The sequence below is a fragment of the Chimaeribacter californicus genome, from assembly GCF_002858675.1.
In the GTDB taxonomy this organism is placed as follows: Bacteria; Pseudomonadota; Gammaproteobacteria; order Enterobacterales; family Enterobacteriaceae; genus Chimaeribacter; species Chimaeribacter californicus.
On the sequence record NZ_PJZF01000004.1, the window covers coordinates 1 to 56,873 of the forward strand.

Sequence of the window (56,873 nt, forward strand, 5' to 3'; positions counted from 1 at the left end):
ATGGGTATGCATTTTTACGGCAAGGTAAATGATGTGGAAAATGCGCCCGCCAGTCTGGCCTTTTCCCTGACCGCTGACGCATGGTTTGCAGCGCTTTCAGGCACAGACATACCCTGATAACCGTTTTCTGCCAATAAAAAAGCCGCGTCATGCGACTTTTTTATAAGGTAAAATCGCCCGCTACCACCACTCCGGCGGCGTGATGCTCTCCACGTTCTCCGCATAAAACAGCGACGGCAGGAATTTCGACAGACTGGTAAATTCGCAATGGCAATGTTGCATCAGGCCAAGGCCAATGGCGTCCGGGAGCGGTTGTTCGGCATCCGATGAGGATTCACCCAGGATAAAGCGGCTGCGCAGCACGCAACCCCAGGCAGTGTCACGCACTACATGGATCATCCGGCCATCCAGCGGGTTGGCGTCATCATCCAGCGCGACTTCATCCCCAAAGCCGATGCAGCCGCACACCGCCGCAGAAACCCAGCCCTGTGCCTGCGCCTGCTGGTATGGCTCTGCGCCGAAGAAGTCAGCGGGATGATGAAATTTAATGCGCGCCGCCGTGGCCGGGATATCGCCCAGCGCCTCCACCGCATTGATGGTTGCGCCGATATAGTTTTTCCTGCGTTGCCATTGGCTGTCCCAGCCGTCATGCTTTTTATGATCGGCCGGATGCCACCACTTCAGGTGTTCGGTGGTTTCAAAAAAACGGAACCACCAGTCGATCATCTCCCCTTTGCAACCCGGCAGATCGGCCCTGGCCGCCGCCACCAGCCGCCCGTCGCCGGTACGGGTGACGCCCATCTCCAGCATCAGCGGTGCCGGGTTCAGCATATCGGCCACCTGGGGCAGATCCCAGGCTGCTTGCAGATTACGGTTCATCATCATCCCCTCAATTAGGAAACGTTTATCGTTTCTTTATTGAGTGTAATAGAGCTGTGCGTAGTGTCAATGCAAAAGCTTCAGGCATAAAAAAAGCCCCGCAATGCGGGGCTTTTGGCCGACAGAAAGCATCGGTTATTTGTTGTCAGGCAGCGCGTAAGCCACGACATAGTCGCCCAGCTTGGTGCCGAACGAACCATGGCCACCGGCTGCAATCACCACGTATTGCTTGCCGTTGACTTCATACGTCATCGGCGTGGCCTGGCCACCGGCCGGCAGACGTGCCTGCCACAGTTTCTCACCGGTGCTCATGTTGAATGCACGCAGGAAGTTATCCGCGGTGGCTGCCATGAAGAAGACGTTACCGGCAGTCGAGACCGGGCCGCCCAGCATCGGCATACCCATTTTGAACGGCAGCGGCAGCGGGGTGTTGTCATAGACGGTACCCACACGTTTCTTCCAGACGATCTGATGGGTTTTCAGATCCACGGCGGAGATGTAACCCCAGGCCGGTTGTTTGCATGGCAGGCCAAACGGAGAAAGGAACGGGTTCAGGGTCACGCCGTACGGCACGCCGAACTGCGGCTGAACGCCAACTTCAGAACCGGTGCCGCCGGCACCTGATTCCGGCTCAGCCGGGTTGTTCGGGCCACGCGGGATCAGTTTCGAAACGAACGGCAGCGCCATCGGGTTGGCAATCGCCACCTGACGGTCAGTATCCACGGAGATACCGCCCCACTCGAACATGCCCAGGTTGCCTGGGAATACCAGGGTGCCTTGCTCAGACGGCGGGGTGAAGATGCCTTCATAACGCATACGGTGGAAGATCACGCGGCAGACCAGCTGGTCATACATCGTGGCGCCCCACATGTCTTTACCGCTCAGGTTCTCAGACGGACGGAAGGTCAGGTCAGAGAACGGCTGGGTCGGGGAGGTGTGGTCGCCCTTCGCTGCGCCTTGCGGAACCGCTTTTTCCGGGGCCGGAACAACCGGCTTGCCGTCACGGCGGTCCAGCACAAAGATATTACCGGTTTTGGTCGGTACGTAGATGACCGGCACGGTCTGGCCATCTTTGGTGATGTCAGCCAGGGTCGGCTGCGCCGGAACGTCCATATCCCACAGGTCATGGTGTACGGTCTGGTAGAACCAGGCCAGCTTACCGGTAGAAGCATTCAGCGCCAGCATGCCGCTTGCGAAACGCTCCATCTCCGGGGTGCGGTTGCCGCCCCAGATGTCCGGGGTTGCCACACCAATCGGCAGGTAGACCAGATCCAGTTTGTCGTCATAGGCCGCCGGTGCCCAGGAGTTCGGGGAGTTCGGCGTGTAGTGCTGCTCACCTTCCGGGATGACATTCGGATCGGCTGCGCCGGTATCGAAGGCCCACAGCAGTTTACCGCTGTTCACGTCAAAGCCACGGATAACACCGGACGGCTCTTTGGTGGAGTAGTTATCGGTTACTGCCCCGGCAATCACGATCACATGATCGGTCACCACCGGCGGAGAAGTCGGCTCGTAAGCACCTGGGGTGGCATACGGCATGTTGGCTTGCAGGTTCAGCTCGCCATTGTTACCGAATTCCGGGCAACGTTCGCCGGTCTGCGCATCCAGTGCGAACAGGCGGCCGTCGTTCACCGGCAGCAGTACGCGGCGGGAACAGATGGCCGGTGCAGCGCCTGCGGTTGCCGTCTGGGCGGCAGCCGGGGTCTCGTGGTAAGAAACACCACGGCAGGTCACGTGCTGGAAGGTCGGGTTGGTTTTCAGCTGCGGATCAAACTGCCATTTCAGCTTACCGGACGCGGCATCCAGGGCAATCAGCTTCTGGTGCGGCGTACACAGGTAAAGCATGTCACGGATTTTAATCGGTGTGACTTCGTCAGTGATCTCACCCGGGTCGTTGGCGTTTTTCATGTCGCCGGTACGGAACGTCCAGGCTTCTTTCAGTTCACCGACGTTTTTGTCGTTGATCTGGTTCAGCGGGGAGTAACGGGTACCGCCCTGGGTACGGCCATAGGCCGGCCAGTCACCTGCCGGGATGCCGGAGCTGTTTTGCTCAGCAGCCGGGGCCGGTTGGTTGGCGGTGTCCAGCGTACCGTTGATCTCCTGCGGGTCGTTAAACACCGACCAGGCCAGCGCCAGCACGGTGACAACCAGCACTGCGCTCAGCGCACCGCGTGCCGTGCCGTTTTTGGCGGTCAGGTAACGGTAGATGAACGGCAGCACCAGCCACACGCCGAAGAAGAACACCACATCCAGGCGCGGGGTCAGTGCCCAGAAGTCGGTACCGACTTCCCAGATCGACCAGATGAGTGTGCCGAGCAGGAACACGGCATAAAGCATCAGGGCCGAGGCCTTACGGCGATAGAGCAGCCAGGCCATCGCCAGCATCACGACACCGGCAACAATGTAATAAAGGGAGCCACCAATCGTGGCCAGCCATATCCCACCTATCAAGAAGTACAATCCGCTCAACGCGGCGAACAAAGCCGTAAGTATCACGAGGGTACGTGATAGCGAAGCTTTACTTTGCATAATATTAACCTTAAAAGTGTCTTTATATCATCGAGTTACCTGAAAGGTAACTCTTGCAAACGGCCGGAACCCTCCAGCCGTTCCTCCCCGCGCCTGTCCTTTCCGCCCCGGAGGGGTCAAGGCAGGCACCCGGTTCGTTGCCGGCGACAAGCTGCATCAGCGCAAAACCGCAACAGAAACCACTAAACCGGTTGACCTGAAATCGTCCGGCGGCGGGCGTCGATGACGGCAATCTGGGTGCCGTAATTCTGTTGCCCTGCTTAAAACATTAGCCGGTATTCAGCAAAATGGCGGCTTAAGTGGGTGTCTGTGCAGAATTTATGCTGCCAATTACGGCTGTCGCCGGGCGGCAACCAGAAAAATGTGGGGAACGTTGCGACGATATTTCGCTGTGTATCGGGGAAACGTGCCTGCATCCCAGCGACCGGCAAGCGGGTTGCTGAAGGTCTCCCGTGCGGCCTGCGGCCCGGTTAAGGGCACAACAAGGCGAGCAATAGAGGGTGCCGGTAACGTAACGCGCGCAGGCCGCACCGCCGTTTATCCGGCCTTAACGGCAGGATAACGAGAGATTATTCTGGTTGCCGGAATATAGGTGGCTATCCGGCCTGATCCACCGCCCTGTTCTGGGGAACTCCTCCGCAGAAGGAGGCGGCGCGCATATTCTCTGCTCTCTGTTTTAAGTTCTCAAGTTTTTTGTTACGAATTGGTTATGTAATAGTCAGATAGTTGAAAATAAAAAGCCCGCCGCGGGTAAAAAGCCCGGCGGCGGGCGGATGCCAATAACAACATTAAGGCTATTGGCGGGGGGGCATCCGGCTCAGGCGGCGCAGTGGCTGAGTTCTGCCTGCGGCTGTACGGTGGTCATCAGGCGGGCCAGATCGTCAGCGGGGGGGGTGATGGTCAGCGGCAGGCCATGCTGGTCAAACAGCGCCCGGATGCCGGACAACGGCATCTCTTTCATCACCAGCCCGGTGCGGCTGCCCTGGGCATTGGCCAGCTGGCAGTAACTGCCCAGTTGCGCGGCGGCCAGCGGCAACAGCACCGGCAGCGACACCGCGCTGAGGCGGCCGCGTACCTGTTCGGCCAGCGCCGGCTGTTGGGTACGCAACTCTGCCAGGGTCATCGGCACCGGGTCATTTTCACCGTCGGTGAGCATAAACAGCGCCACGCTGCGTTCATCACGCGGGTCGAACAGGCAGATCTCATCTTTGCCCTGGGCGTGGGTCGCCTGGCCGTGCTGGGTCTGGTTCACTTCAAACAGCGGTGCCTGCACCGGCAGGGCGGCCTGCAACGCAGGGTTATAGGCCGCATCCAGCAGTGAGCAGGTCAGGTCAATTTCCGGCTGCCAGGCGATCATCTCGGCCACGGTCTGGATGTCCACCTGCTCCGGGTTGCCGACCGAGAGCAGGTAGCAGGTGGTGCCGCCATTCTCAAAGTAGTGGCGCACTGCGTAGTAGCTGGTCAGGTACTGGTTGCTCACCTGCTCCAGCATCTCGGCCATAAAGCCTGCGTTGGCCGGCAGCGCGGCATCCGCTTCGGCTGCCATGCCCAACAGCTCATCTTCGCTGTAGTTCAGGCTCAGGGAGCTGTCCTGCCAGTTCATGATCGCCTGCTGGACAAACAGCGTGTACGGGTTCAGGACGAAGTTAATGCTCTGCTCATAGCCTTTAACAGAGACCATCACCGGCAGGTCACGGATGTCCGCCTGTAACAGGTCATTGCTGTTGCCACCCAAAAACTGGCGGGAGAAGTCCTGCAGATCGGTCACGCGGGTCAGGGTCATGCCGCTTGTCGCCTCTTTAGGGGCAAAGCAGCCGATAAACACCGGCGTAACCGCCTGTGTGGAGACCGTATACTCACCGTCTACCTGAAAAGAGTCGGAAACAGACATTCCGGCTGACGCAGCTGTGTGCAGATTCATAAGAGTTCCTCGCCAAGAAATAGATGTTTAATTCACACTGTTTTAAAGGGTAATCAGTTAAAAGGGTAATCACAGGCACCGCGCACTCCTGCCTGCGCTTCTGCCGCTTCTGAACATAAAGCCATTCCTGACATCATGCCGGTGGTTAATTGCCGGCATCGGGAGGTCTTATATAAAAGACACTGTTCACTATTTCTTTTGGTCGGGAAAGTGCGCCGGTAAATACGCGCTTCTTTCGTCTTCCCTGGTTAAGAAATCGAGAGGAAGGCCGTTGATGACGGGGGTAAATTAACGAAATTAAACTTAACCTGGCAAGTAATTTGTCTACAAGAACACTCCTATTTTACCTTTTTATATTCTCCGGCCATGGGGATTTACTTTCACAATATTAATAAAACCGGGTCAGGGTTATACCCACACCCCGCCCCCACTCTTCAGCCGCTTTAACCGGTTATGAAGTGAAATTTCACTCATACTGCTCATTTAACAGGCAAAATAAGGCAAGGGTTAGCTCATTTCACCTCACTTGCGCAGATGCCGCGCAGAAAATCACCTTGCCAACGTTGCTATTTTCACCTGTAACAGACAGGCAGCATGCGTCTAAACGCATAATTTCCCACCCGGCAAATGAAATAGCAGGACTGTTGAGGCTGGGTTCAGTGAAATAAAACTTTCCCGGCTAATTTATTACCTGATGTATAAGCCCATGCAGCCAGGCACGCATCAATACTGTGATACCAATAATCAATGGTGCTGAAAGATTGCTGAATTTTTAACAGGGGAAAACCGGGATGCCGGCTATTTTTTCGGATAAAAGCCAGAAGCCATTTGCCTGGGTTGAGGGTAAATGGCGGCTTATTTCCAAGCATTACCGCTAATGGTTGCGGCAAAAGCCTCTGCCACCATCAGGCACGGATAATCAGGCAGGCATAGAAAAAGCCACCCTTACGGGTGGCTTTCTGATAAAGCGCGTTCTTAGACACAGAAAGGCTTATCGTGGGTCATCAATACCCTTATTTTTTCGGGTTATTGGTGACGCTGTTTGGCGTTGTAGTACTTGAGGTCGCATTTTTCGTGATGTCACTGACCGGGTCACGACTGGCCAGCGGATCATTATTTTCCAGTGGCTTTTTATTACCCAGCGGGTCTTTATTCAGCAGCGGATCGGTACTGCCCAGCGGGCTGGTGGTGCCGGTCGGTTTGGCGGCACCGGTGGTGCCGGTGACACCAGCCGCCCCGGTGACACCGGTGGTGCCGGTCACGCCAGTGGTACCGGTCACGCCGCCTGCGGCCAGGTCGCGGTCAGCATCGACATGCTCAACCTCTACGTTCTGGCGTCGTACGGTGTCGTTGATGGTTTCGACACGGCTGCTTTCGTCTTTACGAACCACCACTTCCTCAACGATTTTGGCCGTTTTATTGACAACCGGTTGCTCATGGGTTTCGGTGACCTCTACGACTTTTTCAGACCAGTCGATGTCATTCAGGTAGGCCGGCTCATCAACGGCACGGCGGAAGATGTCAGCATGTTGTTCATGAAGTGCGACTTCGGCTTTCACGTCTTCGGTGGTGACATAACGGCGGACACGGGTAGACCCCTCTTTCACCAGACGCTTACCGACTTCCAGGTTCTCTTCGGCCAGGCGCAGGATCTCTTCTTCAGACTCATCACCGGTCAGCGAGGTATGGATAGCGTCACGGTTTTCTGTGGCACCCAGCGCCGGGGTTTCAACCCCATTGCGGCGGGACGGCACATCAACGGCCTGGTGGCGGTCAAGGATAGCCATGGCACGGGCAGTGTCATCTTCATCTGCGCGCAGGGTCAGGATGACGCCGCCGGTATCCATCGCACGGGTATACACTTCTGCGTAATCATCCTCAACGGTATCACCGAACAGGCGCTGCCAGATGCTCGGGTGACGGATCGCTTTCCCTTCATGTTTCAGGTTCTCACCGGTGATCAGGCTGATTTCATGCTCAGCAAACCCGGCTTTAATAAGATTTTTACGCGCTGCCTCGGCTTGTTGAGTCGTATCAAATAAGGTAACGATTTTTTCGTGTGCCATGATATTTTCCTCTCTTGCGTTAGCGATTATTGGTCTTGTGCGTTAGCGATAAAATAAATAATGGGAAGACGGTATTACTTCTCATCATCTTCCTGCCGATCAATAGAGACTTCCTGACGGCGAAGCGTCACGCTATCCTGAAACGGCTGTTGTGTAGTGACCTTTTTAATATGAAGCTCCTCCCTGAGCACCAGGCGACGTATGACCTCAATCTCCTCTTCGACCACCGGAATAATCGTGACGCCGTTCTCCTCACGGATGGCGGGAATAACGTCTACCCTTTCTCCTTTGGGAATACGCTTCACCTCAACCTGTTCTTTATTAAGCAGCTCCTCAATCGGCTGCTCATGAAGCACAGTTTTCCGGGTCACGGTTACTCGGCCTTTGACAACCTTTTCCTTGGAGACATCAAGCTGCTCTTGCGCGAGGGGAATTAACGCTTCCTGAACCTCGTGGTCCTTACGTGAAGCACCCTCTTTTGCATGCGTTGGTTTCCTGGTCATCATTAACTCCCTTTCTTTTACTACCGGCCATATTGCCTGGTTTTATTTCCCGGCGGTGGCCGGGGATATATAATCAATTTAGCTTTACATATCTCTTAAATAAGCATTTAACGTTTGCCTATCCGATAAAACCAGATAAATATCTTGCCTACACAGGAATTAACTGTAGTACAGGATGCTGCGGACGACAGGCGGAAAGGCTATTTTTCTGGGGTTTTAAGGTTATTCCTAGTGATGAATTTGTCGGCTATTCGCGTCCTGTTTTTAGAAAAATGCTTTCAAATAAATACGTTGCAGAAATAGCGCCAGGATTTTCTCAGAATAGAGCGCTGCATCACTGAAAAATTTATTTACATTCATAGTAGGCTTCCCGGCGATACACTTCCGGGTTACGCAACGCAATTGCTGTAAATGTGCACAAGCTGAAGCGGGCGGGCCGGAAGAAAAGTGCGTAAGTGAACAAAAACGCACCAAAACAAGGCGATTTTTTAACCGGCTTCACGCTTTTGTTTTCTCGCAGTGCAAAATTCCCATCGGCTCGGCTAGGTTTGGAGAGCTTTATGCCCAGGCAGGATCGCGACGGACGCGATCACGATTCCTCTACTGCCCCGAGGACGATCGTCCCTGCCCGGCCCCCGCCGGGATACCCTGCCCCGTGTTCTACCGGCCGCTATTTTCAGGCGAACCGGCGAGATGGCGGGGTTCTTGCTTACTCACCGTTGCGCTATCAACACGGATCGCGCGTCATGCTGTGATGACTGACAATGTGAACTTTCCCGCGCCGCAGTCAGGCGTTTCACTTTTTTGTGCTAAGGAATTCAACCATGTCCAGGACACTGATTAAACTCCCTCTGATGGCGTTGCTCTCGGGTTGTTGCATGGCGGCATTCTCCGCTCAGGCAGATATTGTGATTGGCGTGGCCGGGCCGTTCTCCGGGCCGAATGCCACCTACGGCGCGCAATACTGGAAAGGCGCGTCGCAGGCCGCAGAGGACATCAACGCCGCCGGGGGCATCAACGGCGAGAAGATTACCCTGGTGCAGGGCGATGACGCCTGCGAGCCGAAACAGGCGGTGGCGGTTGCCAACCGGCTGGTGGACCAATCCCATGTGGCGGCGGTGGTCGGCCACTTCTGCTCCTCCTCGACCATGCCCGCGTCCGAAGTGTATGACGAAGCGGGGATCATCAGCATCACCCCAGGCTCCACCAACCCGCAGATCACCGAGCGCGGCATGACCGGCATGTTCCGCATGTGCGGCCGGGACGACCAGCAGGGTGCTGTCGCCGCCAACTACATGTTCGACAAACTGAAAGCGTCAAAAGTCGTGGTTATCCATGACAAAGACACCTACGGCCAGGGGCTGGCGGACGCCACCCGCGCGGCGTTGAAACAACACGGCACCAACGCCGTGCTGTATGAAGGGCTGTCACGCGGCGAAAAGGATTTCAACGCGCTGGTGACCAAAATCGGCGCCCTGAAACCGGATGTGGTCTACTTCGGCGGCTGCCACCCGGAAGCGGGGCCGCTGGTGCGCCAGATGCGTGAACAGGGCGTGGAGGCGAAATTCTTCTCCGGTGACTGCGTGGTCACGGAAGAGATGGTCACGGCGGCCGGTGGCCCGCAATACACCAACGGCGTGCTGATGACCTTCGGCAAAGACCCGCGCACCATTCCGGAAGGCAAAGCCGTGATTGAGAAATTCCGCGCCGGGGGCTTCGAGCCGGAAGGCTACACCCTCTACTCCTACGCCTCAGTACAGGCGATTGCCGCCGCCTTTAAGGCCGTGGGCGGCCCTGACAGCGCCAAAGCCAGCGAGTGGCTGAAATCGCACAGCGTCGATACGGTGATGGGCAAAAAAGCCTGGGACAGCAAAGGCGACCTGAAACAATCGGACTATGTGGTGTACCAGTGGGATGACAAAGGCCACTACCACCAGCTCTGATCCTGCGTTCTGACCTACCCCGGCCCGTGCGGTTAGCGGGCCTCTGCACACGCCTTTCAGGCCCCGGCGGCCTGCTGAACCGCAGGAATCTCTTATGAATGACGCTTTCTTTGTGCAACAGCTGTTGAATGGCCTGACGCTGGGCGCAGTCTATGGGCTTATCGCCATCGGCTACACCATGGTGTACGGCATTATCGGCATGATTAACTTCGCCCACGGCGAGGTGTATATGATCTCCGCCTATCTGTGCGCCATCGCGCTGGCGCTGCTCTCCTCGTTCGGGCTGCACTCTTTCCCGCTGCTGATGCTCGGCACGCTGGTGTTTACGCTGGTGGTCACCGGCGTGTATGGCTGGGTGATTGAGCGTATCGCCTACCGGCCGCTGCGTAACTCCACCCGCCTGGCACCGCTGATCTCCGCCATCGGCATGTCATTAATCCTGCAAAACTACGCGCAGCTCAGCCAGGGGCCGAACCAGCAAGGCATCCCGACCCTGTTGAGCGGCGCGATCCGCCTGCACCTGGGCGACGGCATGGTGCAATTGACCTACACCAAAGTCTTTATCCTGGTGGCGTCCCTGGCCGGGATGGCGATCCTGACCTGGGTTATCCAGTACACCCGGCTCGGGCGCATCTGCCGCGCCACCCAGCAGGACCGCAAAATGGCGTCGATTCTCGGCATCAACACCGACCGCGTGATCTCGCTGGTGTTTGTGATTGGCGCGGCGATGGCCGGGCTGGCCGGGGTGCTGATCACGCTGAACTACGGCACCTTTGATTTCTACGCGGGCTTTATCATCGGCATCAAGGCATTTACCGCCGCCGTGCTGGGCGGCATCGGTTCGCTGCCGGGTGCCATGCTGGGCGGGTTGCTGCTGGGCGTCTCGGAGGCGCAATTCGCCGGGCTGGTGAATTCTGACTACAAGGACGTGTTCTCCTTCGCGTTGCTGGTGGTGATCCTGATTTTCCGCCCGCAGGGGCTGCTGGGGCGGCCGCTGGTCGCCAAGGTCTGAGGAGCGGATATGACGCAGACACAACACGCCGCGGGCGTGACGTTGAAACAGAGCCTGCTCGATGTGGTGATCGCCGGGCTGATTGCGCTGGTGGTGTTCGGCCCGGTGGTGGGGGTGGTGCTGGACGGCTACCAGTACCACACCGAGCCACGGCGGGTGGCGGTGATTGTCGCGGTGGTGATGGTGGGCCGCCTGCTGCTGAGCCTGCTGTGGCAAAGCCAGCGCGGGCGGCGCATCGCGGCAAACTTTGAGGGCGCGGATCAGGGCGTCTATGTGCAGCAGGCGGGCCACCGTTCGCGGCTGCGCTGGATAATCCCGCTGCTGCTGGTGCTGGCGGCGCTGTTCCCGTTTGTCGCCACCAAATACCTGCTGACGGTAGCAATTCTCGGCCTGATCTATGTGCTGCTCGGGCTGGGGCTGAACATTGTGGTCGGGCTGGCCGGGCTGCTTGACCTCGGCTACGTCGCCTTTTACGCGATTGGGGCCTATGGGCTGGCGCTGGGTTACCAGCACCTCGGGCTGGGGTTCTGGTCAATGCTGCCGCTGTCGGCCTTGCTGGCGGCCAGCGCCGGGGCGCTGCTCGGGTTCCCGGTGTTGCGGATGCACGGCGACTACCTGGCGATTGTCACCCTGGGTTTTGGGGAGATTATCCGGCTGGTGCTGAACAACTGGCTGGCGGTGACCGGCGGCCCGAACGGCATCTCCGTGCCTGCCCCGACCTTTTTTGGCCTGGAGTTCGGCCGCCGTGCGCGGGAGGGCGGCACGCCGATCCATGAGTTCCTCGGCATCACCTACAACCCTAACCTCAAATTTATCTTTATCTATGCGGTGCTCTGCCTGGTGGTATTGCTGGTGCTCTACATCAAACACCGGCTGACCCGGATGCCGATCGGCCGCGCCTGGGAAGCGCTGCGTGAGGATGAGATCGCCTGCCGGTCACTGGGGCTTAACCATGTGCTGGTGAAACTCTCCGCCTTTATGCTCGGTGCCTCCACCGCCGGGCTGGCCGGGGTGTTTTTCGCCAGCTATCAGGGCTTCGTGAACCCGACCTCGTTTACCTTCTTCGAGTCGGCGTTGATCCTGGCGATTGTGGTGCTGGGCGGCATGGGTTCCACGCTCGGCGTGGTGCTGGCGGCCTTTGTGCTGACCGTCGCGCCGGAGCTGCTGCGCAGTTTTGCCGAATACCGGGTGCTGCTGTTTGGGGTGCTGATGGTGCTGATGATGATCTGGCGGCCGCGCGGGCTGGTGCGCACCAGCCGCAGTGGGTTTGCCGTGCGCAAAGGAGTCGCCCCTTGAGTGATAAAATCCTGCATGTTGAGCGTTTAATGATGCACTTTGGCGGCATTAAAGCCCTGAATGATGTGAGCCTGGATGTCGACCGCGGCTCGATTACGGCGCTTATCGGCCCCAACGGCGCGGGCAAAACCACGGTATTCAACTGCCTGACCGGTTTTTACCGCGCCACCGGCGGCCACATCCGGCTGCATACCGGCAAACGTGCCACGGACGTGATTGAGATCCTGGGCGAAGCGTTGCGCCCCGGCGATCTGATTCACCCCGCCCGGCTCGGCCGCCGCCTCTGGTACAAAATGTTTGGCGGTACCCATCTGGTTAACCGGGCCGGGCTGGCGCGCACCTTCCAGAATATCCGGCTGTTCCGCGAGCTGTCAGTGGTGGAGAACCTGCTGGTGGCGCAACATATGCGCGCCAACCGCAACCTGCTGGCGGGCATCCTCAATACGCCGGGCTACCGCCACGCCGAAAACCGCGCGATCGATCAGGCGTTCTACTGGCTGGAGGTGGTGGATCTGGTGGACTGCGCCAACCGGCTGGCCGGGACGCTCTCTTATGGCCAGCAGCGGCGGCTGGAGATCGCCCGTGCCATGTGTACCCAGCCGGAGATGCTCTGCCTGGATGAACCGGCCGCCGGGCTGAACCCGGTGGAGACCGTCGCGCTGAGCCGCATCATCCGTTTTTTGCGTCAGCAGCACGGCCTCACCATTTTGCTGATCGAGCATGATATGGGCATGGTGATGGAGATTTCCGATCACGTTATCGTGCTTGACCACGGCGATGTGATTGCGCGCGGTACGCCGCAGCAGATCCAGCACGATGACCGGGTGATTGCTGCCTATCTGGGTACCGACGAGGAGGACGCCGCGTGAAGGATGTGATGCTGGAGTTCCGCAATGTGGATGTGTTTTACGGGCCGGTGCAGGCGCTGAAAAATGTCTCGCTGACGGTGCAGGAAGGCGAGACGGTGTCACTGATTGGGGCCAACGGCGCGGGCAAATCAACGCTGCTGATGTCGATTTTTGGCCAGCCCCGGATTGCCGCCGGGGAGATTTTCTATCGCGGTGAGCCCATCAGCCGCCGCTCCACCCACTTTATCGCCAGCAACGGCATTGCCCAGTCGCCGGAGGGGCGGCGGATTTTCCCGGATATGAGCGTGGAGGAGAATCTGCTGATGGGCACCATCCCGGTCGGCAACCGCTATGTGAAAGAGGATCTGGCGCGGATGTTTGCGCTGTTTCCCCGGCTGGAGGAGCGGCGCGCCCAGCGGGCGATGACCCTCTCCGGCGGCGAGCAACAGATGCTGGCGATTGCCCGCGCCCTGATGAGCCGCCCGAAGCTGTTACTGCTGGATGAACCAAGCCTGGGGCTGGCACCGATTGTGGTAAAGCAGATTTTCTCGATCCTGCGGGAATTGACCCAAAGCGGCATGACGCTGTTTCTGGTGGAGCAGAACGCCAACCATGCGCTGAAGCTGTCTGACCGGGGCTACGTGATGGCGACCGGCCAGATCCGCCTGACCGGCAGCGGCAGCGAGTTGCTGCAAAACCAGGAGGTGCGCAAAGCTTACCTTGGCGGCGGCTAAGCGCTGCCCTTACCCCGCCCGGCAGGCGTAGAGGTTGACCGGGCGGCCGTGGTACTGGTCTTCGCCATCCGGGATGAAACCGGCTTTCAGCGCCAGCCGGATCGACGGCTGGTTATCCGGGTTGATCATGCAGAAAATGGGTTTTTTCAGATTCTCCGCCGCCCACGCCTGTGCGGCCTGCACCGCTTCGGCGGCATACCCTCGGCCATGGAACGCGGGCAGAAACGTCCAGCCCATCTCCGCCATGCCGCTGACATCACGGGTTAATGCCCGCTGATAATCCGCAAACCCGGTGCAGCCGATATAGCACCCGCTGACCCGCTCCTCCACCGCCCAGTAACCAAATCCCAGCATGTGCCAGTGCCCGGCATAACGCAGCAGACGGCTCCAGCTCTCCTCGGTAGTGGAGGGGCCGCCGTCACCGATAAACCGCGTCACATTTTCATTTGCCCATAATTCCGCCTGGCCGGCGGCATCCGCCAGCGTATGCCCGCGTAACACCAGACGATCGGTGGCGATCACCGGAACCAATGCATCCATGATAATTCCTTCATCAACAATAAATTACGCGGCCGACGCGTCAAACACCTCGATCACCTCAAACCGCAGGCAGACCAGTTTCATCTCTTCGCTGAATTCCCCGGTACGGGTGAAAAAGTTCCGGTGCTCCTCTTTCCACTCCTCAAAAGTGCCTTCCCCTTCCGCCAGTGCGAACGCTTCCGGCACGTCGCAGTAACGCAGGATAGAGACTTCTTTGATCTCGATCGCGCAGGCCGGGCGGCCGCGGCCGTCTTCAATCACATTGATTTCACCGGCCTGCGGCAGCGGGTCGTTGTCGTCGTAATAGGATTGCAGTGCGCCGCAGGTGGCGCGTTTTTTCCCTGCCAGCACCAGTGCCAGAAGCTGATCGGCCATCGCCGGGGAGTCGCCGAAACTGAAATGGTTGGCCTGCGGGTAGTGTTCGTTGCTCATTCTTGCGGTTCCTCTGCCTGTCAAAACGCCAAAACATGAATAATTCTCAATTGATAATGTTATTGATAATTATTTGTATTTGAAATAGTGTGTTGCAGCCTGTGAAAACCCCTGTCCTGTTGTTGCAGGGTTAACAGGTTTTCAAGAGGTTACCCGTTCCCAGGGGAAAGGGAAAATAACAAATTGGTTAAATATTGATAGCGCTCAGAACCGTCCCGGCTGATGGCCGAAGGAACCGGTTCAGCCGGGAAAGCAAAAATGAAAACAATGACGCGTCACCCTTTAGCACTGCTGATTAATGCAGGCATCAGCACCTTAATTCTGGCAGGGAACACCCAGGCGGCGGAGCACAGCACGCCGGTGGATCAACACAACATCACCACCCAGGCCGTTGCGGCGGATGCCGCTGCTGCCGACCCCGCCGCCGGTGACAGCGGAGACACCATGCTGGTGACCGCCGCCGAGCAGACGCTGCAAGCGCCGGGTGTCTCCACCATTACCGCCGACGAGATTAAAAAACGCCCCCCGGCGCGGGATGTCTCTGAAATCATCCGCACCATGCCGGGCGTCAACCTGACCGGCAACTCCACCAGCGGCCAGCGCGGCAACAACCGCCAGATCGACATCCGCGGCATGGGGCCGGAAAACACCCTGATCCTGATTGATGATGTGCCGGTCACCAGCCGCAATTCTGTGCGCCTGGGCTGGCGCGGCGAACGGGACACGCGCGGTGACAGCAACTGGGTGCCGCCGGAGATGATCGACCATATCGAGGTGATCCGCGGCCCGGCTGCCGCCCGCTACGGCAACGGCGCGGCGGGTGGCGTCGTCAACATCATCACCAAAAAAGATACGCCGGAATGGCACGGCAGCTGGAACACCTACTTTAATGTGCCGCAGCATGACGAAGAGGGCGCGACCAAACGCACCAACTTCAGCCTCTCCGGCCCGCTGGGGGATGACGTCACCTTCCGCCTGTATGGCGGGCTGGCGAAAACCCAGGCGGACGCGCTCTACATCAATCAGGGGCATGAGGCACCGCGCACCGGCAGCTATGCCGGTTCTGTCCCGGCCGGGCGTGAGGGCTCGGTGAACAAAGACATCAACGCCATGATCCACTGGGCCTTTGCGCCGATGCAGTCACTGGAGTTTGAAGCGGGCTACAGCCGCCAGGGCAACCTCTACGCCGGGGATACCCAGAACACCAACACCAACGCGCTGGTGGAAGAAAACTACGGCAAAGAGACCAACCGGCTCTATCGCCAGAATTTCGCCGTGAAATGGAACGGTGCCTGGGACAACGGCATCAGCACCAAGAACTACGCCCAGTATGAGAACACCCGCAACTCCCGCATGAACGAAGGGCTGGCAGGCGGCACCGAGGGGATCTTCTCGGATGACGGCTTCTCCTCAATCCAGCTGGATGATGTGCTGCTGCACAGTGAGATCAGCATTCCGTTTGAACTCTGGGTCAACCAGACTGCCACCTTCGGCACCGAGTGGAACCAGCAGCGGATGAAAGACGGTATCTCCAACACCCAGGCGCTCTCCGGCGGTGCGGTGGACGGCATTGCCAGTACCGGCCGCAGCCCTTACTCGTCTGCCGAGATCTTCTCGCTGTTTGCGGAAGACAACATCGAGCTGACCGACAGCACCATGCTGACCCCGGCGCTGCGTTTTGACCATCACAGCATCGTCGGCGACAACTGGAGCCCGTCCCTGAACCTGTCGCAGGGGCTGAGTGACGACGTCACCCTGAAACTCGGCATCGCCCGCGCGTATAAAGCGCCGAGCCTCTACCAGACCAACCCCAACTACCTGCTCTACAGCCGCGGCCAGGGCTGCCCGGCCAGCACAGCCGGTTGCTACCTGGTCGGTAACAGCGATCTGAGTGCTGAAACCAGCATCAATAAAGAAGTCGGGCTGGAGTGGAAGCATGAGGGCTATCAGGCGGGCATTACCTGGTTCCGCAATGATTACCGCAACAAGATTGAGGCCGGCTATTTGCCGACCAGCACCTCCACCAACGGCGCGACGGATGTCTACAAATGGGAGAATGTGCCGAAAGCGGTGGTGGAAGGGCTGGAAGGTACGGTGAATATCCCGTTCAGTGACGCGGTGCAGTGGAATAACAACCTGACCTATATGTTGCAGAGCAAAAACAAAACCACCGGCGATCGTCTGTCGGTTATCCCGGAGTACACGCTGAACTCAACGCTGAGCTGGCAGGCGACGCAGCAGCTTTCGCTGCAAACCACCCTGACCTGGTACGGCAGCCAGACGCCGAAAAAGTACAACTACAAGGGTGAGGCCGTGACCGGCAGCGAGACCTGGAAAGTCAGCCCCTACTCCCTGCTGGGCGCGAGCGGCACTTACGAGGTGACCAAATATGTCAGCGTCACGCTGGGCATCGACAACCTGTTCGACAAGCGCCACTTCCGCGAAGGCAACGCCCAGACCACCGGCAGTACCACCACCAACGCTTACCTGTATGGGGCTGGGGCCAACACCTATAACGAGTCGGGCCGCACCTATTACATGGGGCTGAACACGCACTTCTGATCAACGACGTTTCCCCACCCATAAAAAAAGCCGGCTGAATAGCCGGCTTTTTCATCACACCCAACTCAGCTGTTCACGGACTTGGTGCGGTCAGCAAAGCGCTTGCGCAGTTTTTGCAGCTTCGGTGGGATCACCGCCATGCAGTAGCGGTTTTCCTGGCCTTCACCGTCCCAGTAGTTCTGGTGGTAGTCCTCTGCCGGATACCAGGTGCCCAGTGCCTCGATGGTAGTGACCACCGGCTGGCTGTTATCAGCCTGCGCACGGCGGATAGCGGCCTGCGCCTCTTCATGCTGTACCGGCGTAGCCGGGAAGATGGCCGAACGGTACTGCGTGCCGATGTCATTGCCCTGGCGGTTAAGCTGGGTGGGATCATGGGTCGCAAAGCTGATGTCGAGGATATCGCCATAGCTGATCTTGTCCGGGTCAAAACCGACGCGGATCGCCTCAGCATGGCCGGTGTCACCGGCGCACACCTGACGATAGGTCGGGTTTTCAGTCTGGCCGCCGGTGTAGCCGCTCTCTACCGAGACCACCCCGACCACATCGTTAAATACCGCCTCGGTACACCAGAAACAGCCACCAGCCAGCGTTGCATATTCAATTGCCATAAGGTCTCCTCAGCAGGGTCTTCACATCCGTCATTGACGGAACAACGGTTTTCTTAACCATTCATATTGGCGGTTTATGGCAACAATCGCCAGCCCAGTGGGGGGAAAAGGCACAAACCTCTAAATGCAAAAGCCCTGCCCTATCACCCCTCCGTACTGATCACCCGGTTGCGGCCGGAGTGTTTGGCCTGGTAGAGCGCCTGATCGGCATGTTCTTTGAACGCCCTGGCGTCCGGCACGTTGCCTTTAACGATGCAGCTGTAACTGCCGGCACTGATGGTGACGATTTTCTCCGGCACGTCGGTTTCGTTATGCGGCAGGCCAATCGCCCGGACGGCCTCCACGGCGCGCTGGGCGAATTTGGCGGCGTCTTTGATGCCGGTATAAGGCAGCACAATCGCAAACTCTTCGCCGCCATAGCGGGCGATCAGGTCAGACTGCCGGTGCGGCAGGTGCAGCAGCGCCTCCCCCACTTTTTTCAGGCACTCATCCCCGGCGACGTGGCCGTAGGCGTCGTTGTAACGTTTGAAGAAGTCGATATCCATCATGATCAGCGACACCGGCTCCTGGTTGCGCGCGGAGCGCTGGAGGCTCTGCTCCAGGAAAATATCGAACTGACGCCGGTTGGCCAGCCCCGTCAGGCCGTCCACCAGCGCCAGCGCCTGAAGCGTATGGTTGATGGTGGTGAGGTCGTCCCGCAGTTGCGTCATCTCCAGATGGTTCTTCATGCTGACGCGTACCTGCCGCAGCACAAAGAAACCGAGCAGGAACAGCGCTGCCAGCAGCGACAGGCTGAGCAGCACATTCAGCAGGTTATCCGCCCGCCATTGCGCCTGAATGTCACGCTTGTCATACCCGGCCGCCACAATCAGCGGGTAACGGTTCAGGCGCGCATAGCCAAAAATGCGCACTTCGTTGTCCATCGCCGAACGCCAGACACCACTGCCGCTGGCCGAGGATTTCAGGGCATGGGTAAACAGCGGGCTTTTCGAAAGGCTGGTGTTGATCACCGAATCGGGGAACGGGCGCACATACAGCACGGTGCTGTCCGCCATAAATAGCCCCAGCAGGCTGCGTTCGCTGAGGACGTAATAACCGTAATGCTGGCGGAAATAGTCAATATTGACCGTCGCCAGGGCAACGCCGTTGAAGCGCCCCTCCGCGCTGGTCAGCCGTATTGACACCGGGATCACCAGATCGCCGGTAGACCGGCTGCGAATTACCTTGCCGATGTGGATCTCCCGGTCGGCATGGGTACGGTGCCAGATAAAATACTCCCGGTCGGCATTGTTGGCCTTCTCCGGGATATAGGAACCGGAGGTCGCCACCCAATTCCCCTCTGCATCATAAATAAACAGCCCGCGCAGTTGCGGCAATACTGCCTGGCGCCCGCGCAACACGCTGCTTAATGTCTCGAGCTGGCCCTTGACCGGCATTTTCCCATCTATTTCACGCACGATGTCCGTGAGCGTAATCTCCACCTGCAAGAAGGTATCCTCTGCCTGCCGCGCCAGCGAAATGGACAGGTTCTGCGCCTGATCGTGCGTGGCACGCAGGGTGCGGTCGTAGGAGTCCCATAACGTCCAGCCATTAATCCCCACCACCGCAATGCTCATGATGATCAGAAAAATCACCATCGAACGGCCAAGGGAGGAGCGGAAAATGGAAGGTGTAGTATCAGTGGCACGCATCATGGGCAGGGGTCAGCTCCGCAGGAAATAGTGTAAGTAAAGCATAACTTACCCATTCCGGCCGGGAAGACGTGCTTCAGGCAGCACTTTTTCGCCGTGTGACGCGCCTTCTGCCGGCTCACCGGGCAGCCGGACCAATAAGGCAAACTGAACCGGCAACGCCCCATCGGCCCCGGCAGGCATAATCTCCCGTCTTTCACTAGACTTAGGCTTTCTTTATCACGCCTGAACCGGAGGAACCTTGCTATGGGACACACCTCGCCCGCACTGGACGACCAGACTTTATCGTTGATTGATCGCTACTGGCGCGCCGCCAATTACCTCTCCGTCGGACAGATCTACCTGCTGGATAACCCGCTGTTGCGTGAGCCGCTGGCGGCTGAGCACATTAAGCCCCGGTTGCTCGGCCACTGGGGCACCACGCCCGGCCTGAATTTCCTGTATGCCCACCTGAACCGCATCATCAAACAGCAGGATGTGAACATGCTGTACATCTGCGGGCCGGGCCACGGCGGGCCGGGCATGGTGGCGAATACCTACCTGGAAGGCACCTACAGCGAAATCTACCCGGACATCAGTGAGGATGCAGACGGGATACGCAAATTGTTCCGGCAGTTTTCGTTTCCCGGCGGCATTCCCAGCCATGCGGCACCGGAAACCCCGGGGTCAATTCATGAAGGGGGTGAACTGGGCTACTCGCTGGTGCACGCCTACGGCGCGGTATTTGATAACCCAGACCTGATCGCCGCCTGTGTGATCGGGGACGGCGAAGCCGAAACCGGCCCGCTGGCAGCGAGCTGGCACTCAAACAAATTCATCAACCCGGCGCGTGACGGCGCGGTGCTGCCGATCCTGCACCTCAACGGCTACAAGATTGCCAACCCGACGCTGCTGGCGCGCTGCAGTGATGAGGATTTGGCGCAGCTGTTCAAAGGCTATGGCTACGCGCCGATTTTTGTCGAAGGGCATGAACCCGTTGCTATGCACCAGCAGACCGCCGCCGCGCTGGATCAGGCCATGGAGCAGATCCGCCAGATCCAGCATGAGGCACGCCATGGGTCGCCGGAACAGACGGTGCCGCACTGGCCGCTGATTATTTTCCGCAGCCCTAAAGGCTGGACCGGCCCGAAAGAAGTGGACGGCAAAAAAACCGAAGGGTTCTGGCGCGCCCATCAGGTGCCGGTGGCCAACTGCCGGGACAATGCGTCACACCGGCAGCTGCTGGAGCAGTGGATGCGCAGCTACCAGCCGGATGACCTGTTTGATGAGCAAGGGCGGCTGAAAGAGGAGCTGCGGCAACTCGCCCCGCAGGGCGAAAAACGGATGGGCGCGACGCCGTTCGCCAACGGCGGCCTGCTGCGCCGGGCGCTGAAGGTGCCGGCCATCCAGGATTATGCGGTAGAAATAGACGAGCGCGGCCGTACCCAGGCGCAATCGACGGCGATCTTCGGCGAATACCTGCGCGATATTTTCCGGCTCAATGAGCAGGAACAGAACTTCCGCATTTTCGGCCCGGATGAAACCGCCTCTAACCGGCTGGGCAGCGTGTTTGAAGCCACGGATCGCGTCTGGATGGAGGAGATCAAATCTTACGATGAGCAGCTGGCGAAAGATGGCCGGGTGATGGAAGTGCTGAGTGAGCACCTCTGCCAGGGCTGGCTGGAAGGTTACCTGCTGACCGGCCGCCACGGCCTCTTCTCCTGCTATGAGGCGTTCATCCATATCGTGGACTCGATGTTCAACCAGCATGCGAAATGGCTGAAAGTCACCCGTACCCTGCCGTGGCGCAAACCGGTTTCCTCGCTGAACTACCTGCTCTCGTCCCACGTCTGGCGGCAGGACCATAACGGTTACAGCCATCAGGACCCCGGCTTTGTGGATGTGGTGGTCAATAAGAAAGCGGATGTGGTGCGCGTTTACCTGCCGCCGGATGCCAACACCCTGCTGTGGGTGGGCGATCACTGCCTGAAAACCTATGACCGCATCAACGTGATCATCGCCGGTAAGCAGCCGGAACCGCAATGGCTGAGCATGGACGAAGCGATCGCCCACTGTGAGGCGGGGATGAGCGTCTGGCCATGGGCCGGCAACGAAGAGTCGGCCAGCGAGCCGGATATCGTGATGGCCTGTGCCGGGGATGTGCCGACCATGGAAACGCTGGCCGCCGTGGAGTTATTACGGCAGAACCTGCCCTCCCTGCGCATCCGTGTGGTGAATGTGGTGGATCTGATGGCGTTGCAATCACCGGACCAGCATCCGCACGGCCGCAGTGACGCTGATTTTGACCGGCTGTTTACCCGCGACAAGCCGGTGATTTTTGCCTACCACGGCTACCCGCACCTGATCCACCGGCTGATCTACAAACGCACCAACCACAGCCAGTTCCACGTCCACGGTTTCCTGGAGGAAGGCACCACCACTACGCCGTTTGATATGACGGTGTTGAACGAGATGGATCGCTACCATCTGGCGATCGCTGCCATTGAGCAGGTGCCGGAACTGGCGGCAAGCGCCGGGGGGGTGGTACAGCTATTCCGGGACAAGCTGGAGGAGCATTACCACTATGTGCGTGAGCACGGCGAGGATCTGCCGGATGTGCAAAACTGGACATGGCAGGCCGTGACCCGCTGACTCATGCCTGTATGGCGCTGGCTGGCGTCAGGGAAATCGGCTAGGCTGTTGATCCCTCAACAGATGCCAAGGAGTTGCGATGACCCGCCAGCGCCGTTTCAAACAGATTGATGTATTTGGTTCCACGCCCCTGCGGGGCAACCCGCTCGCTGTGATCATGGAAGCGGATGGCCTGAGCGCAGCGGACATGCAGTCGATGGCGCGCTGGACCAACCTCTCCGAAACCACCTTTGTGCTGCCGCCCACGGACGCCGCGGCAGATTATCAGGTGCGTATTTTTACCCCGGATTATGAATTGCCGTTTGCCGGGCACCCGACGCTCGGTACTGCCTATGCCCTGCTCGAGGCCGGGCTCATCACGCCCACCAGCGGCCGCCTGGTACAGCAGTGCGGCGTGGGCCTGGTGGAACTGGCCGTGCGCAGCCCACAGGCACTGGCGTTTAAATCCCCGGCGGCGCAGGTTACCCCGCTGCCGGAACCAGTGCGGGCACAGGTGGCGGCTGCGTTACCGGGCGGGCAAATCGCCCACCGCGCCGTGCCGCAGGCGGTGGCCATGGGCATCCGCTGGCTGGTGGTGAAAATGGACAGCGCAGACGATGTGTTGGCAGTGAAGGCGGAAGTAGCGGCGCTGAGCAACCTGCTGGCGCTGAGCGGCTGTAACGGGGTGGCGCTGTATGGCGTACACCCGGCAGGTGGCCCGGCGCATCTTGAAGTGCGGGCGTTGCTGGTGGAACAGGGGGCGCTGGTGGAAGATCCGGTGACCGGCAGTGCCAATGCCTGCCTGGCGCAGCTGTTGCTGCAACAGGATTTTGCCGGTCTGGAGGCGTTACGGCACGGCTACCAGGTGCGCCAGGGCACCTGCAAACAGCGCAACGGCCGCGTGGATGTGCATTTTACCGAAGGCGCCCCGTGGATTGGCGGCCTCTGCCATACCGTGATTGACGGCAACGTCGTGTTTTAACCCTCGCCTTTACTCAGGCATCAGATATTGCGCATCACCTCAACGTGGCGCGCAAAATCTTTTTTCACCTCGTCACTGTGCGGGTTAACAAATGCGGTGCCGTCTTCATCGATAAAAATACGCTCTTTATCGTCCAGATCTTGTTCCAGATTACGGGCTGAAATCATATTCAGGAAATTATCCGGGCTGGAAAATAGCCCAATTATTTGCTTAAACATTCCCTCTCCTTTGGGCATAACGCTTTTGTGTTCTGTTAGTTATAGCGTAAAACCCCGCCGGCGCAACCGGTTCGCCATTTGCCGGGCCGTTAACCCGGCTGAGAGAAATAAGAATTAAGACGATTCTTACACCGTAAAGGCGATTATTTATTAACCACCACACTGTACAAAAAAACCCGTCGGTACAGGTTTTATCCGCCTAAGATATTGAGCCATCATTACTCCGCGTTTATTTCCCGCCTGATATAAGCGTTTATTTCCTGGCGACGGAAACCGGCCCGCTTTTTAATGCCGCTTCGCTTGTCAATATTAAGTGATTGGCTAAGCTCAAAGTGTGGGCAATATCCGGTGTAATTCGTCTGGCTCCATGACAGCTCGCCGGCCGCCCACCCCCTCATTCTCACTCACTGATAGGAGGTGTCATGGCCGAGCATCGTGGAGGTTCGGGAAACTTTGCGGAAAACAGAGAAAAGGCATCTGAAGCAGGTAAAAAGGGTGGACAGCGCAGCGGCGGAAATTTCAAACACGACCCAGCCCGCGCGTCCGAAGCTGGACGAAAAGGTGGCCTGCACCGTAATCAGGCTGAATGATGCCTATGTTCCCTGACGGCAGTGTCACCTTACTGGCAAGCTGACTGGGGTTTCTGAACCCCAGTCAGCTTTTTATTATTGGTACGCGGCAGCCCCGCGTCATGATGTTATGCGAAGGAAGGCGTTATTCATGCATTACTCTCCCCTGTCAGTCCCTCTGAAAAAATCCTTACCCACCCCAACCCGTTCCCTGCTGGGCGCCGCGCTGTGCGCGTGGCTGCTGGTCTCGCCCCTGGCGCAGGCCACCGCGCCGAGTAACGTTAAAGCGCCGGGCGCGGAAAAGACCACCAAAGACACCTTGCTGGAAACCGGTGCCTCCGCCTTACAGGATCGTGCGCCGATTGATGCCATCAGCGCCTATCTGGACGGTTTCCATTTTTACAACGGCGACAAAAACGGCCAGATGGAAGCGCACCACTACGTCACGATTTTGAATGACGACGTGATGCAGGCGGTGATTTATGACGGCAACGGCAAAGATGCCAAGCTGATGGGGGTGGAATACATCATCAGCGAGCGGCTGTATAAGACCCTGCCGCCGGAAGAAAAAGTGCTGTGGCACAGCCACCGTTACGAGGTGAAATCGGGCAGTTTGCTGGCACCCGGCCTGCCGGAAGCGGCCGAAAAAGCGCTGATGGGCAAGATTGTGAATACCTACGGCAAAACCTGGCACACCTGGCATACCGATCGTGACAAAGACCTGCCTTACGGCATTCCGGCGCTGATGATGGGCTTTACCGGTGAAGGCCAGCTGGATCAAAAATTGTTGAAAGACCGTGACGAACGGGTCGGGATTGACTCGAAAGAGCGGCAGAAAAATCGTGCTGACCTGCCGGCCAATGAGCCGGATGCCCTGGCCGATGCATGGCAGAAAGGTAAAGTCATCCAGCTTCAGCGGGTGGAAGGGGGCGGCGAGCACCAACAAGGGGAGACTGGGTTTACCGGCCATGCGGAGCAGGAAGTACGCAAAGAGGCACAAGGCACGAAACCGGTGGAAGGCGCTGCGCCTGCGGAAAAATAACCGCGTTTCTCTGCCCTCTATGCGGGAAACCCACCGGCTTCCCGCTGTCAGCAGTGTGGGCGTTACTGCTCTGCCAGCGCGTACCCGATCTGTAACTGCCCTTTTTTGATCTTGATCTGTAAGGCGGCCAGCGGCGGCAGCTCGCCGGTATGGGTGACATGGGTGCCGCCGCAGGCATACGCGACCTTATCACCAAAGCTGACCTCCCTCAGGCCATCCTCACGCATGACAATCCGGCGCGGCAGGCGTTCGGCCCGCAGTTGCGCATACCCCTGTTGCACGCTTTCCGCCTCCGGCGGGCGGCTGTCCGGCCCCGGGGCAAAGGTGACTTTCGCCTCACCCGGCCGGTGGTTGGCTTTTACCGGCTGCCAGCCCAGCTGTTCACCCAGATACCCCAGTACATGACCGGCAGAGTGCAGTTGGGTATGTAACATACGGCGTGCGGCATCCACCTCTGCGGTGACCGGCCCCAGGGGCACCGGCTGGCTGACATGGTGGATCACCCGTTCCCCGTCATTGCTGACATTCACAACCTGCACCCCGCCCAGCGTGCCGCTGTCGGCCGGTTGGCCGCCGCCCTGCGGATGGAACGGCGTGCCGGCCAGCTCCACGCCGTAGCCCCCTTCCAGCGGCTCACAACGCAGCACCTGCGTCTGTACGGTTAACGCATCACTGTTCAGGTAGAGGCGAATGGTCATGGTTTTCTCCTTTGGTCATCGGATTTTTATTATAGGAGGGGCATGGTAGAGTGATAATCCGTTCACCTGACAAATCATTCTTGCCCGATGCGCACAGATCAACTGCTTCCCTTGCTGCCGGAAATGGCCGTGCTGGTCAGGGTTGTCGACAGCGGCAGCTTTTCCGAAGCGGCGCGCCAATTGGGCATGACGCCCTCCGCCATCAGCCGCAGCGTTACCCGGCTGGAAAAAGCACTGGCGACCCGGTTGCTGCACCGCACCACCCGTAAATTACGCCTGAGCGAAGAGGGCGTGGCGGTTTATCGCCACTGTCTGGATATGCTCAACTCCGCCCGGGCAGCGGTCGAGGCCGGGGGGCAATTTAACCCGCAGCCGGAAGGGGTGTTGCGCATCAGCGTACCCAAAGCGGTCGGGCGGGTCGTGGTGCACCCGCTGATGCCCGCCTTTCTGGCGCGCTACCCGGCGATTGATATCCAGATGGCGCTCAACGACGCCGTTATGGATCTGATTGACGATCAGGTGGACATCGCCATCCGCATCACCGACCGCCCGCCGCCCGGCCTGAAAGGCCGCCGGTTGATGGACATCGATCACCTGTTATGCGCCACCCCACGTTATCTGGCAGAACACGGCAGCATCCACGCGAGCTGGCGGCGCACAGCTGCCTCTGCCTGGGGGAAGATCCGGGTGATGCGCTGTGGTCATTCCGGCAGGGCACGCAGACCAGCCGGGTGCGGGTGCATGGGCGCTATGCGGCCAACCACACGGAAGTGCGGCTGGACGCGGTACGCCATCATCTCGGCATCGGCAGCCTGCCGTGGTTTACCGCACGCCAGGCGCTGGCCGGTGGCGAGGTCGTGCAGGTGTTGCCAGCGTGGACATTCACCACCCGCTATACCGGCGGGGCCTGGCTGCTCTACCATCCGGCGCGTTTCCTGCCGCCGAAAATCCGGGTGTTTATCGAGTATGTGAGTGAGGCCCTCAGCCGGGAGTACCCCTCCCGGCAGAACAGGCCCGGCGAGGCGGGTTAAGGCACAGGGGGAACAGTAGGCGGGGTGCCGCCGCCGGCCTTGGCTTTGTTGACTAATCCGGCCTTCATTTTGCTCAGGCCGTCGATCATTTCCATCATGCTGGGCGGCGCGACCCCTTCTTTGGAGAACGACGAGTCCCCCGCCATGTTCCAGTCTTTGAACACGTTCAGCATCTCCTCTTTCTGGGCACTGGCGCCATAAATCTGCAAATAGAGGCGGCCAAAGTTCAGCGCGTGCTGGCGATCCTTACGCCGGATAGATTCGTGGGTGTAATTGCGCGAGGTGCTGAAACAGACATTCGCCAGCCAGGAGAGCAGCCCGACCCCCAATACCCCGCGGAAGAAGACGTACAGCAGGGCGATCTCATCATAGACTTTGGCATTGGCCAGCAGCACCGTCCCCTCAGCAAAGGTATAAAAAGCGGCAAACACGGCCGCCGACGCCGCTGTAAAACCGGCCACCGACCATTTATTTGCCAGTTTGGCAAAGGATTTGTCATCCAGATCCAGCTTGGCGCTGACCTCTTTGACATAGCCGGGAATTTTACCGTCGATTCTTTTTTGCTGTGACAATTCTTTCAGCTCTTTATTCTCTTTACGCAGCTCCTCATTTTCAATCACCAGGGTTTCTGACGATTCCTGCAATGTTTTATAACGCAGGGCGGCTTTCTCCAGTAATTGGGTGCGGTCAGTCAGCTGCTGAATATCCATTCTTTTCTTGGCCAGCCGGACATTCTGGCTTTCAATCACATGATTCAGTTCGCTGACTTCTTTACCATGTTGTTTGATCAGTAACTCATAGAGATAAGACTGACCATGCCCCTCTTCCACGCCACCAATATCGCCTGTTTCCAGATCCTTAATGAAGGTATTATTCAGGTAATCTTTCTGCCGGCTGTGAAAACCCTGCTCTATATCCTCCAGTAAATGATCCACTTCATCCATCTTGTCATTGCTTATCAACGGCATCAGTTGCAGCACCACATCTTCGTTGATATAGCCGACCCGCATCAGGAAATCGATATACTCAAAATAAACACGCTTACTGCTGAATTTCATATGTTTGTCACCCCTTTAAGATTACATGGAAAAGCGCATGCAATTCAGATAACCTCCCTTCAGCTTTCCTGCTGCCACCTTATCCGCACTTTATTTTTGGCATCCATTGTCAATAAGGCAATGCCTGATTACGGCAATAACCATTAGCCATGCTGATATTATTATAAAAAACTATAGCCCGCTCATCGGGAATAACCATCACATTGGCTATTATATCAAGATAAAAAACCTCACTAAAAAAAATGAAATAAAGTGAGTGCCGCGTATTATGGCGCGCTTATTTTTTATTTATGGCAGCGTTTTAAACCAACCTCGCCGTTATCATTGAGTTTCTGCATCACCTCTGATTTCCGGCCGTGAAGCCTGCCCCGGCCCCGGGCACCCTCAATGAGGCCATCAGCGCAGGCCAGTGATAACCGTGAGCACGGCAACGGCGCTATTTTATGCTATCCCTTAAGGGGGAAATGGCACGGAGTGTGTGCCATTCAGATTCAGCGCCTTTACAGGGTGCATCGCTACAGGAGGCGTTATGCATCAAAAATGGTCAGAGGTAGATAATTATCTGGTCAGCCAGCTTGTCCCGCCCGATAAGATCTTGACGGAAATCCTGGAAAATAATGCCCGGGCCGGGCTGCCGGCACATGATGTGGCCCCCAACCAGGGCAAACTACTGCACTTATTCGCGCGAATGATCCAGGCAACGCGCATTCTGGAAATTGGCACACTGGGAGGGTATAGCACGGTGTGGCTGGCACGCGCCCTGCCGCCAGGCGGGACAATGGTGACACTGGAAGCCGATGCGCGCCATGCCGGGATTGCGCAACAGAACATTACGCAGGCCGGGCTGGCAGAACAGGTGCGGCTATACGTCGGCCCGGCGCTGGATACGTTGCCGATGCTGGCCGGGGAGGCCCCCTTTGACCTGATCTTTATAGACGCGGACAAACCCAACAACCCGGACTACCTGCGCTGGGCCTTGAAGCTGGCGCGGCCGGGCACCCTGATTATTGGTGACAACGTGGTACGCGAGGGGGCGGTCACGGATGCACAGAGTAACGATCCACGTGTGCAGGGCGTCCGGACATTTGTCGACATGATGGCGAATGAACCGCGCCTGACCGCCACTGCCCTGCAAACCGTGGGCAGTAAAGGCTGGGACGGTTTTACGCTGGCGCTGGTGACGCATTAAAGGGATTACCCTTTTAATGTCTCCACCAGAAACGCCCCGGCGCGGGTGGCGCCCTCTTCAGACAAGGTATGCCCCAGCCCCGGCTCAATGAGCAATTGGCTGTCGACCCCGGCGGCCAGCAGCGCCTGGTTCGCCTTTTCGCTCTCCTGATAGGGAATAACTGCGTCAGCCGTGCCGTGGATCAGCATCACGCGGCTGTTTGCCGCTGGCTGATAAGGCGGCGGCGAGGCCAGGCGCCCGGAAAAGGCCACCGCCGCCGCCACCGGCCAGCGCCCGCTCAGCACGGCATCCAGTGCCATGATTGACCCCTGGGAAAACCCCACCAGTGCCACCCGATCCAGCCGGTCAGCCATATTGTGCTGCGTCAGCACGCGGTTCAGCGTGCTGTCAAAGGCTTCGCGCGCTGCCTGAATGCGCGCCGGGCGGTTTTCCGGCGTCACGCCGTTCAGGCTGAACCATTGAAACCCGCTGCCGCCACCATCAAACGGGAAAGGCGCATCCGGCCCGCTAAAGCGCGTTTCCGGTAACCGGGGCTGCCAGAAAGAGGCCAATACCGACAGATCGCTGCCGCGGCTGCCGACCCCATGTAAAAAAATCACTAATGAATCCGCCATCATCACTCCTTGCGTGTCAAAGGCTGCCGGCCGGGCATGCCGGCCAGTTTCAGGGGTTGATACCCCCTAAGGGTAGTTACCCGCCTGCCATCATGGCAACGCCACAATAAAAAGTGAACACTTTAGAAACAAGAATTCAACAAATAGCAGGATATTTAAAAGATTTTTTAAAGCGTCTTAGCCATTCATTGATTTTTCGAGCGTTTATTTTTTGATCGACGAAAAAAAGCCGTATATAATGTGACCACTATCACACTTCCATGTAATTTGTCTTAAGTGCTTTACACCGCGCAACGTGCGACCCCAATAACGCCTGAACGCGGTAAGCATTGAGTTATTAAGGATCCGAACCATGAGTGCCATTGCCACCAGCGTTGTGTTGGCGCGTTGGGAAATTCTCAGCGCCGTTGTCATGTTTTTTGCCAGTACACTGAATATTAATTTGCGAAAAGCCAGCCGCCACGGCCTGGCCATTCTTACCAGCGGCATTGGGATTACCATGTCCTGCTGGTTTGTGATGGGCCTGCTGGGGATCACCAGTGCCGATATGGCGCTGTACGGGAACCACGCCAAAGATCTGTTTGTGGAAATCATGAGCCACACCCCCGAAAACTGGCCAATGCCGATGCCGTAACCGGCCATGCCGCAATGCCCTTCCCCCGGCATTGCGGTTACCCTTTTATCCCCTTTCTGCTTGCTCCCCTTTATTCGTTATTATTCCCGCCGCCACCAGCGTATGTTTTTCGCCTTCCCTGAATAACAGCGTTAACAATACTGATTATTTTTTTCACTCCGCCCTGCGTAGAATAGTTTTTGCCCGGTGCCGCTGACATTTGGGCGCGTTATTCTCTCGCGGCGTTATCGGCGCTGCCGCGATCCTGCCAGATAAAATAAGGGACTCAGGCCATGACAAATGCAGAACCGGTTACGCTGGTGATTACCCATACCCTCCAGCCACAGCAACAGGAGGCGTATGAACGCTGGCTGCGGCGCATTATGCCGGTGGCAGAGCAGTTTGAGGGGCATCGCGGGGTGAATGTCATCCGGCCCGGCGCGGAAGGCCAGACCTATACGGTATTAATCCGTTTCGATACGCTGGAAAACCTGACCCGCTGGACTGCCTCGGCTGAGCGGAAATCGCTGCTGGCCGATGCCGCACCGCTGCTGGACGGCGGCGATCGCATTGAAGTGCAGGCCGGGAGCCAGTTCTGGTTTACCCCACCGCAGCCGGGTGTCCGCCGCCCGGCACGCTGGAAACAGTACCTGCTGACGCTGGCCGTGATTTTCCCGTCAGCCGAACTGGCACCGCGCTTCTGGCATCAGATTGTGCCTTCCCTGACCGGCACCCTGCCCGGCCACTTGCTGAATGACGCCACGGTCGTTGCGCTGGTGGTGTTCTTCTGGATGCCCTGGCTGACGCGTGTGCTGGCAGGCTGGTTGAAACGCTGAGCTGTCCGGCCGCTTCAACGCGGCCGTATTTCATTGACTGATCAAACGGATGCCGAGCTGGGACAGGGTGCCCAACTGGGAAGGATGGGAAATGAAAAGAATCCACAGAGAGAAAGAGCAAGCAATCATAAGGGTGATAATGCGGTAGAACATTCCGTGTATCCTTGCAAACGCTGTTATTCTTGCCTGGTTTTCAGACAATCCCTCATTGACGAGGGCGCTCATCACTATAGATGAGTTCCGCATTTTTACCATATGAAAGCAAAAAATTTTGTTTATGAGCCGTTCAGACAGCCGGATTAAGCCTCAGCGCCAGCTCACGGCAGAGCTGTGACTTCAGGCTGAGGGCGGCATCCGTCAGCACCGCATTGCCCTGATGCAGCGTGATCCCAGCAACGCCCAACGCAGGCAGTGCCGCCGCCTCCAGCCGGTACAGGTTCTCCGGCAAACCGGCATCCGCCCGCACCGTGACGCCCAGCCCGGCCGAGACCGCCGCCCAGATGCCTTGCAGGCTGCGGCTCTCCAGCGCAATGCGCCAGGGAATGCCCGCCCGGTCGAGGGCCTCGGTGGCGCGGCTGCGCATCAGGCACGGCGCTTCGAACATCACCAACGGCAGCGGCGTAGAGGTATCACGAAAACGCGCGGCGTCCTCCGGCTGCGCACCAATCCAGCGCAGCGGCACTGCCCCTAATGACGCCATCCACGGCGTGCTCTGTTGCCATTGCCAACAGAGCGCCAGATCCAGCTCCCCGGCGGCGATGCCGTGCAGCAATTCGGCATTGCGGCCAATACGCGCCGTGAGTTGCACCTCCGGGTGCGCCCGGGAAAAAGCGCCGAGTACAGCCGGCAACAGCCGCTCGCCAAAATCCTCCTGCATCCCCACGCGCAACGGGCCGGACAGCGCCCCACCGCCTACCGCCAGCGCCGCCTCGCCGTTAAGCGCCAACAATCGCCGCGCATAGCCCAGCAACACTTCGCCGCTGCGGCTGGGAACCAGATGCCGCCCCGATTTCTCCACCAGCGCCACGCCACACTGCTGCTCAAGCTTTTTCAGTTGCGCACTCACCGCCGAGGTCGAGCGGCCCAGGCGCTCCGCTGCCTGCGCAAAACTGCCCAGCTCAATGCCGGTGACAAAACTCTGTAATGCATCCAGATCAAAACACCGTGGCCGCTTATTCATAGTTAATCCTGTTTTCTGGGATGATGAGTCCTGACTAATTCGATATTCAGTACTATGTTAACCGCTTATGCTCTGCGGCATCTACCCTGTCACGGAGAACACCATGCGCCCCTCCCTTTCCGCCCCGGCGGCAATGAATGATAAAACACCGAAACTGGCTGAGCTGACCGATCGCGTCCTGTTTGGCGATCTCTGGCAACGCCCTGACCTCTCCCTGCGCGACCGCAGCCTGATCACCGTGGCCGCCCTGATTGCGCAGAGCCGTCTGGAGCAATTGCCTTTCCACCTCGCCCTCGCCAAAGAACATGGCGTGCGCGAAGAGGAGCTGGCGGAAGTCGTGACGCATCTGGCGTTTTATGCCGGGTGGCCGGCCGCGGCCAGCGCCCTTACCCGCCTTGAACCATAAACCATGGGGGATTCACTATGCCTGTTACCCGTATTGCCCTGCGCGAAGGCCGTTCTGCTGAGTGGCTGCAACAGCTTTCTACCCTGTTCCACCAGCAGCTGGTGGCGCATTTCGCCGTCCCGCCGGCTGACTGCTTTCAGGTGATTGACTGCTACCCGGCCCACCAGCTGATCGCTGACCGGGATTATCTCGGCGGCCCGCGCAGTGACCAATTTATCCTGTTCACGATTACCGCCGGTAAGCCACGCAGCCGGGCGCAGAAGCAGGCGCTTTATTACCATCTGGCGCAGGCACTGCACCGGGAGCTGGGCATCCCGCCGGAAGATGTGATGGTGGTGATAACCTTTAATCAGGCGGAGGAGTGGAGTTTCAGCCGCGGTGAGATGTTCAACCCGGAGGCCGTATGATTGCGATGCAATACCGGTTTGTGCTGCCGGCCGACTATGACATGGGCATCATCACCCGCCGCATCCGCGATAACGGCGCGAAGCTGGACGGTTTCCCCGGTCTGGTGTTTAAGGCATACCTCTATGCTGACCGGCAGGACGCACAGCTCGGCGCGCAGGAGAACAGCTACGCGCCGTTTTATCTATGGCGGGAGAGCCAGGCGATGCAGCGTTTCCTGTGCAGCCCCGGCTTTGCTGCGCTGACCGCGGCTTTCGGCTGGCCGCAGATTCTCTGCTGGCCGGTTTTACATGCCCCGGATGCCGCTATGCTTGCCGGGTGCCGGGTAGCGTGCCGCCGGCTTACGCCGGTTGCGCCCTTCAGCGATCTCACCTCTGCTACCCAGCCCCCGGAGCAGCCGGGCGCGCTGCTGGCATGGGACACCGCCCGCTGGGAACGCCTGGAGATGGGCTTTACGCCCGAGATGCCCGCGCAACCCGATCCGGGGGCAGACTATTTCCGGATTGGGCATCTTTCGCCCGGCAGTTAAGGCCGCCCATTGCCCTGGAAAAATTCATTCCACCACGAAACTATTTCCGATCAAATTGTGACGCTTGCTGCTTTTTATAGCGATTGAATTGCAAAAATTAGCGCTGCGTCACATCTCTGCCTAATCTTAATTATTGTTGCACCAGTTTAAGAGTGGCGCGTAAACGTCACCGGATGTCATCACGACAATAATTATAGGGAGAGTGTGTGTGACGAATAATACTGTTAACGAACAAGCGGGCGCGAAGATGACCGCCAAAACGCCGGTTGAACCGCTGGTGAAAGTCATTGCTGTTATCGCCACGCTGGGTGGCCTGCTGTTTGGCTATGACACCGGGGTTATCGCCGGTGCGCTGTTGTTTATGAAACATGACTTGCACCTGACCCCGCTTACCACCGGGCTGGTGACCAGTTCCCTGATCCTGGGGTCTGCGTTTGGTGCCATCATCGCCGGGCGTATCGCTGACCGCTTCGGGCGTAAAAAAGTCATCCTGGTCATGGCACTGATCTTTATGGCCGGTTCACTGGGCTGCGCTACCGCGCCGACCGCGCACATCATGATCCTGTGCCGCTTTATCCTCGGCCTGGCCGTGGGTGCCGCCGCCGCAATTGTGCCGGTTTATATCGCGGAGATTGTCCCGGCCAACCGTCGCTGGCAGTTCGTGACGCTTCAGGAGCTGATGCTGGTCTCCGGCCAGTTGCTGGCTTACACCAGTAACGCCGCGATCAACGAAGTCTGGGGTGGCGAGGCGACCTGGCGCTGGATGCTGGGTATCGCCTGTGTGCCTGCGGTGGTGATGTGGGTGGGGATGCTGTTCCTGCCGGACACCCCGCGCTGGTATGCGATGCACGGCCGCTTCAGCGAAGCGCGTGACGTGCTGGAGCGCACCCGCCACTCCCGCTTTGTTGAGCGTGAAATGGCGGAGATCCGCAAAGCCGCGACCCAGAAAGGTGAGCGCCACAACCGCCGTAAAAAAACCATTTCGACCTGGATGAAGCGCCTGGTGCTGTTGGGGATTGGTGTTGCGATGCTCCAGCAACTTTCCGGCGTCAACACCATCATGTTCTATGCGCCGACCATGTTGCAGTCAACCGGGATGGGCACCAACGCTGCGCTGTTTGCGACCATTGGCAACGGGGCGATCTCGGTGATCATGACGTTTGTCGGGATCATGCTGCTGAGTAAAATCGGCCGCCGTCCGCTGTTAATGATTGGCCAGATGGGCTGTACGTCTATGCTGCTGATTATCGGTGCGCTGAGCTACTTTATGCCGGAGACGGTGCACGGTGAGCCGAACATGCTGCGCAGTTATATGATCCTGGCCGGTATGCTGCTGTTCCTCTGCTTCCAGCAGGCGGCACTGTCGCCGGTGACCTGGCTGCTGCTGTCAGAGATGTTCCCGCAGCGCATCCGTGGCCGTGCGAACGGGATTTCAGTGTTCGCGATGCAGATGACCAACTTCACCATTACCCTGTCGTTCCCGATGCTGTTACAGGCGATTGGCCTGTCGATGAGCTTCTTCGTGTTTGCTGCCGTCGGCATCGCCGGGGGGATCTTCGTGGTGCTGTTCGCGCCGGAAACCCAAGGCAAAACGCTGGAGCAGCTGGAGAAGCACTTCAAGAAACACTTCTCTGACGACACCCCACCGCCTTCACAAACCCCGGCAACCTGATGGCCTGGTGAAGGTAAATATCTAAGCCCCTCTTTTTGAGGGGCTTTTTTGTCTGTGTTGCCCATCGTCGTATAATTGAGCGTCATTCACGGTATAGCGTTCTGTTAAACTACCTGCTCAACGCATCATGACGTCATGGGAGCACGACATAATGCCAACCCCTCCGGCATTGGATTACCCATATTTGGAACAACACATCACCGCCCTCTTTGACGCGAACCGCTTGCCCACGCATTCACCGGCAGTGGAGACGCTGAAGCGCTGGCAGCGCAGAGCGTGGCCCTCCGCGCTCTATTTCGGCACCGGTGACGGCCGGTATAATGCGCCCGATGGCTCTTTTGGCGTGTGTTATATGGCAGACAAAGCCGTGTCCGCGCTGGCGGAGAGTTATGGCCGGCTGATGCACCGGGAGGGGCTGAAATTTATCGATGCGTCTGATATTGAAAACGCACGGATGTGCCTGATTCGCCCGCGGCGCACACTGCGGTTTGTTGATGTGGGGAAACTGCTCGGCATGTTGCATATGACGTTAGATGTTTCCGTGGGGGAGGATTACCGCGTGACGCAGCGGGTGATGGCGTGCCTCTACGCACTCGCCAGGGATGAGTTTGATGGGGTGTGTTATTTTTCGCGGCACTTTCCCAGCGCGGATTTCTGTTATGCCGTCTGGGAATCTGATGAAGAGAGGTTTGATGATGCGGGGATGCAAAATCTGGCCGACTACCGCGATGCCGACGCCATGCCCACCCACTGGCCTTATGCCGACATCACGGCGGAAGAGCTGCTTGAAGAGGTACTGCGCTTTGCTATTGTTCCGCTCTGAGCGTGTCTGGCGTTAACTGCATGCTCTTTGGAAAGAGAGGCGGTTAAGCCGCAATCTGTTCACCCAACTGCTGGGCGGCGCGCAGCATGGCCGAAATATCCTCGCTGCTGCTGTCTTCACGCATAATCTCAAGCGGGGTTTTGCTTTTGCCGCGGGGGTGAGCCAGGGGCGTGGTCATAAACGAGATGCGTGCAACCGGCCCGATATCGCTGTGCATCGCTTTCATCACCTCTTCAAAGTGAGGCAGCAGCCCCCCTTCGGTGAACTGGAACAGCGGGAAAACATGATCGCTGTTCTTTTTGAACGCAATTAACTTATTCCCTTTCACCCGCAAATTAACTGCCTGGCGTGAAATACCTAAAATATCAGCAACATCCCCGACTTTAATCACGCCACCCAGCTGTTCAATATGCTTATAAAACGCTGACAGGTTTTCTGCCCGGCGCTTTAACTTACGCAATTCACGTTCGGGCGTTCTGGCGCTGTTCTCAAGCACTGTGGAATAGAGCAGCTGAAACAGTTCGCTGTCGGGCAGAACCAGCGCATCACTGGCCTTTGCCTTTTCAGCAAATTCAGGCATTAACGCGCTAAGCATGGAGTCAAAGCGTTTTTGCAGTAACACCTGTAGTTCATTTAACTGACGAGATCCGGTCATTGTGCTCATAAAACCTCCCGATACTTGACCACTAGTGTATGCGCGCATTGTTAAGTGGTCAAGTCAGGGGCAGGCTGAGTAGGGTGTCAGGTGCTGAGACTACGCTCTTGCAGATAACGCCAGCGGGCCGGTTGGGTGGAGACATCAATCATTGCCACCGACACACGATGGGTCGTTTTCCCTTTCGCATGGTAGGTTTCCCGGTAACGGACGGCCACCAGCGATCCTTCAATGGCCAGCGTTTCGCATTGGCTGACCTCAATACGCAGCCCCGGTTGTACCCCTGCGTTACTTTTAAAAAAGCGCTTAACCTGCCCATAACTCAGCCAGGTTCCCTCAGGCGTCAGCATCCGGAAATCGGGCCGGAATTGAGACATCAACTCCACCACCCTGTGTTGGGCATCATCAGTGGGCAGGGTGTATATATGCTGAATAGTGTCGTAAATATCTATCACACTGCGCTCAGCAAGGCGGGCACGTTCTTTTAGCATTATCTCTCCTTAAATCATGAATAGCGCACCCGCTGAAAACCGGCGTCATGCCGATAAGCACCGGGTGAATACTCAGGCTAATAACATTCCGTTGATAACCGCAGCCGGTAATAGGACGTTAAGGACAACCATAATAAAAGGCAGGACTGATTTTAAAATACCTATAAAAGCTAAAATCCGCTGCTTCATTTGTCAACGGCTTAAAGCACATGACGCCCGACAGATAAAGTATTTATACATCTTTTCCACGATGAAATTATTTAAATTCATTATCTTACAGGCTATACATTGATATAGACGGGGTGAGACACATAAGGAATTACGCCGCATCAGAAAAGGGTATACCGATTTATAAAAAAGAATAACCGATCCAGACCGGGCGACATTTATCCCTATTTTTATACATTTCCCTTATGACAGATTTATTTCCATATAATTATTTTATTGATAAAGGCCCACCTGCTTTCTGAATAAGCCGGCGCGGTGAGGCCCCGCGCCAGCCATCATGTTATACGTTACATACCGTCTGATGATCCATTACCCGCGCAAAGGCACCGTGCAGCGTGGTGTTGTGGTGCCGGATAATCTGGCTGGCGGTCAGGTCGGCGGTATCCATGCAGCTATGGGCATCGGCGGCCAGAACCACGCGAAACCCCTGCCCGGCTGCGGTGCGGCAGGCGGTGTCAATGCAGTATTGGGTTTTCAGGCCGGTAATGACCACTTCCCCCACGTCCTGCGCCTGGAGCCACGCGGCCAGCGGCGTCTCCTCGAAACAGCCCGTCCGGTGCTTATTGATCATTTTGTCCTGTTGTTCATCAATATGCAGATCGGCCACCAGCGACCATAATGCCGTTCCCTCGGCAATCGGTGAGCCGGCCGGGCCGGTGTGGCGGATAAACACCACCGGTTGCCCGGTCTGGTGAAAGTGATCGATCAGCGTATTGATGTTCTCCAGCAGCGCATCGCGGCCAAAAGGCGGGGGATCAGCGAAAAACAGGCCGTTCTGCATATCAATCACCAGCAGGGCCTGACGAACAGAAGATTCGGACATGGCATGACTCCTTTCAGACCGGGCGGCGGGGAGATTATGCCTGCCCCGTCCGAAACCGGCGGGGCGTGGGAAATGCCGTTTTACCTCAGCATGCCGTCCCCACGTCCGCCGCAGCGGTCATGGTGGTTCGGGTAGTCAGGGTAAAACGACGTTTAATCATAACTTTACTATTGAGGATAACCCCGCGTTCGTCAACTGCGCCCTGAAATGCGTCACGGTGCCTTCTCCCCGCCCGGCTTTGGCGTCGGGTAGTCATACTCAATGCGCAGCGGCGCGGCGAATGCACTCTCCCAGAGTTGCTGGTAAAGCCCATCCAGCCGCGCGGCCATGACATCGCTGTTCATCACCAGCTCCAGGTTGCGGGAGTTATCAAAATAGCCGCCGCTCCAGTTACTGGTACCGACCCAGCCGAGCCGCCCGTCAATGGTCATGATTTTACTGTGTACCACCCGCGCATACGGGATAAAGCCGCCCGACGCCGGGGGAATGGTGACGACTTTAATCTGCACATTCGGCACCAGCGCCAGGCTTTTCAGCCAGGCGATGGCGGGCATGCCGGTGTTCCAGTCCGCTACCATCAGCTCCACCTTTACGCCGCGCGCGGCGGCACGGCGCAGGGCGTTGTCGATCAACGGGTAAAAGGGGCGGCTTTTGCCCGGCCCGTAGGAGAGCGGCGCGTACTCCATCACCTGCACGCGGATGCGTTGCGTGGCGGAATCGAGCAGGCGCGGCAGCACTGCCTGTGCATCGCGCACGCCGGGCGGGTTCCAGTCACGCGGGCTGGCCACCAGATAGTTGCCGTGGAACAGATCCTCCACCGGAGCCTGCTGCGCCACCCCCGGCACCGGCTGGCCGGTTACCAGCCGCGGCTGTGCCTGCCAGTCCTGCTCAAACACCGCCGCAATCTGCGCCACCACCGGCGCATCCGTGATGCGCAGCCCGGTCTCCTGAATATGCTCCAGCGCACGCCAGTCAAAATTCTGGCTGCCGACAAACGCCGTGCAGCCGTCCACCACCAGGTATTTGGCGTGGATAATGCCGCCCGCCAGTTTGCCGAAGGGAATTATACGCAGCGCCAGGCCGGGGATCGCCTGAAGTTGCGCCAGCGTCTCCGGCGTGCTGATGCGCAGCCCCTTGTCCTCCAGCAGAAGGCGGATTTTTACCCCGCGCCCGGCCGCCTCACGCAGCGCCGCCAGCACCGTCTCCAGCCGGGAGCCGGGCTGGCCCGCCACATAAAACTGGGCGATGTCGATGCGCTCTTGCGCGCCGGCAAACATCTCGCGCCAGACCGCTTCGCCGGTGCGCAGGTCATCCGCCTGAAGCGGCGTCTCCGCCGGGGCATTGTAGACCAGCTCATAACCGGGGATGTCAAACCGGGCCGCAGCCGGGTGTGCCAGCGTCAATAGCCAGCTGCCGCAGATCACCCGCTGCAGGTGGCGTCGCAGCCACCTGATGAAACGGCCGTCAGGCATAACGTTGCGCCCCGCTCTCTGCCCAGGGCGTTTCCTTGTGTGTCGATAGCCGCGCGGCCTGTTTCTGCGTCCAGGCGAAACGGATTGCGCGCTCAATAACACTCATCAGCGAGACCGCTGGGGCGGCGTACCTCACGTAAAAAATAATGTCGTGTAACAGGGTGGCATTCATCGCTTGGCTCTTCATCAGCAGGTGGCTTCCAGCAAGACACTGAAGGTGCGCTCCTCGCCAACGTGGTAATACGGCGTAGCGGCATCACACCATTATAGGCAGCGGCGTTAAACACCGTGATCCGCGCCGAGGTCAGGTACTCTTTGTCAAACAGGTTGTTGATGCCGGAGCGCAGCACGGCGCTTTTCACCATCACGTTATCCACCGGCAGGTCAACTACCCTGCGTAGCCCTCCCTCGTTGAGGACACAGCCAATTTAGAGGGGTAATGTTTAATTTTCGTTACGTTTTGAGGATGATTTACTCACACTTTTATTATTTATCCGACACTAGTTACACACTGAAACTAATGCTGTATCACATTTTGAAACCTTGCACGCTGACACACTGAAATAATGTCGCCGCTTCCGGATTGCGTATCATCTGGAACATTATCCTTTTGTTTTGTATATAAAATAACCAGCACAATTATTAATTAATTGTTAAATCAAATAAAAATCATGAGTAAAAAATAATGACGGATAAACGATTGATTTTTCGCCATTAAATTTACCTGACCTCGCTATGCATCCCGTTTTATAGGGGTTCTCCTGCCTGCGACGCTGTACGCAGCAATGATAAATAGCCCTTTATAGATGGTTCCGGCTTATCACAACGCCTCATTTTTGTAGCAAAAATGCTATTAGCTAGTAGTCTCATTGTTATGGGTTATTCACTCCCTATGTACCAGATGGTACACTACGCGCGCTTTATAGATCGCCGGTGATTTATTACGCACGTTGCGAACTGTAATGGTCTGTCACGGAATCCATTCCGTATTTTCTATCCAGAAATAGCCTGATGGATAAAGAGTGCTTCTGCCCGGCGGCCCGGTTCTGTTACGGGTTTACTGCGCATCCCTCTTTTCACTGGTGCACTATTTCTCCAGGAGTTTGTGTTATGGCTGAAACAAGAGCCCGCGCCTCCCGCGCGCTGGGCATATGGTCTGTACTTTTTGGGCTGGTGTTACTCGCCATCGGCCTGTTCTTTGCCATCGGGGGAGGCCAGCTGGTCTCACTCGGCGGGAGCTGGTACTTCCTGATTGCGGGTATCGTGGTGGTGCTGTCAGCCATTCAGTTCTTCCGCCGTAAGTCATCGGCAGTTGCGCTGTTGCTGCTGTTCTTCATCGGCACCGTGATCTGGGCATTGAGCGAAGTCGGGTTCGACTTCTGGCCGCTGGTCTCCCGCCTGATGGTGCCGGCCGGCGTAATGCTGGTGGCCTTCGCTACCTGGCCTGCGCTGCGCAAGCGCGAAGGCAAAGCGCCGCTGACCGGGGTCTCTTATGGCCTGGCCGTGGTGTTGGCCGTGGGCATGGTGGCAACGCTGGTGCAGATGTTCCAGCCGCACCCGACCGTTGCGTTTGAAGGTAAACCGCTTCCCCTGGTGCCGGTTGATAAAGCGCATGCGCAGAAAGACTGGGATAACTACGGCAACACGCCGGAAGGCAGCCGCTTTGTGGCACTGGACCAGATCACCCGCGACAACGTGAAAGATCTGAAAGTCGCCTGGACGTTCCACACCGGCGACATTCCTGACAGCCCGACCGGCAACGGCGCGGAAGACCAACAAACCCCGCTGCAGGTGGGTGACCGCATCTTCCTGTGTACGCCGCATAACAACGTGATCGCCGTCAATGCCGACAACGGCAAAGAGATCTGGCGTCACGAAGTGAACGCGCAGGCGGAAGTCTGGAACCGCTGCCGCGGCCTGGCCTACTTTGACGCCACCAAACCGCTGACCCAGCCGACCGCGCCGGGCTCGACCCCGGTACCGGCCCCGGCGCTGGCTGCCGGTGATACCTGTCAGCGTCGCCTGATCATGAACACCATCGATGCCCGTCTGATTGAGGTCAACGCCGACAACGGCCAGATCTGCCAGAACTTCGGCACCAACGGTGTGGTTGACCTGAAAGCGGGCCTCGGCGACGCACAGGATCCGAAATACCAGCTGACCTCCGCCCCGACCCTCGCCGGGACGACGGTAGTCGTCGGCGGCCGTATCGCGGATAACGTGCAGACTGACATGCCGGGCGGCGTGTTGCGTGGCTTCGACGTGATCACCGGTGAAATGCGCTGGGCGTTCGACCCGGGCAACCAGGACCCGAACATGAAGCTGCAACCGGGCCAGACCTATGCCCGCAGCACCCCGAACTCCTGGGCGCCGATGTCCTACGATCCGGCGATGAACACCGTGTTCATGCCGATGGGCAGCTCCTCGGTTGACCTGTGGGGCGGCAACCGTACCCCGCTGGACCACAAATACGCGACCTCGATCCTGGCGCTGGATGCCACCACCGGTAAAGAGAAGTGGGTTTACCAGACCGTGCACAACGATCTGTGGGACTTTGACGTACCGATGCAGCCGAGCCTGATCGACTTCCCGCAGAAAGACGGCAGCAGCAAGCCGGCCGTGGTATTCGGCACCAAAGCGGGCCAGATCTTTGTGCTGGACCGTATGACCGGCCAGCCGCTGACCAAAGTAGAAGAGAAGCCGGTTAAGAAAAGCGACATCAAAGACGAGCAGTATTCCGATACCCAGCCGTTCTCCACCGGGATGCCGCAGATTGGCGCGGAAACCCTGAAAGAGTCCGACATGTGGGGCGCGACGCCGTTTGACCAGCTGGCCTGCCGCATTGGCTTCAAATCCATGCGTTACGACGGCCTGTTCACCGTGCCGGGCACCGACAAGGCGCTCAGCTTCCCGGGTTCCCTGGGCGGCATGAACTGGGGCAGCCTGTCGACTGACCCGAACAATCACTACATCTTCGTCAACGACATGCGTCTTGGCCTGTGGGTGCAGATGATTCCGGCCGACACCAGTAAGATCGCCCGCGGCAGCAACGGCGGTGAAGCAATCAACACCGGTATGGGCGCGGTGCCGCTGAAAGGCACGCCGTATGCGGTTAACAAAAACCGCTTTATGTCCCCGCTGGGTATTCCGTGCCAGAAACCGCCATTCGGTACCCTGTCCGCGATTGACCTGAAAACCCAGAAAATCGTCTGGCAGGTGCCGGTCGGCACCGTGCAGGATACCGGCCCGTTCGGCGTGAAAATGCGTGTGCAGATGCCGGTCGGTATGCCGACGCTGGGCGGTACGCTGGCCACACAAGGCGGCCTGGTGTTCATCGCCGGTACCCAGGATTACTACCTGCGTGCGTTTGACTCCTCTACCGGTAAAGAAGTGTGGAAAGCACGCCTGCCGGTGGGCAGCCAGGGTGGCCCGATGAGCTATGTCTCACCGACCACCGGCAAACAGTACATCCTGATCTCCGCCGGCGGCGCACGCCAGTCCCCGGATCGCGGTGACTACGTGATTGCCTACGCGCTGGACAAGTAAGCGTTACGCTTAAACTGTTGTACCGCTAATGAAAACGGCTCCCCTGTGGGAGCCGTTTTTTTATGGTTACCGCTGCTAAACAAGGGGTCTGGCGCCGGCCTTGCCTACAATAACGCACGTGATGATTTTATTGACCGAATCCAATACACACAGTTACTATACGGGAATTATATACCTATAAAGGAGTAGGTAACCGATGGATACGGTTGAAGAGCTTAACGGAACATACTTCTATGCGGGACACTCGAATCTTACTGCCAGTGAATTATTCTTCATGGTATTTGTGATGAACACAGCGGATCATTTTGGGATAAAAGACATTGCAGCAGTAGCTGCTCTCTATAGTGGTGTTAACAACCAAAAAACAAGGACAAAACCCAAAGGGGCCAAAGAGGGGACTTCACGTGTATCCAAATCCATGAGGAGACTTTTTAAAACTGCAAAATTCCCGCTAGGAATAAAGCTACCAACATGGGTTGGAGGTTACACTCCATGGACAGCAGAACGCAGGATGGTTGCCAAAATAAGTACTTTTGTCGGGCGAACGTTCCCTCTTGTAGGTGAAGTGATTTTACTTGCTGATGTATCACAGATCACCTACTGCTCTATACGTGATTACAACCGTATAGCAAGGGATGGTGATAAATTATGGTAGATAATATTGACCGCCGTATTTACGCACTGGTCAGACGCTACAATGGCGTTTATTTGTTCCAAAATGAGAAAAAGCAAAGGCAGTTAAATCCTGATACTGATCTGGATACAGATATGCAGTTAGATGTAGGTGAAGCAGAAGAACTTATGGAAGAGTTTTTTACAACTTTCCAGGTTGATAAGGGAAACTTCAAAATTGAAACCTACTATCCTGACGAACCTTTCTCATGGAATCCCTTCAAAAAATTACCACCCATACCTGTACCTGATTTCACTATTGGTATGTTGATCGAATCAGCAAAAGCTGGGCGCTGGTTATACGACTAAATACAAGCAAGGAGCGTTTAAATGGCTATACCTATTCACTTATTTTTGACCGACGATGGCGGCGCAGTGATCCGTGGTTCTTCCGATGTGCAAGGTCGTGAAGGAAGCATGGAAATTCGCGCATATCACCACAGCTTAAGCCTCCCTACCGATCCCATGACAGGAAAGGTGACCAGCACTCGTCAGCACTCTCCGTTCCAGTTTACCAAAGAGCTTGATAGCGCATCGCCGTATCTCTTCAAAGCGGCGGCAACCGGGCAGACGCTAAAATCTGCTGAGTTCAGGTTCTACCACATCAACGATGCCGGGCAGGAAGTGGAGTATTACCGGATCACCCTGGAAAACGTAAAAGTCATTTTGGTCAGTCCGGTTATGTACGATACGCGGAGCTGTCCGGGTACAGGCCACATGGAAGAGGTCGCACTGAACTACGAGAAGATCACCCACCTGTATAAAGACGGCAATCTGTTAGCGCATGACGCCTGGAATGAGCGTCCTGCTGCATAACCAGAAGCCCTACCGGGCTTTTAGGCTGCCGGGGAAGTATAATCCGCATCAGGGTGGTTTGCCCGGCAGCGGCCACCAGCGCTTTTTCGTTTCTTACGTTACTGCAACGACAGCAGCCTCGCGTTGGGCTTGGTAATCTCAGCACGGCCTTTCACGAACAGAATACCGACAGGGTTTAACGCTTTTCAGGCGATGGGCCGCAACGGGTTGCCGTTAACATCAGTATTAACTACCGCATTTTATTGCCCGTTTCACTCATCTCCTTATATTTGCCTGCAACACAGCCCACTCACACCACAAGCTGGCGAATTAAACATTCCTTTAACATTGCTGTTGCGACCATCGAATAAAAATCTTATTACTATTTAGAAAGTTATATTTCTTAGCGACCCGGCCTGTTAATAAATTCAATAAAAAGGATCATTTATGATAACGAAACCCACCGCTGAAGTCTGTGCGGCACCGGGTCTATTCCAGACGCTGAAATCCTTCCCGGCGACTGTCCATGCGCTGCTTTTTTTTACGCTCATCATACGTTTTAGCTATTTTATGGCATGGCCGTTTATCGCGGTGATCATGACGCAGAATTACCACATGTCGCCGATCGTCATTGGCATGGCTATGACCAGCAGCGCGCTGATCTCGGTGGTGCTCGGTATGTATGGCGGGCAGATTTCGGACAGGCTGGGACGACGGGTTATTCTTCTGTTGGGCTGTGGGTTTTCCGCCGTGGGATATATCACCCTGGCGCAGGCCACCGGGATGGGGCTGTTTATCACCGGCCTGATGATCATTGGCGTTTGCTTTGCATGGGTCGATCCCCCGGTGCGTGCACTGATGAGTGATTTGCTTGGTGACCGCCGTCGCCGCGCGCTTGCCCTTCAAATGCGCTACTACCTGATCAACGTCGCGGCGGTATTTGGCCCGCTGGTGGGAATAGTCTTTGGCCTGACATCCCAGAAAGGGACATTCCTGATAACCGGGCTGACCTATCTGCCTTTTTTCGTCTACGTGATGCTGTTTATCCCCAAGGGTAAACTGCTGGGCGAGCAGCCAGCCAACAGCGGGCCGGCGGTTAAGCTGCACCAGGTGATGGGTATTATCGCCAGGGATAAAATCTACATTGCGGCACTGCTGTGCAGCTTTTTGTGCAGTGTTGTTTTTATCCATTACGAAGCCGTACTGCCCCAGTACCTGCTCTTACTTGACGGCAACGCAGCGGTTAAGTTGATTACCCTGATACTGGTCACTAATGCCTGTACCGTGCTGGTGGTTCAGACCTTTATTGTGCGGTTTCTGGCACAGATCAACATGCCGACACGCATTCTTCTGGGGGGCGTGATTTTCGCCTTCTCGCAGCTCTGCTTTTTTTCTATACGTTCGACGGAAATCTGGCTATGGCTGACGGCTACCGTTGTGTTCAGCCTGGGTGAAGCGATTCTGATGCCGAACCTGAACATTTTGCTCGATCAGTTGGCCCCGGCAGAGCATCGCGGTGCCTACCTGGGTGCCTCAACGCTGTCGACGCTGGGGATCGCTGCCGGGCCGTTAATCGGTGGTGTGATGCTGGCGATGACCGGTGCGGGGGTATTTATCTGCACCGCATTGCTCAGTCTCCTGCTATGCGTGATTATTTACGCCTGCAGGATCAGCATGCTGGCACGCCTCAGGGAGTCATAACCGCAAAAGCGTCTGCGGGCGTCAGTGCGCTGAACCGCTGAATGCCTGCTTTAACGTCCGCTTTTTGCTCAAAGCAGAAAGAGAACGACACCTTTTGTCTGCTTTGTGCCGGAAGCGGACGTTGTTGACATTGGTGTATGCCAATCACGGTAGGCAGAGCACTTCATCAGGGGGAAAATACTCATTAGCGGCTTCGTTCAGCGACTTATTTTTCGAAGAATACCGTCGTGGCGAACATCCGATGACTCGTCGAAACGCTGTACTGAATGCAGCGTCTGATTCATAGCCTAATGACAGCGCGATTCTGGAGACAGATTCAGTGCCGCTGGTGAGTCGATGACATGCAATCATCATCCTCCATCGTGTTAGATATTCAATTGGCGACGCTCCGGATATGCTTTTGAACCTGACTGCGAACTTGGATCGAGACATCCCGGCCTTTTGGGCAAGTTCCGGCAAGGTCCATCTGTTGCCTGGGTTCGCATGAATTGCGCCAACGGCAGCCGCGATCCTTTTATCACTAAGTGCAAACAGCCAGCCAACCCCGTTTCCCACGCCGTGAGCGAGATAAAGTCGTAGCGCCTGGACCAGCATTAAATGAGCGAGATGCTGCACCACGAGCTTGCCACCCGGCTGCGCTCCGAACAGCTCTTGTCGCATACGATCGAGGGCCCATCGCAGCCCTGCCTTATCATCCTCGTCGCGGAGCCGAAGGATGGCAGGCATTGACCCGAGCAGGAGGTCGATATGTTCACCGGCGAATCCGAAATGGCCGCCGAGCATTGTTGTTTCTCCGCCGCCGTTCACTGTCGCGATACCCCCGTTCCAGTCTTCTTCGGGTAGGGTGGCAATGCCGACTGGCTCGAAGGCGAGGTCTTGAGCAATCAGGAACCGACGTCCGTTCGGTAGCAGGACGCAATCACCCGCCTCAAGCTTTATCGGATCTTGCCCGCTATCGACGGCGAGCCAGGCGCTGCCGGATACGAGCGCAAAATATTTGAGGCCAGAATGCTTCTCGAACTGAAGCGCCCATTTCCCCCCGAAGTCAAATCCACCCGCAATGTAGGTTTTCGGCGTCAATAACGAGAGAATATCGGATAGAGGATCAGTAACCATGGGGACAATCTCGAAAGTAATAGGGATATTCAAACATAGTTTGTTTCGATATTCATGGCTATTCTTTGTCGAAGCAGAGGCACCGATTACTCACCGTCAAAGGATATTTTCATGATCAAAGTCGTTATCGGTTTCAAGCGCCAGCAAGGTATGAGCATTCAGGAATTCAGGGACTATCGTCGGGACGTTCATGCCCCAATACTTTTTGCCATTCCCGAAGCGAAAAAGATCCGCCGCTTTGTGGTTTCATACCCTGCGGATTATGCGACCTCAGAGGAACCACGGTTCGATGCCATGGTGGAGGCGTGGTTCGACAACAGTGACGACATGCATAAACTCTTCCTGTCGGACAACTTTGCAACCAAGGTGGATCCGGACCACGTGAACTTCATCGACTTGGCTTCCGTGGTCCGGCTCGTGACCGAAGAAGTCATTGTCGTTGAATAACGATCCCGCCGGGGGCGCAGGACAAAACGCATTGCCTGGAACCGCGATCACCCCGGCCTTCTTCGGAAGGACGTGGAAAATGTGCCATTCTGATCGACAGGCAGTTATCCTGTCTTACACAACGCACCGGCAATGTGAGTAATTCCGAGGATGTCGACATGACCGCTTTTCATCAACTTATGGCCACCAGTCTGAGTGGACAGCTCATCCCCATGGCCGACTACGCCGGCAAGCTGGTTCTTGTGGTGAATACCGCCAGCCATTGTGGATTCACGCCGCAATACGCAGGCCTTGAAGGGCTTTACAAGAAGTACGCCGCTCAGGGTCTGGTGGTGCTTGGTTTTCCCTGCAACCAATTCGGTAAACAGGAACCCGGCGGCGCTGACGACATCGCGCAGACCTGCCATATCAACTATGGTGTGAGCTTCCCGATGTTCGAGAAAGTAGAGGTCAACGGTGCCTTAGCGCACCCGGTGTTTCGTTACCTTAAAGAGGAATTGCCTGGTGTGTTGGGCGGGCGGATTAAGTGGAACTTCACTAAGTTCCTGATCGGGCGCGACGGCAAACCGCTCAAGCGTTTTGCACCGTTCACCACGCCAGAGAAAATGGAAGCTGTAGTGCTTGCTGCACTTAAAATCTAAGTGTCTCTGTAATTTGAACCAAGTTTATTGCAGAGCAGTCGAAGCCGGTACAAAACTAATCGCTACCACCCTTCCTCCCTGCTACCCCTTACGGCCTGGCAGACAACCTATTTCGTAAAAAGCCCCCAACGGGGGCGTTTACACGGATACTACAGCAGAAATAACGCCCTCAGCAGGTTCTCGCCACCCGTCACGGGTGGCTGTCCAGTTCCACGTTGCCGAATTTGCCGGACTGATAATCGGCAATCGCCTGATTGATTTCGTCACGGCTGTTCATCACAAACGGGCCGTAAGAGACTACCGGTTCGCCAATCGGGTCAGCATGGCCGTAGAGGATCACCGCGTCGCTGTGGGCGGTGAGCGCCACGGATTCGCCATCCTCGTTCATCTCAATCAGGTGATGGGTTTTCAGCGCCTCGTCACCCAATGTCAGCGAGCCATTGACCACATAGCAGAACACCGTTCGCCCGGCCGGGGCCGGCAACGCGATCTCCGCCCCGGAGCGGCACTGCACCGTCATCAGGGTGACGCCGGTCAGCGAGATAAACGGCCCGTGCTGAGGCCCGAACTCGCCGGAGATCAGGTTCACCGTGGCCTTGCCGTCTGCGGCCTCAATCGCCGGGATCTGATCCTGCTGGAGGCCGGTATAGGCCGGGTGGCTCATTTTCAGGCGTGACGGCAGGTTCACCCACAATTGCAGGATCTCCAGCGGGCCGCCGCTCCGTTTAAAGCCGGCGGGCGAAATCTCGGCGTGCACCAGCCCCGATCCGGCGGTCATCCACTGGATGCCGCCCTGGGTAATGATGCTCTCATGGCCGCCGCTGTCGAGGTGCGCCAGCTCCCCTTCCAGGATAAAGGTCACGGTCTCAAAACCGCGGTGCGGGTGCGGGCCAAACGGCAGGCCGTGGTTGTTGGCCGGGTAGGTCTGCGGCCCGTGGTGGTTGAGGAATAAAAACGGGTCAAGCTGCGGCAGCCCGGCACCGGGCAGCGGCCGGCGGGTCACCAGATCGCCGATGTCATCACGGGTGGCCGGGTGCTGCTGTTTACATGTTCTGGAGGTCATAATGATCTGCCTGTGCGTAACGTGACGCTGTCACGGAAAGGGGGTGAGCATACCTTATCTGCTTCCTTAACGAATAGCTGTGATTGCGGCGCAATGCGAACTGCCGGTGCGACAATCCCATTTACCATCTGCCTTAAGCGATATTTCTTCTTTTACTTCCGCGCTGGTGCCTTTCAATAATTGCCGCCACGACCAAGCGAAAAGGAAGACACGATAATGGCATACCGACTCAGCTTGCTGGATAAAAGCCCGATAGCCGAGGGTGAAACGGCGACGCAGGCGCTGGCACGCACCGTGGCGCTGGCCACGCGGGCAGAAGCGTGGGGGTTCCACCGTTTTTGGGTGGCGGAACACCACAACAGCGCGGCGCTGGCCGGCCCCTCGCCGGAGGTGCTGATCGCCTGGATTCTGGCACAGACGCGCACGCTGCGCGTGGGTGCAGGCGGCGTGATGCTGCAGCACTACAGCCCGTATAAAGTGGCAGAAAATTTTAACCTGCTGGCGTCGCTGGCTCCCGGCCGCGTGGATTTGGGCGTCGGCAAAGCGCCCGGCGGGTTGCCGCTCTCCACCCGCGCCCTGCAACAGGGGATCAATGCGGCGGAAAAAGGCGAGTTTGGCCAACAACTTGCGCAGCTGACCCACTGGCTGGAGGCCACCCCCAACGGGGATGGGCGGGACGAGTTACTCGCCACGCCGCTGCCCACGCGCCCCGCCCAGCGTTTCCTGCTCGGGGCCAGCGAAGGCAGCGCACTGCTGGCCGCCCGGCTTGGCTGGCACTTTGTGTTTGCCGCCCACCTGAACGGCAGTGAAACCGATCTGGCACAGGCGCTGGAGGCCTACCGCGTAAACAGCGGCGGCCAACGGGCGCTGGTGGCAGTGCAGGCGATCGCCGCAGCCTCCCCGGCAGAGGCCGCGTTGCTGGCCGCCGATTTGCAGCATTACCGGGTCAGCAGCCCGCAGGGGCAAAGCGTTACCGTCGGCAGTGTGGAACAGGCCGAAGCTTATGTCCGGCAGGCAGGCATCTCTGACTACCAGATCGAACCGCGCCACAGCGCCACGCTGAAAGGCACTGCTGCGCAGGTGCACGCCCAGCTCAGCAGCCTACAAAAACGCTACGGCATCGAAGAGTTCATTATTGATACCCCGATCAGTGATGCCGCTGCCCGGTTAACATCGCTGGAATTACTGGCGGCCCACCAGACGGTGGCAGCCTGATTTATTTCATGCCCCGTTATCTTCTGCTAATAAAAGGCTCACCATGACACTCCCTTTAGAAGAACAGCTTATTTCCTGGCGACGAGAATTACACCAAAACCCGGAACTCTCGGGCAAGGAAATAGCCACCACAGCGAGAATTACCGACTGGCTGAATAATCACGGCCTCACCCCCCTGCCTTACCCATTAAAAACCGGCGTGGTGGTGGAAATAGGCCATGGCGGCCCGTTAATCGCCTTGCGGGCGGATATTGATGCCCTGCCGATTGAGGAAATTGCCCCGGTGCCGTTCTCCTCCCGGCAGCCGGGCGTGATGCACGCCTGCGGCCATGATGTTCATACCAGTGTGATGCTGGGGGCCGCACGCCTGCTGAAAGCGCGGGAAGCGGATCTGCCCGGCCGGGTACGCATCCTGTTCCAGCCCGCTGAAGAGACCTTTGTCGGGGCGAAAACGCTGATTGACGCCGGGGTGCTGGAAGGCGTGCAGGCGATTTTCGGCATGCATAACGCACCGGAATTGCCGGTCGGCACTTTTGCCACACGGGGCGGCGCATTCTACGCAAATGTTGACCGCTTCGTTATCCGCCTTACCGGCAAAGGGGCGCACGCCGCCCGCCCACAGGAGGGCATTGATGCGATTGTGGTGGCCGGGCAGGTGATCGGTGCGCTGCAAACCCTGCCGAGCCGCCGCTACAGCCCGCTGGCTTCCGTGGTGGTGAGCGTGACGCGCATCGCCGGGGGCAATACCTGGAATGTGCTGCCGCAGCAGGTGGAGCTGGAAGGCACGGTGCGCACCCATGACAACGCCATTCGTGAGACGCTGCCGGACAATATCCGCCAGCTTATCCACGGCATCGCCGCCGCCTCCGGGGCCACGGCTGAGCTGGTGTGGCAGCCCGGCCCGCCTGCGCTGGTCAATACGCCGCACTGGGCTGAGTTCGCTACCCGGGTCGCCGCAGAGAATGGCTATCAGGTGCTGACGTCAGAGCCGCAGATGGGCGGCGAGGATTTTGCCCTCTACCTCCACCATGTGCCCGGCACCTTTGTCAGCATCGGCAGCGGCAGCGCCGAGGGGTTGCACCATCCCGGTTTTAACCCTGATGAACGGCTGATCTACCCGGCTGCCTGCTATTTTGCCCGGCTGGCAGAACAGGCGTTGACGCATCTGGCGTAATTACGCCGCGCTATGCCCAATTTCAAATTTGAATTGCAGGGATTGTTATTTTACTTCACCTCCCGCCTCGGGAATAGTCAATGAAACCCACTCTGAATATGCAGGTGAAATAATGTCTACCCGCCGTCAATTACGTCTCGGCACAATATTACACGGTGCCTCAGGAAATATGTCTGCCTGGCGTCACCCGGATGCCCAGGCCGATGCCAGCATTAATTTTGAGTTCGCCAAAAGCGTGGCGAAAAAAGCCGAACAGGGAAAACTCGATTTTATTTTTGTTGCCGACGGGCTGTTTATTAATGAGAAATCGATTCCGCATTTTCTCAACCGCTTTGAGCCGATCACCCTGCTCTCCGCCCTGGCCACGGTGACGGAGCACCTCGGGCTGGTCGGCACGCTCTCCACCTCCTACAGCGAGCCGTTTACCGTGGCGCGCCAGTTCGCCAGCCTCGACCACCTCAGCGGCGGGCGCGCGGGCTGGAACGTGGTGACCTCGCCGCTGGAAGGCTCCGCGAAAAACTTCTCCCGCCCGCAGCACCCGGATCACGCACTGCGCTACCGTATTGCCGACGAGTACCTGACGGTCACCAAAGGGCTGTGGGACTCCTGGGAGGAAGGCGCGTTTGTGCGCGACAAAGCCTCCGGGCAGTTCTTCGACCCCGGCAAACTGCACACGCTGGATCACCACGGTGATTTCTTCCAGGTACAGGGGCCGCTGAACATCGGCCGCACACCGCAGGGCCGCCCGGTGCTGTTCCAGGCCGGGGCCTCGGAGGACGGCAAAAGGCTGGCGGCGCGCCACGCGGACGCCATTTTCACCCACCACCCGACGGTGGAAGAGGCGCAGGCGTTCTATCAGGATGTGAAGCGCCAGCTGGTGGAGAATGGCCGCCAGCCGGACGATCTGCATATTTTCCAGGGCGTCAGCGTAATTGTCGGCCGCAGTGCGGAAGACGTGGAACAGCAATACCAGCAGACGGCGGCGCTGGTGTCGGTTGAGGATGCGCTGAATTACCTCGGCCGCTTCTTTGACCATCACGACTTCAGCCAATACCCGCTGGATGCGCCGTTCCCGGCGCTGGGCGACATCGGCCAGAACAGCTTCCGCAGCACCACCGATGAGATCAAACGTAATGCCCGTGAAAAGGGGCTGACGCTGCGCCAGGCGGCACTGGAAGCGGCCACGCCGCGCCCGCTGTTCCACGGCACGCCGGAGCAGGTGGCAGACGGCCTTCAGCACTGGTTTGAAAACGGGGCGGCTGACGGTTTCATCATCAACGGCGGCACGCCGGTGACCTTCCCGCATTTTGTGGACCAGGTGGTGCCGCTGTTGCAGGCGCGCGGGCTGTTCCGCACGGAATACCCCGGAAAAACGCTGCGTGACAACTTTGGGCTGGCGCAACCGGCCAACCAGTTTACCGTCTGATCGTTACTGCTTCCCGACAATAATAAGAGAGAGCCGCGCTATGCAGAAAACTGCTTTATTGACCACCGCCCTGCTGTTTTCCGGCCTGCTATTTTCCGGGGTGACACCGGCCGCAGGTAATGGGATCGACCTGAAAGCCAATGAAACGCCGATTAACGTTGCCGCCAACCCGGCGGCGGTGGCGCAGATCCCGGCCGGTTATCACTTTACGGTCCCGGGTAAATTCACCGTGGCGATTGCCGGACTGAACTCACCGCCGCTGACGCTGCTGGCCGATGACAATAAAACCATGCTGGGAAGCGAGGTGGATATCGCCCGGCTGGTAGCGGACAGCCTGGGGTTGCAGCTGAATATTGTGCGCACCTCCTGGGAGGACTGGCCGCTGGGCGTGGCCTCCGGCAAATATGATGCCGCCATCAGTAACATCACCGTGACCAAAGACCGTAAAGCAAAATTTGATTTTGCTACTTACCGGAAGGATTCGCTGGGCTTTTATGTGAAGGCCGACGGCCCGATTAGCCGCATTGAGAAAGCGGAAGATATTGCCGGGTTACGGATCGTCGTGGGTTCCGGTACCAATCAGGAATCAATTCTGCTCAGTTGGGATCAGGCGAACCGCAAAAAAGGGCTGAAGCCGTTTATCCCGGTCTACAGCACCGATGACGCGGCGCAGACGCTGGCGTTGCAGTCCGGCCGGGCGGACGCCTATTTCGGCCCGAACGTAATCGGTGCCTGGAAAGCGGCGCTGAACGGCAAAACCCGGCTGGTCGGGACAGTGGATGGCGGCTGGCCAAACGCGGCGCACATCGCCGTAACCCTGAAAAAAGGCAGCGGGCTGGTGCAGCCGGTGAATACCGCGTTAAACGGGGTGATTAAGGGCGGGGCCTATGACCAGGTACTGAACCGATGGGGGGAAGGCATTGAGCGCCTTGACCGGTCTGAGATCAACCCGCCGGGCCTGGGCGATTAAAGGAGGCACCATGAGCACATTCACTTTCCGCGATGTCTCCCCAGAGGATGCTGACCTGCAACCAATTATTACCGGGTTGTTCGGCGAGTATGCGGCGCGTTACGGCGAATTCTTCTCCGGCGCGGCAGAAGAGGAGCTGACCGAATGGTATCTGCCGCCGCAGGGGCTGTTTATTGTGATGGAGCGCGACGGCGAAACCCTGGCGATGGGCGCGTATAAACCCTTTGATGCCGAGACCGCCGAACTGAAACGCATCTGGACGCGCCGTGACCAGCGGCGGCAGGGGCTGGCGTTGCAGGTGGTAGCCGAGCTGGAGCGCCGCGCCTACCTGGCCGGATACCGCAAGGTGTACCTGACCACCGGTTTTCGCCAGCCGGAGGCGGTGCGCCTCTACCTCGCACAGGGGTATCAACCGCAATTCGATATCCACCGCGATCCGGAAGAGTACAGCCGCCCGCCGCATGACGGCCGCCTGCGCTTTATCAAAGTGCTGGGCAGCGCTGTGCCGGTCGCGGAGACCCCCGCTGACGCCCGCGCCGGTTAAGGAGCAACCCATGAAACAGCATGCCACCCTGCGCGTCGTGCCGGCGCGCTACCCGCTGCGCCTGCTCGGCGCGGTGTTTACCCTGTTCATTCTGGCGGCGGTGGTGCAGTCCATCGCCTTTAACCCCCGCTGGGAGTGGCACGTCTTTGCCCGCTGGTTCTTTGACCCGGTGATCCTGGAAGGGCTTCAGCAGACCCTGCTGCTGACGCTGCTCGGCTCGCTGTTCAGTATCGTGCTCGGCACCGCACTGGCGCTGGCGCGGCTCTCGCCCTCCTGGCTGCTCTCCGGGCTGGCGTGGAGTTACATCTGGCTGTTCCGCTCGCTGCCGCTGGTGGTGGTGCTGATCATTCTCTACAACTTCTCCTACCTGTACGACACCCTGTCGCTCGGCATTCCGTTTACCGGCCTCGCCTGGGGGCATTATGCGACCATTGATGTGCTCGGCCAGTTCCCCACCGCCGTGATCGGCCTGACGCTGGTGCAGTCTGCCTATACGGCAGAGATTATCCGCGGCGGCATTCTGGGGGTAGACCACGGCCAGTTTGAGGCGGCCGCCGCGCTGGGCCTGCCCAGCCGCCACCGCACGTTCCGCATCATCCTGCCGCAGGCGCTGCGGGCGATTATCCCGACCGCCTTCAATGAGATTATCAGCCTGGCGAAAGGCACCTCGATTGTGTATGTGCTGGCGATGCCGGAGCTGTTTTACACCATCCAGATGATCTACAACCGCACCCAGCAGGTGATCCCGCTGCTGATGGTGGGCGCGGTCTGGTATCTGGTGATCACCACCCTGCTGTCGGTAGTGCAGCATTATGTTGAACGCTGGCTGGCGCGCAGCGCCCGCCGTGAGCAGCGCCCTGCCCTGTGGCACCGTTTCCGCCCGAAAACCGCCCGCGCCCCGTTGGGCGCAGTAAGGAGTTAATGATGTCAGAAGCGATCGACTACGCGCGTGCCGCCGCCACCGCCCGCGGCCATATCAGCATCACCGGCGTCACCAAGTATTTCGGCAAACACAAGGCGCTGGATGAGGTCTCGCTGGAGCTGGCACCCGGTTCGGTCACGGTGATCCTCGGCCCGTCCGGCTCCGGCAAGTCCACGCTGTTGCGCGCCATTAATCATCTGGAGCGGGTGGATGAGGGGTTTATCCAGATTGACGGCGACTACATTGGTTACCGGCAGCGCGGTGACCGGCTGTATGAACTGAAAGAGAGCGCCATTCTGCGCCAGCGCACGGAAGTGGGCTACGTGTTCCAGAATTTCAACCTGTTCCCGCACCTCACGGTGCTGGAGAACATCATTGAAGCGCCGATCGTGCATAAGAAACTGACCCGGCCGCAGGCCATTGAGCGGGCGCTGGAACTGCTGGACACTGTCGGGCTGCGCCATAAGGCAGACGCCTGGCCGCGCCAGCTCTCCGGCGGGCAGCAGCAGCGCATTGCGATTGCGCGCGCGCTGGCGCTGAACCCCCGGGTCATGCTGTTTGATGAACCGACCTCCGCCCTCGACCCGGAGCTGGTGGGCGAAGTGCTGGACGTGATCCGTTCGCTGGCGCAATCGGGTGTGACGCTGGTAGTGGTGACGCACGAGATCGGCTTCGCCCGCGAAGTGGCTGACCAGATTGTGTTTATGGTGGACGGTAAAATCGTGGAACAGGGCGCGGCCCGCCAGGTGATTAACGCCCCGCAGCACCCGCGCACCCGCCGCTTCCTCGCCAACGTGCTGTAACCTCCGGGCATAAAAAAACCGGCTGCCTTACGCAGCCGGCTTCATCCTATCTGCCCTTACGCCGTTGCCGGCCGTGGCGTGCGGAAGACGATCATAATCCCCAGCAGGATCGCCGCCATACCGGCGACCC

The 56,873-nt window shown here is 57.9% G+C and carries 52 protein-coding genes and 3 pseudogenes (1 of these 55 running past the window's edge); 32 read left to right on the top strand and 23 right to left on the bottom strand.

Features of this window, described 5'->3' with window-relative positions; translation table 11 throughout:
- Positions 1 to 180 precede the first annotated feature (180 nt).
- From CYR55_RS06310 to CYR55_RS06330, 5 genes are all read right to left on the bottom strand, one after another.
- The gene (locus CYR55_RS06310; RefSeq protein WP_101815562.1) at positions 181 to 882 is read right to left on the bottom strand and encodes a DAPG hydrolase family protein; all 702 of its coding nucleotides are present in this window, start codon (positions 880 to 882) and stop codon (positions 181 to 183) included.
- 132 nt (positions 883 to 1,014) lie between these two features.
- A complete protein-coding gene (locus CYR55_RS06315) occupies positions 1,015 to 3,408 on the bottom strand; it encodes a glucose/quinate/shikimate family membrane-bound PQQ-dependent dehydrogenase (protein ID WP_101815310.1) in 2,394 nt (797 codons plus the stop codon).
- 817 nt (positions 3,409 to 4,225) lie between these two features.
- Entirely contained in the window at positions 4,226 to 5,329 is a 1,104-nt protein-coding gene (locus CYR55_RS06320) for a hypothetical protein (RefSeq protein ID WP_101815311.1), read from the bottom strand.
- Between the two features lie 1,013 nt (positions 5,330 to 6,342).
- Complete coding sequence (locus tag CYR55_RS06325; protein WP_101815312.1) at positions 6,343 to 7,395, bottom strand: YsnF/AvaK domain-containing protein; 1,053 nt, start codon at positions 7,393 to 7,395, stop codon at positions 6,343 to 6,345.
- A gap of 74 nt (positions 7,396 to 7,469) precedes the next feature.
- Positions 7,470 to 7,931, bottom strand: a complete 462-nt coding sequence (locus CYR55_RS06330; RefSeq protein ID WP_338153006.1) for a YsnF/AvaK domain-containing protein — start codon at positions 7,929 to 7,931, stop codon at positions 7,470 to 7,472.
- Positions 7,932 to 8,722: 791 nt separating this feature from the next.
- Between CYR55_RS06330 and CYR55_RS06335 the strand changes: the two genes are divergently transcribed.
- The 5 genes from CYR55_RS06335 (at position 8,723) to CYR55_RS06355 (ending at position 13,731) form a co-directional block, all read left to right on the top strand.
- Positions 8,723 to 9,841 carry a branched-chain amino acid ABC transporter substrate-binding protein gene (locus CYR55_RS06335; RefSeq protein ID WP_101815314.1) on the top strand — a complete coding sequence of 373 codons (1,119 nt, stop codon included), beginning with the start codon at positions 8,723 to 8,725 and terminating at the stop codon, positions 9,839 to 9,841.
- Between the two features lie 94 nt (positions 9,842 to 9,935).
- Positions 9,936 to 10,853 (top strand): ABC transporter permease subunit, encoded by a 918-nt coding sequence (locus tag CYR55_RS06340; protein WP_101815315.1) that lies wholly within the window; start codon positions 9,936 to 9,938, stop codon positions 10,851 to 10,853.
- A 9-nt stretch (positions 10,854 to 10,862) separates the two neighbouring features.
- Positions 10,863 to 12,149: a high-affinity branched-chain amino acid ABC transporter permease LivM gene (gene livM, locus CYR55_RS06345; RefSeq protein WP_101815316.1), complete on the top strand. Its 1,287-nt coding sequence runs from the start codon at positions 10,863 to 10,865 to the stop codon at positions 12,147 to 12,149.
- Positions 12,146 to 13,018: an ABC transporter ATP-binding protein gene (locus tag CYR55_RS06350; protein ID WP_101815317.1), complete on the top strand. Its 873-nt coding sequence runs from the start codon at positions 12,146 to 12,148 to the stop codon at positions 13,016 to 13,018. The genes livM and CYR55_RS06350 overlap by 4 nt, the downstream gene beginning before the upstream one ends.
- Positions 13,015 to 13,731 carry an ABC transporter ATP-binding protein gene (locus tag CYR55_RS06355; RefSeq protein WP_101815318.1) on the top strand — a complete coding sequence of 239 codons (717 nt, stop codon included), beginning with the start codon at positions 13,015 to 13,017 and terminating at the stop codon, positions 13,729 to 13,731. Before CYR55_RS06350 ends, CYR55_RS06355 begins: the two co-directional genes overlap by 4 nt.
- A 9-nt stretch (positions 13,732 to 13,740) precedes the next feature.
- On the opposite strand, the gene CYR55_RS06360 is transcribed toward CYR55_RS06355, so the two are convergent.
- Together CYR55_RS06360 and CYR55_RS06365 are read right to left on the bottom strand one after the other, a co-directional pair.
- Positions 13,741 to 14,271, bottom strand: coding sequence for a GNAT family N-acetyltransferase (locus tag CYR55_RS06360; RefSeq protein ID WP_101815319.1), 531 nt, complete (start codon positions 14,269 to 14,271; stop codon positions 13,741 to 13,743).
- 24 nt (positions 14,272 to 14,295) lie between these two features.
- Positions 14,296 to 14,703, bottom strand: a complete 408-nt coding sequence (locus CYR55_RS06365) for an ASCH domain-containing protein (protein ID WP_101815320.1) — start codon at positions 14,701 to 14,703, stop codon at positions 14,296 to 14,298.
- Between the two features lie 258 nt (positions 14,704 to 14,961).
- Here CYR55_RS06365 and CYR55_RS06370 point away from each other — a divergent pair, with 258 nt between their 5' ends.
- Positions 14,962 to 17,265 carry a TonB-dependent siderophore receptor gene (locus tag CYR55_RS06370; RefSeq protein WP_101815321.1) on the top strand — a complete coding sequence of 768 codons (2,304 nt, stop codon included), beginning with the start codon at positions 14,962 to 14,964 and terminating at the stop codon, positions 17,263 to 17,265.
- A gap of 65 nt (positions 17,266 to 17,330) precedes the next feature.
- Here the strand turns inward: CYR55_RS06370 and msrA are convergent, their stop codons facing one another.
- Together msrA and CYR55_RS06380 are read right to left on the bottom strand one after the other, a co-directional pair.
- The gene (msrA, locus tag CYR55_RS06375) at positions 17,331 to 17,873 is read right to left on the bottom strand and encodes a peptide-methionine (S)-S-oxide reductase MsrA (protein ID WP_101815322.1); all 543 of its coding nucleotides are present in this window, start codon (positions 17,871 to 17,873) and stop codon (positions 17,331 to 17,333) included.
- A 143-nt stretch (positions 17,874 to 18,016) separates the two neighbouring features.
- Positions 18,017 to 19,567 (bottom strand): sensor domain-containing diguanylate cyclase, encoded by a 1,551-nt coding sequence (locus CYR55_RS06380; protein WP_338153005.1) that lies wholly within the window; start codon positions 19,565 to 19,567, stop codon positions 18,017 to 18,019.
- 243 nt (positions 19,568 to 19,810) lie between these two features.
- On the opposite strand from CYR55_RS06380, the gene CYR55_RS06385 reads away from it, so the two are divergent.
- Positions 19,811 to 22,195: a phosphoketolase family protein gene (locus CYR55_RS06385; protein WP_101815323.1), complete on the top strand. Its 2,385-nt coding sequence runs from the start codon at positions 19,811 to 19,813 to the stop codon at positions 22,193 to 22,195.
- 79 nt (positions 22,196 to 22,274) lie between these two features.
- A complete protein-coding gene (locus CYR55_RS06390) occupies positions 22,275 to 23,156 on the top strand; it encodes a PhzF family phenazine biosynthesis protein (RefSeq protein WP_101815324.1) in 882 nt (293 codons plus the stop codon).
- A gap of 20 nt (positions 23,157 to 23,176) precedes the next feature.
- On the opposite strand, the gene CYR55_RS06395 is transcribed toward CYR55_RS06390, so the two are convergent.
- Complete coding sequence (locus CYR55_RS06395) at positions 23,177 to 23,374, bottom strand: hypothetical protein (RefSeq protein WP_101815325.1); 198 nt, start codon at positions 23,372 to 23,374, stop codon at positions 23,177 to 23,179.
- Positions 23,375 to 23,796: 422 nt separating this feature from the next.
- Between CYR55_RS06395 and CYR55_RS06400 the strand changes: the two genes are divergently transcribed.
- Together CYR55_RS06400 and CYR55_RS06405 are read left to right on the top strand one after the other, a co-directional pair.
- A complete protein-coding gene (locus CYR55_RS06400) occupies positions 23,797 to 23,964 on the top strand; it encodes a con-10 family general stress protein (RefSeq protein ID WP_072928305.1) in 168 nt (55 codons plus the stop codon).
- A 130-nt stretch (positions 23,965 to 24,094) separates the two neighbouring features.
- The gene (locus CYR55_RS06405; protein WP_101815326.1) at positions 24,095 to 24,985 is read left to right on the top strand and encodes an OBAP family protein; all 891 of its coding nucleotides are present in this window, start codon (positions 24,095 to 24,097) and stop codon (positions 24,983 to 24,985) included.
- A 62-nt stretch (positions 24,986 to 25,047) separates the two neighbouring features.
- Here CYR55_RS06405 and CYR55_RS06410 read toward each other — a convergent pair whose 3' ends face one another.
- On the bottom strand, positions 25,048 to 25,683 hold the full coding sequence (locus tag CYR55_RS06410) for an alanyl-tRNA editing protein (RefSeq protein ID WP_101815327.1): 636 nt from the start codon (positions 25,681 to 25,683) through the stop codon (positions 25,048 to 25,050).
- Positions 25,684 to 25,863: 180 nt separating this feature from the next.
- Here CYR55_RS06410 and CYR55_RS06415 point away from each other — a divergent pair.
- Positions 25,864 to 26,714: pseudogene (locus CYR55_RS06415) on the top strand (LysR family transcriptional regulator).
- On the opposite strand, the gene CYR55_RS06420 reads toward CYR55_RS06415, so the two are convergent.
- Positions 26,711 to 27,772: a hypothetical protein gene (locus CYR55_RS06420; RefSeq protein ID WP_101815328.1), complete on the bottom strand. Its 1,062-nt coding sequence runs from the start codon at positions 27,770 to 27,772 to the stop codon at positions 26,711 to 26,713. The pseudogene CYR55_RS06415 and the gene CYR55_RS06420 overlap by 4 nt on opposite strands.
- A gap of 529 nt (positions 27,773 to 28,301) precedes the next feature.
- Here CYR55_RS06420 and CYR55_RS06425 point away from each other — a divergent pair.
- The gene (locus tag CYR55_RS06425; RefSeq protein ID WP_101815329.1) at positions 28,302 to 28,961 is read left to right on the top strand and encodes an O-methyltransferase; all 660 of its coding nucleotides are present in this window, start codon (positions 28,302 to 28,304) and stop codon (positions 28,959 to 28,961) included.
- A 5-nt stretch (positions 28,962 to 28,966) separates the two neighbouring features.
- Here the strand turns inward: CYR55_RS06425 and CYR55_RS06430 are convergent, their stop codons facing one another.
- A complete protein-coding gene (locus CYR55_RS06430) occupies positions 28,967 to 29,575 on the bottom strand; it encodes an alpha/beta hydrolase (RefSeq protein WP_101815330.1) in 609 nt (202 codons plus the stop codon).
- A 352-nt stretch (positions 29,576 to 29,927) separates the two neighbouring features.
- Here CYR55_RS06430 and CYR55_RS06435 point away from each other — a divergent pair, with 352 nt between their 5' ends.
- Positions 29,928 to 30,209, top strand: coding sequence for a YjcB family protein (locus CYR55_RS06435; RefSeq protein ID WP_101815331.1), 282 nt, complete (start codon positions 29,928 to 29,930; stop codon positions 30,207 to 30,209).
- Positions 30,210 to 30,481: 272 nt separating this feature from the next.
- On the top strand, positions 30,482 to 31,024 hold the full coding sequence (locus CYR55_RS06440) for an antibiotic biosynthesis monooxygenase (RefSeq protein WP_101815332.1): 543 nt from the start codon (positions 30,482 to 30,484) through the stop codon (positions 31,022 to 31,024).
- Between the two features lie 286 nt (positions 31,025 to 31,310).
- On the opposite strand, the gene CYR55_RS06445 is transcribed toward CYR55_RS06440, so the two are convergent.
- Positions 31,311 to 32,204, bottom strand: coding sequence for a LysR substrate-binding domain-containing protein (locus CYR55_RS06445; RefSeq protein WP_101815333.1), 894 nt, complete (start codon positions 32,202 to 32,204; stop codon positions 31,311 to 31,313).
- Between the two features lie 103 nt (positions 32,205 to 32,307).
- On the opposite strand from CYR55_RS06445, the gene CYR55_RS06450 reads away from it, so the two are divergent.
- The 5 genes from CYR55_RS06450 (at position 32,308) to CYR55_RS06470 (ending at position 36,039) form a co-directional block, all read left to right on the top strand.
- Complete coding sequence (locus tag CYR55_RS06450; protein ID WP_101815334.1) at positions 32,308 to 32,610, top strand: carboxymuconolactone decarboxylase family protein; 303 nt, start codon at positions 32,308 to 32,310, stop codon at positions 32,608 to 32,610.
- 17 nt (positions 32,611 to 32,627) lie between these two features.
- Positions 32,628 to 33,017 carry a tautomerase family protein gene (locus CYR55_RS06455; protein ID WP_101815335.1) on the top strand — a complete coding sequence of 130 codons (390 nt, stop codon included), beginning with the start codon at positions 32,628 to 32,630 and terminating at the stop codon, positions 33,015 to 33,017.
- Entirely contained in the window at positions 33,014 to 33,544 is a 531-nt protein-coding gene (locus CYR55_RS06460) for a DUF4865 family protein (protein ID WP_101815336.1), read from the top strand. Before CYR55_RS06455 ends, CYR55_RS06460 begins: the two co-directional genes overlap by 4 nt.
- A 247-nt stretch (positions 33,545 to 33,791) precedes the next feature.
- On the top strand, positions 33,792 to 35,216 hold the full coding sequence (locus tag CYR55_RS06465; RefSeq protein WP_101815337.1) for a sugar porter family MFS transporter: 1,425 nt from the start codon (positions 33,792 to 33,794) through the stop codon (positions 35,214 to 35,216).
- A 184-nt stretch (positions 35,217 to 35,400) separates the two neighbouring features.
- Positions 35,401 to 36,039 carry an RES family NAD+ phosphorylase gene (locus tag CYR55_RS06470; protein WP_165699538.1) on the top strand — a complete coding sequence of 213 codons (639 nt, stop codon included), beginning with the start codon at positions 35,401 to 35,403 and terminating at the stop codon, positions 36,037 to 36,039.
- 43 nt (positions 36,040 to 36,082) lie between these two features.
- Here CYR55_RS06470 and CYR55_RS06475 read toward each other — a convergent pair whose 3' ends face one another.
- The 6 genes and pseudogenes from CYR55_RS06475 to CYR55_RS06500 all read right to left on the bottom strand — a co-directional run.
- Positions 36,083 to 36,742, bottom strand: a complete 660-nt coding sequence (locus CYR55_RS06475; RefSeq protein WP_146000958.1) for a helix-turn-helix domain-containing protein — start codon at positions 36,740 to 36,742, stop codon at positions 36,083 to 36,085.
- Between the two features lie 38 nt (positions 36,743 to 36,780).
- Positions 36,781 to 37,185, bottom strand: coding sequence for a hypothetical protein (locus tag CYR55_RS06480; RefSeq protein WP_101815340.1), 405 nt, complete (start codon positions 37,183 to 37,185; stop codon positions 36,781 to 36,783).
- A 508-nt stretch (positions 37,186 to 37,693) separates the two neighbouring features.
- Positions 37,694 to 38,236 carry a cysteine hydrolase family protein gene (locus CYR55_RS06485; RefSeq protein WP_101815341.1) on the bottom strand — a complete coding sequence of 181 codons (543 nt, stop codon included), beginning with the start codon at positions 38,234 to 38,236 and terminating at the stop codon, positions 37,694 to 37,696.
- 212 nt (positions 38,237 to 38,448) lie between these two features.
- Positions 38,449 to 39,708: a phospholipase D-like domain-containing protein gene (locus CYR55_RS06490; protein ID WP_101815342.1), complete on the bottom strand. Its 1,260-nt coding sequence runs from the start codon at positions 39,706 to 39,708 to the stop codon at positions 38,449 to 38,451.
- Positions 39,701 to 39,880, bottom strand: coding sequence for a hypothetical protein (locus CYR55_RS24155; RefSeq protein WP_146000823.1), 180 nt, complete (start codon positions 39,878 to 39,880; stop codon positions 39,701 to 39,703). The genes CYR55_RS06490 and CYR55_RS24155 overlap by 8 nt, the downstream gene beginning before the upstream one ends.
- 14 nt (positions 39,881 to 39,894) lie before the next feature.
- Positions 39,895 to 40,097 (bottom strand): annotated as a pseudogene (locus CYR55_RS06500) (hypothetical protein); the annotation flags it as partial.
- 721 nt (positions 40,098 to 40,818) lie between these two features.
- Between CYR55_RS06500 and CYR55_RS06505 the strand changes: the two are divergent.
- The 5 genes from CYR55_RS06505 to CYR55_RS06525 all read left to right on the top strand — a co-directional run bounded on the left by CYR55_RS06505 (position 40,819) and on the right by CYR55_RS06525 (position 46,422).
- Complete coding sequence (locus tag CYR55_RS06505; RefSeq protein ID WP_101815344.1) at positions 40,819 to 43,254, top strand: glucose/quinate/shikimate family membrane-bound PQQ-dependent dehydrogenase; 2,436 nt, start codon at positions 40,819 to 40,821, stop codon at positions 43,252 to 43,254.
- 196 nt (positions 43,255 to 43,450) lie between these two features.
- A complete protein-coding gene (locus CYR55_RS23515; RefSeq protein ID WP_101815345.1) occupies positions 43,451 to 43,909 on the top strand; it encodes an STM2901 family protein in 459 nt (152 codons plus the stop codon).
- A complete protein-coding gene (locus tag CYR55_RS06515; protein WP_101815346.1) occupies positions 43,903 to 44,235 on the top strand; it encodes a DUF1493 family protein in 333 nt (110 codons plus the stop codon). The genes CYR55_RS23515 and CYR55_RS06515 overlap by 7 nt, the downstream gene beginning before the upstream one ends.
- 21 nt (positions 44,236 to 44,256) lie before the next feature.
- Positions 44,257 to 44,742: an Hcp family type VI secretion system effector gene (locus CYR55_RS06520; RefSeq protein ID WP_101815347.1), complete on the top strand. Its 486-nt coding sequence runs from the start codon at positions 44,257 to 44,259 to the stop codon at positions 44,740 to 44,742.
- A 426-nt stretch (positions 44,743 to 45,168) separates the two neighbouring features.
- Positions 45,169 to 46,422, top strand: a complete 1,254-nt coding sequence (locus tag CYR55_RS06525) for an MFS transporter (RefSeq protein ID WP_101815348.1) — start codon at positions 45,169 to 45,171, stop codon at positions 46,420 to 46,422.
- Between the two features lie 144 nt (positions 46,423 to 46,566).
- Here the strand turns inward: CYR55_RS06525 and CYR55_RS06530 are convergent, their stop codons facing one another.
- Positions 46,567 to 47,538: an AraC family transcriptional regulator gene (locus CYR55_RS06530; RefSeq protein WP_101815564.1), complete on the bottom strand. Its 972-nt coding sequence runs from the start codon at positions 47,536 to 47,538 to the stop codon at positions 46,567 to 46,569.
- A 111-nt stretch (positions 47,539 to 47,649) separates the two neighbouring features.
- On the opposite strand from CYR55_RS06530, the gene CYR55_RS06535 reads away from it, so the two are divergent.
- Both CYR55_RS06535 and CYR55_RS06540 read left to right on the top strand, forming a co-directional pair.
- Positions 47,650 to 47,985 carry an EthD domain-containing protein gene (locus tag CYR55_RS06535; RefSeq protein WP_101815349.1) on the top strand — a complete coding sequence of 112 codons (336 nt, stop codon included), beginning with the start codon at positions 47,650 to 47,652 and terminating at the stop codon, positions 47,983 to 47,985.
- 158 nt (positions 47,986 to 48,143) lie between these two features.
- Complete coding sequence (locus CYR55_RS06540; RefSeq protein ID WP_101815350.1) at positions 48,144 to 48,626, top strand: glutathione peroxidase; 483 nt, start codon at positions 48,144 to 48,146, stop codon at positions 48,624 to 48,626.
- A gap of 190 nt (positions 48,627 to 48,816) precedes the next feature.
- On the opposite strand, the gene CYR55_RS06545 is transcribed toward CYR55_RS06540, so the two are convergent.
- Complete coding sequence (locus CYR55_RS06545; RefSeq protein WP_101815351.1) at positions 48,817 to 49,689, bottom strand: pirin family protein; 873 nt, start codon at positions 49,687 to 49,689, stop codon at positions 48,817 to 48,819.
- Between the two features lie 216 nt (positions 49,690 to 49,905).
- On the opposite strand from CYR55_RS06545, the gene CYR55_RS06550 reads away from it, so the two are divergent.
- From CYR55_RS06550 to CYR55_RS06580, 6 genes and pseudogenes are all read left to right on the top strand, one after another.
- The gene (locus CYR55_RS06550) at positions 49,906 to 50,904 is read left to right on the top strand and encodes an MsnO8 family LLM class oxidoreductase (protein WP_101815352.1); all 999 of its coding nucleotides are present in this window, start codon (positions 49,906 to 49,908) and stop codon (positions 50,902 to 50,904) included.
- Between the two features lie 43 nt (positions 50,905 to 50,947).
- A complete protein-coding gene (locus CYR55_RS06555) occupies positions 50,948 to 52,078 on the top strand; it encodes an amidohydrolase (protein ID WP_101815353.1) in 1,131 nt (376 codons plus the stop codon).
- Positions 52,079 to 52,190: 112 nt separating this feature from the next.
- Positions 52,191 to 54,474: pseudogene (locus CYR55_RS23950) on the top strand (NtaA/DmoA family FMN-dependent monooxygenase).
- A 10-nt stretch (positions 54,475 to 54,484) separates the two neighbouring features.
- Positions 54,485 to 55,018, top strand: a complete 534-nt coding sequence (locus CYR55_RS06570; RefSeq protein ID WP_101815356.1) for a GNAT family N-acetyltransferase — start codon at positions 54,485 to 54,487, stop codon at positions 55,016 to 55,018.
- Positions 55,019 to 55,028: 10 nt separating this feature from the next.
- Positions 55,029 to 55,940, top strand: coding sequence for an amino acid ABC transporter permease (locus tag CYR55_RS06575; protein WP_101815357.1), 912 nt, complete (start codon positions 55,029 to 55,031; stop codon positions 55,938 to 55,940).
- 2 nt (positions 55,941 to 55,942) lie between these two features.
- Positions 55,943 to 56,743, top strand: coding sequence for an amino acid ABC transporter ATP-binding protein (locus CYR55_RS06580; protein WP_101815358.1), 801 nt, complete (start codon positions 55,943 to 55,945; stop codon positions 56,741 to 56,743).
- Positions 56,744 to 56,799: 56 nt separating this feature from the next.
- Here CYR55_RS06580 and CYR55_RS06585 read toward each other — a convergent pair whose 3' ends face one another.
- On the bottom strand, positions 56,800 to 56,873 hold the 3' portion of the coding sequence (locus tag CYR55_RS06585; protein ID WP_101815359.1) for a DMT family transporter. Its footprint extends 796 nt past the window's final position; only the last 74 of its 870 coding nucleotides appear in the window; its start codon lies beyond the right edge, outside the window; its stop codon occupies positions 56,800 to 56,802.

Bases quoted from the DNA above. Each gene is read 5' to 3' on its own strand.
- CYR55_RS06310 (WP_101815562.1), bottom strand. From the start codon at position 882: ATGATGAACCGTAATCTGCAAGCAGCCTGGGATCTGCCCCAGGTGGCC.
- CYR55_RS06315 (WP_101815310.1), bottom strand. From the start codon at position 3,408: ATGCAAAGTAAAGCTTCGCTATCACGTACCCTCGTGATACTTACGGCT.
- CYR55_RS06320 (WP_101815311.1), bottom strand. From the start codon at position 5,329: ATGAATCTGCACACAGCTGCGTCAGCCGGAATGTCTGTTTCCGACTCT.
- CYR55_RS06325 (WP_101815312.1), bottom strand. From the start codon at position 7,395: ATGGCACACGAAAAAATCGTTACCTTATTTGATACGACTCAACAAGCC.
- CYR55_RS06335 (WP_101815314.1), top strand. From the start codon at position 8,723: ATGTCCAGGACACTGATTAAACTCCCTCTGATGGCGTTGCTCTCGGGT.
- CYR55_RS06340 (WP_101815315.1), top strand. From the start codon at position 9,936: ATGAATGACGCTTTCTTTGTGCAACAGCTGTTGAATGGCCTGACGCTG.
- livM (WP_101815316.1), top strand. From the start codon at position 10,863: ATGACGCAGACACAACACGCCGCGGGCGTGACGTTGAAACAGAGCCTG.
- CYR55_RS06360 (WP_101815319.1), bottom strand. From the start codon at position 14,271: ATGGATGCATTGGTTCCGGTGATCGCCACCGATCGTCTGGTGTTACGC.
- CYR55_RS06365 (WP_101815320.1), bottom strand. From the start codon at position 14,703: ATGAGCAACGAACACTACCCGCAGGCCAACCATTTCAGTTTCGGCGAC.
- CYR55_RS06370 (WP_101815321.1), top strand. From the start codon at position 14,962: ATGAAAACAATGACGCGTCACCCTTTAGCACTGCTGATTAATGCAGGC.
- msrA (WP_101815322.1), bottom strand. From the start codon at position 17,873: ATGGCAATTGAATATGCAACGCTGGCTGGTGGCTGTTTCTGGTGTACC.
- CYR55_RS06380 (WP_338153005.1), bottom strand. From the start codon at position 19,567: ATGATGCGTGCCACTGATACTACACCTTCCATTTTCCGCTCCTCCCTT.
- CYR55_RS06385 (WP_101815323.1), top strand. From the start codon at position 19,811: ATGGGACACACCTCGCCCGCACTGGACGACCAGACTTTATCGTTGATT.
- CYR55_RS06390 (WP_101815324.1), top strand. From the start codon at position 22,275: ATGACCCGCCAGCGCCGTTTCAAACAGATTGATGTATTTGGTTCCACG.
- CYR55_RS06395 (WP_101815325.1), bottom strand. From the start codon at position 23,374: ATGTTTAAGCAAATAATTGGGCTATTTTCCAGCCCGGATAATTTCCTG.
- CYR55_RS06400 (WP_072928305.1), top strand. From the start codon at position 23,797: ATGGCCGAGCATCGTGGAGGTTCGGGAAACTTTGCGGAAAACAGAGAA.
- CYR55_RS06405 (WP_101815326.1), top strand. From the start codon at position 24,095: ATGCATTACTCTCCCCTGTCAGTCCCTCTGAAAAAATCCTTACCCACC.
- CYR55_RS06410 (WP_101815327.1), bottom strand. From the start codon at position 25,683: ATGACCATTCGCCTCTACCTGAACAGTGATGCGTTAACCGTACAGACG.
- CYR55_RS06420 (WP_101815328.1), bottom strand. From the start codon at position 27,772: ATGAAATTCAGCAGTAAGCGTGTTTATTTTGAGTATATCGATTTCCTG.
- CYR55_RS06425 (WP_101815329.1), top strand. From the start codon at position 28,302: ATGCATCAAAAATGGTCAGAGGTAGATAATTATCTGGTCAGCCAGCTT.
- CYR55_RS06430 (WP_101815330.1), bottom strand. From the start codon at position 29,575: ATGGCGGATTCATTAGTGATTTTTTTACATGGGGTCGGCAGCCGCGGC.
- CYR55_RS06435 (WP_101815331.1), top strand. From the start codon at position 29,928: ATGAGTGCCATTGCCACCAGCGTTGTGTTGGCGCGTTGGGAAATTCTC.
- CYR55_RS06440 (WP_101815332.1), top strand. From the start codon at position 30,482: ATGACAAATGCAGAACCGGTTACGCTGGTGATTACCCATACCCTCCAG.
- CYR55_RS06445 (WP_101815333.1), bottom strand. From the start codon at position 32,204: ATGAATAAGCGGCCACGGTGTTTTGATCTGGATGCATTACAGAGTTTT.
- CYR55_RS06450 (WP_101815334.1), top strand. From the start codon at position 32,308: ATGCGCCCCTCCCTTTCCGCCCCGGCGGCAATGAATGATAAAACACCG.
- CYR55_RS06455 (WP_101815335.1), top strand. From the start codon at position 32,628: ATGCCTGTTACCCGTATTGCCCTGCGCGAAGGCCGTTCTGCTGAGTGG.
- CYR55_RS06460 (WP_101815336.1), top strand. From the start codon at position 33,014: ATGATTGCGATGCAATACCGGTTTGTGCTGCCGGCCGACTATGACATG.
- CYR55_RS06465 (WP_101815337.1), top strand. From the start codon at position 33,792: ATGACCGCCAAAACGCCGGTTGAACCGCTGGTGAAAGTCATTGCTGTT.
- CYR55_RS06475 (WP_146000958.1), bottom strand. From the start codon at position 36,742: ATGCGCGCATACACTAGTGGTCAAGTATCGGGAGGTTTTATGAGCACA.
- CYR55_RS06480 (WP_101815340.1), bottom strand. From the start codon at position 37,185: ATGCTAAAAGAACGTGCCCGCCTTGCTGAGCGCAGTGTGATAGATATT.
- CYR55_RS06485 (WP_101815341.1), bottom strand. From the start codon at position 38,236: ATGTCCGAATCTTCTGTTCGTCAGGCCCTGCTGGTGATTGATATGCAG.
- CYR55_RS06490 (WP_101815342.1), bottom strand. From the start codon at position 39,708: ATGCCTGACGGCCGTTTCATCAGGTGGCTGCGACGCCACCTGCAGCGG.
- CYR55_RS24155 (WP_146000823.1), bottom strand. From the start codon at position 39,880: ATGAATGCCACCCTGTTACACGACATTATTTTTTACGTGAGGTACGCC.
- CYR55_RS06505 (WP_101815344.1), top strand. From the start codon at position 40,819: ATGGCTGAAACAAGAGCCCGCGCCTCCCGCGCGCTGGGCATATGGTCT.
- CYR55_RS23515 (WP_101815345.1), top strand. From the start codon at position 43,451: ATGGATACGGTTGAAGAGCTTAACGGAACATACTTCTATGCGGGACAC.
- CYR55_RS06515 (WP_101815346.1), top strand. From the start codon at position 43,903: ATGGTAGATAATATTGACCGCCGTATTTACGCACTGGTCAGACGCTAC.
- CYR55_RS06520 (WP_101815347.1), top strand. From the start codon at position 44,257: ATGGCTATACCTATTCACTTATTTTTGACCGACGATGGCGGCGCAGTG.
- CYR55_RS06525 (WP_101815348.1), top strand. From the start codon at position 45,169: ATGATAACGAAACCCACCGCTGAAGTCTGTGCGGCACCGGGTCTATTC.
- CYR55_RS06530 (WP_101815564.1), bottom strand. From the start codon at position 47,538: ATGGTTACTGATCCTCTATCCGATATTCTCTCGTTATTGACGCCGAAA.
- CYR55_RS06535 (WP_101815349.1), top strand. From the start codon at position 47,650: ATGATCAAAGTCGTTATCGGTTTCAAGCGCCAGCAAGGTATGAGCATT.
- CYR55_RS06540 (WP_101815350.1), top strand. From the start codon at position 48,144: ATGACCGCTTTTCATCAACTTATGGCCACCAGTCTGAGTGGACAGCTC.
- CYR55_RS06545 (WP_101815351.1), bottom strand. From the start codon at position 49,689: ATGACCTCCAGAACATGTAAACAGCAGCACCCGGCCACCCGTGATGAC.
- CYR55_RS06550 (WP_101815352.1), top strand. From the start codon at position 49,906: ATGGCATACCGACTCAGCTTGCTGGATAAAAGCCCGATAGCCGAGGGT.
- CYR55_RS06555 (WP_101815353.1), top strand. From the start codon at position 50,948: ATGACACTCCCTTTAGAAGAACAGCTTATTTCCTGGCGACGAGAATTA.
- CYR55_RS06570 (WP_101815356.1), top strand. From the start codon at position 54,485: ATGAGCACATTCACTTTCCGCGATGTCTCCCCAGAGGATGCTGACCTG.
- CYR55_RS06575 (WP_101815357.1), top strand. From the start codon at position 55,029: ATGAAACAGCATGCCACCCTGCGCGTCGTGCCGGCGCGCTACCCGCTG.
- CYR55_RS06580 (WP_101815358.1), top strand. From the start codon at position 55,943: ATGTCAGAAGCGATCGACTACGCGCGTGCCGCCGCCACCGCCCGCGGC.